A 56,710-nucleotide genomic window follows, 5' to 3' on the forward strand; every position below is an offset into this window, starting at 1 on the left:
CGCTCCCGCCGCCGCCCCGGCTCCGGCCGCTGCCCCGGCCGCCGCTCCGGCCCCGGCGGGCGCCGCCGCCCTGGCTGACGCCGGACCGGCCGCCCGCAAGCTGGTCGCCGAGAAGGGTCTCGACGCTGCGCAGATCGCCGGCACGGGCAAGGACGGGCGCATCACCAAGGGCGACGTGATCGACCACGCCGCCAAGCCGGTCGCCGCCCCCGCCGCCGCTCCGGCCGCCGCCCCGCAGAAGTACCAGTGGGCCGCCGGCACCGCGGGCGACCGTCCGCGCGCCGCGCAGGAGGAGCGGGTTCGCATGACCCGTCTGCGCCAGCGCATCGCCGAGCGTCTGAAGGAGGCCCAGAACAGCGCCGCCATGCTGACCACCTTCAACGAGGTGGACATGACCAACGTCATGGCGCTGCGCAACGAGTACAAGGACTTCTTCGAGAAGCGCCACAAGGTGCGTCTCGGCTTCATGTCCTTCTTCGTGAAGGCGGCCATCCAGGCGCTGAAGGAGATCCCGGCCGTCAACGCCGAGATCGACGGCACCGACCTCGTCTACAAGAACTACTACGACATCGGCGTCGCCGTCGGCACGCCGCAGGGTCTGGTGGTTCCGATCGTCCGCGACGCCGACAAGCTCGGCTTCGCCCAGATCGAGGGCAAGATCGGCGAGCTGGGCAAGAAGGGCCGCGACGGCAAGCTGTCGATGGACGAGCTGACCGGCGGCACCTTCACCATCTCCAACGGCGGCGTCTACGGCTCGCTGATGTCGACCCCGATCATCAACCCGCCGCAGTCGGCCATCCTGGGCATGCACAAGACCCAGGAGCGTCCGGTCGTCGTGAACGGGAAGATCGAAATCCGCCCGATGATGTATCTGGCCCTGTCCTACGACCACCGCATCATCGACGGCAAGGAGGCGGTGACCTTCCTCGTCCGCATCAAGGAAAACATCGAGGACCCGCGGCGCCTGCTGCTGGACGTCTGATCCGGACCAAGGGATACCGGCAAAGGGAATGCGGGGGGCACCGTCCTCCCGCACCCGAACGCCCTGGGGCTCTTGCCTCCGGACCTGGAAAAGGCGCCTCGCGGCGCCTTTTTCTTTGCCGTCCTGTCGCGGACGCCCATCACACCAGCGCGGCGGCGATCCGCGCGGCGGTGTCTTCCGGCTTCACCACCCGCTCGGCGGGCAGGCGCAGGGTCATGGTGGTCCCGGCGCCCAGCGTGCTGGTGCAGGTCAGCGAGCCGCCATGCAGTTCCATGAAGTTCTTGGAGATCGACAGCCCCAGCCCGGTGCCCTCGAACTGGCGGCTGGCGGAGTTGTCGGCCTGCCGGAAGGGCTGGAACAGATGCTCCATGAATTCCCTCGGAATGCCGATCCCGGTGTCGGTCACCGACAGGGCCAGCGCGCCGTCCTCCTCGACGCGGGCGGCCAGGATGACGCTGCCGCCCTCCGGCGTGAATTTCACCGCGTTGGACAGCAGGTTCAGCAGCACCTGCTTGAAGGCGCGGCGGTCCACCCAAATGGCGGGAAGACCGCCGGACACGCCGTTGCGCAGATCCACCCCGCTGTCGGCGGCGCGGTCGCGGACCATGGTCAGGCACTGGGCCACCGCCTCGCAAGGGTCGATCACCTCTTCGGACAGCTCGTAGCGGCCCGCCTCGATCTTCGACATGTCGAGCACGGCGTTCACGATGTCCAGCAGATGCTTGCCGCTGTCGTGGATGTCCTTGGCGCAGGCTTTCTGGCGGTCGTTCAGCGCGCCGAAGAATTCGCTGTCGAGGATTTCCGAGAAGCCGATGATGGCGTTCAGCGGCGTGCGCAGCTCGTGGCTCATGTTGGCCAGGAATTCGGACTTGGCGCGGTTGGCCATTTCCGCTTGGCTCTTAGAGGCGAGCAGTTCTGCCTCCTGCTGCCGACGCTTGGTGACGTCGCGGATGACGCCGACGAAGACGCGCCGCGCCGCCCCCCTTTCATCCGATCCGCCCTCCCCGTCCGGCCCGCCCAGCCTCAGCGCGCTGACCGCCAGGTTTATCGGGAAGGTGCTGCCGTCGCGGCGCAGCGCCAGGACCTCGCGGTCGTTGCCGATGATGCGCGATCCGGCGTTCGGGCGGTATTCGGCCATCGAGCGGTCATGGCCGGCGCGGAAGCCTTCCGGCAGCAGGATGTTGACGCTCTGCCCCACCACCTCCGCCTCGGCATAGCCGAACATGCGCTCCGCCGCTGGGTTGAAGGTCTCGATGATGCCGCGGGAATCGATGGTGACCACCGCGTCCACCATCGATTCCAGGATGCCGCGGATGCGACGGGAGGCGCGCTCCAGCCGGTTCTGGTCCTGCTCCCGCCGAGACTGCTGCCGCTCCACGTACCAGGTCAGCAGGGCGATCACCACCGACATGGCGAGGCCCATGGCGATCCACACCGCGCTGTCGCGCTTCCATTCGCCCAGCGCCTCGGCCTTCGGCAGAGTGGCGGCGACGATGAAGGGGTAATCGGCGACGCGGCGGACGCTGGCGATGCTGGGGCGCCCGTCGGTGGGCAGCACGCTGTCCAATGTCGCCGCGTCCCGCGTGCGCAGAACGGCGTCGACCTCCGGCCAGTCGGCCAGCGTGGCGAGGCGCTGGCGGCCCTCGTCCCAGGGGCGGTGGATCAGCACCGTGCCGTCGGCCAGCGCCAGGGTGACCGTGCCTTCCAGCCCCAGCCGCAACCCCTCGAAGCCCGCCCCCAGACGCAACGGGTTGATCATGGCGACGACCACCCCGGCGAAACGACCGTCCGGGTGGGACCAGCGGCGGCTCATCGGAATGACGTAGGTGCCGGGGAAGGCCATGCTGGGGATCGGCGCGCCGATGTGAAGCCCGCCGTCCGACGCGCCCTCGTCCCGGTGGACCGCGAAGTAGGGCCGGCTGGTCAGGTCGAAGGCCGGCGGGCTGCTGTCGGCGGAGTGGTGCAGGACGCGGCCCTGCTCGTCCACCACGATCAGGCCGGAGATTGGGCCGATGGCGTCGCGCCGGTTGCGCAGAAGGGCGTTCACCGACGGCGCCGCCACGGTGCGGGCCTGCGGGTGGGTGTCCAGGACGGTGACCAGATCGGACAGCAGCAGGTCCACGCTGAACACCGTGCGGACGGCCTGCTCCTCCAGGATGCGGGCGAGGTTGCGGGTCGAGCGCTCGGCCCCCTGGACGGCTTCGGTGTGGCGCTGCCAGACGCCGTAGGCGATCATCGCGTTCACCACGACGATGAAGGCCACGCCGGACGCCCTCATCAGGAAGCGCACCGACCCCAGAACCTCGAACAGCCGCTCCCCCCTTCCGGCGGGCCCCATTCCAGTGGGCGGCAAGGTCGCGTCGCGAACCGGATTGCGGCTGGCCATGGCTGTGAACAACTCTCCGCACGCAGTGCAACAGGGCCGTTGAGGGACCGCCCGCGTGGCATTGCCCAACGTAAGACGGTACCGCCCCCGGCAACCGCCAATCTCGCGCGAAAACCATAATGGAAGTTTAACCTTAATGCATCAATGAACCCGATCAGCCGCACGAGCGATTGTCGCTTTGCCTGACGGTCTCCGGGCGTTAAGAATTCGGACGGGTTGGAGACGGTTGCGCAAAGGAACAGGGACGATGGACAGCCAGAAAGACCGCAAGGCCGCGATCCTCGCCGCCACGCTGTCGTCGCTGTGGACGGACACCGAACCCGCCGTGCGCGAGCGCGTGACCGCCATCGCGCTTGGCGACGCCGACGCGATCTCAGATGTCTTCTACGCGATCCTGCTGGACCGTCCGGACAGCAACAGCTTTCTCAGCCACGCGTTGGTCCAGGAACGGCTGCGCCCGTCGCTGGCGCGCTGGATCGCCGCACTGTTCACCGCCTCCACCGACGAGGCCATCGCGGCGGTGCTGGAGCAGAATTACCAGGTCGGGTTGATCCACGCCCGCATCAACATCCCGCTGACCCTGGTCAACGCCGGGATGCGGATCATCAAGAAGGAGCTGTCCGCCCGTCTGCTGGCCGCCGACCTCAGCCGCGCGCAGACCGCGTCCGCCATCCTGTTCATCAGCGAATTGCTCGACACCGTGCTGGACAACATGCACGAGGCCTATCTGGGCGACCTGCTGGGCAACGTCCGCCACCAGCAATCTCTGAAGATGTTCATGAGCGGCCCCAATCTGGCGCTGGAGGGCGAGCGGCTGAAATCGTCGCTGTTCGACTGGCTGCGCAACACGGTGGTGTCCTTCTACGCGCATGAGGACAACAACCACGCGAGCCCGCCGCCCATCGAATCCTCCGATTTCGGCCTGTGGCTGAACCACAAGGCGGAGCTGACCTTCGGCCGCGTCACCGAATTGGACCTCATCCGCGAGCGCACCGGCCGCATCAGCGCCAAGGTGACCGCCGCGGTGGAGGGCGGCTGGATCACCCCCGCCTTCGTGAAGGAGCTGAACAACGACGTCACGGAGATCGCCTATGTCCTCGGCACCATCATCGAGAAGGCGATGGAGATCGAAAGCGGGCGCGACCCGCTGACCCGCCTGCTGACGCGGCGCTTCATGCCGGCGATCTTCCAGCGCGAGGTGGCCATCAGCCTGCGCCACGGCAAGCCCTTCGCCGTGCTGCTGATGGATGCCGACCATTTCAAGACGATCAACGACACGCTTGGCCATCAGGCGGGCGATTCGGTCCTGTCGGACATGGCGGAACTGCTGCACACCCACGTCCGGGCCGGCGATTTCGTCTTCCGCTACGGCGGGGAGGAGTTCCTCATCCTGCTGACCGAGATGGACGAGGCGTCGCTGCGCGTGAAGGCCGATCAGCTGCGCCGGACGGTCGAGGAGCACCGATTCAACGGCGCCGGAAACGGGCTGCGGGTCACCGCCTCGATCGGGGCGGCCCTGCACGAGGGGCACCCGGATTACGAACACACCGTCCGCCGGGCCGACGCCGCGCTCTATGAGGCCAAGCGCCAGGGCCGCAACCGCGTGGTGATCGCCTGAGCGCATCTGCATCCCGGCATCGGGCGTTGCCCCGCGGGAATGCATCGGCTACCTAGGACGCTTCCCAGGGACCATTCCCCAGCCGAGACCCGCGAATTCCATGTCTGACGGACCGCTTTCGCTCTACCGGGCCCGCCGCGGCACCGGGACGCTGCGCCCCGACCCCGACCAGGAGCTGGCCGCCGAAAAGCTCCAGAGCCTGTACAAGGCGTTGAAGGGCTACAGCCCCCAGCCCGCCGGGAAGGCCGGCGGGGCGAAGGCCGGCTGGCTGGAACGGTTCGGGCTGGGCCGACCGCGCTCCGAACCGGCGGAGGCGCCGCAGGGCCTCTACATGTACGGCGGCGTCGGGCGCGGCAAGTCGATGCTGATGGACCTCTTCTTCGACACCGCCCCGGTGGAGAAGAAGCGCCGCGTCCATTTCCACGAATTCATGCTGGAGGTGCACGAGCGCATCCACCAGCACCGCCAGTCGGGCAAGAGCAAGGGCAAGGACGCCGACGACGCGCTGCCCGAACTGGCCCGCGCGCTCGCCGACGAGGCGTGGCTGCTCTGCTTCGATGAGTTCCACGTCACCAACGTCGTGGACGCGATGATCCTCGGTCGGCTGTTCACCAGCCTGTTCGACCTGGGCGTGGTGGTGGTCGCGACGTCCAACTGGCCGCCGGACATGCTCTACAAGGACGGGCTCCAGCGCGAGCTGTTCCTGCCCTTCATCGCCCTGCTCAAGGAAAAGCTGGACGTTCTGGCGCTGGAAGGGCCGACGGACTACCGGCTGGACCGGCTCCAGGGCAAGCCCGTCTATTTCTGGCCGCTCGGCCCGGAGAGCGACGCCAAAATCCGCCAGACTTTCGAGACGCTGACCGACGGCGCCCGGGGCGAGCCGACCCATCTGTCGGTCCAGGGCCGCCGGGTGGAGATCGCCTGCGCCGCCAAATGCGTCGCCCTGGTGGATTTCTGGAGCCTGTGCGGCAAGCCGCTGGGCGCCGCCGACTACATCGCCATCGCGACGCACTTCCACACCGTGCTGATCCACGGCGTGCCGACGATGAAGGACGAGCTGCGCAACGAGGCCAAGCGCTTCATGACGCTGATCGACGCGCTCTACGAGCACAAGGTCAACCTCGTGGTCGCCGCCGAAGGCCCACCGGAACGGCTGTACCCCGAAGGCACCCACGCCTTCGAATTCGAGCGCACGGTCAGCCGCCTGATGGAGATGCAGAGCGAGGACTACCTGCGCCAGCAGCACCTGACCTGAGGGGCCCGGGCGCCGCGCTGCCGCCCGTGTTACCACGGCGATGCCGCCCTACTCCCGTTTCGCGCCGAAGATAAACGGGCGCCCGACGTTGTATTGCTGAACGTCGGTCCAACGGCGAGGGAGAGGGCGAAGCATGCCTTGGCGGTCCCAGTGCGGTGCACTGACGCTGGCGCTTTTTCTGACGGCACCGATCCAGTCCGCCTCCGCCGGCGGGGCGGGCAGCGTCGATTGCTGGCTGCTCGACGGGGAGGCGCTGACCCAGGCGCACGAGAGCGGCTGGTGCAAGGACGCCTTCTCCCGGAATTCACAGACCGGGGCGGCGCCCGCCGTCACGGTCACCGCGGCCCCCCTGCCCGCCCGCAAGCCCGACCCGCCCCCGAAGAAGCGGGTCGTCACCGTCCAGCGCAAGGCGAAGGCGCAACCCGATTCCCAGGCCGCGGCGATCGTCCGCCCCGCCGGCCGCGGCAACGCGGTCGCCGAGGTGGACTTCGGCACCCAGTTCAAGCGCGACTGGAACGCCCTGATGAAGAAGCTCTTCGAGCCCTGAAGACCTGCCGGGTCAGGTGCGGGCCTCGTCCAGCCACTTCCGCACCGCCGGCGGCTCGTAGGCGGCGAAGGCGTCCAGGATGCCCGGCGCGGTGTCGCGGACGATCAGCATGTCGCGGTGTTTGGGCTGCATGAAGCGCTCACCGGCCACATGGTCGAGGAAGCCGGCCAGACCATCGTAGAAGCCGGCGGCGTTGAGCAGGCCGCAGGGCTTGTCGTGACGGCCGAGCTGCGCCCAGGTCCACACCTCGAACAGCTCCTCCAGCGTGCCGATGCCGCCGGGCAGCGCGATGAAGCCGTCCGACAGCTCGGCCATCAGGGCCTTGCGCTCGTGCATGGTGGCGACGATCCGCAGTTCCTGGAGGCCCTGGTGGCCGACCTCCTTGTCCATCAGGAATTGCGGGATGATGCCGGTGACGGTGCCGCCCGCCGCCAGGACCGAGTCGGCGATCCGCCCCATCAGGCCGGTCCGCCCGCCGCCGTAGACGAGGCCGATGCCACGCTCCGCCATGTGGCGGCCAAGCTGCTCCGCGGCCTCGCCATAGGCCGGGTTGGTGCCGGGGTTGGACCCGGCATAGACGCAAATCCGCATGTCGTTCCTCTGTTCGCGCCGTCCGTGGGCGCGTGGTCGTAAGTGGCTCACCGGACGCGGGTGACCGTGAAGCGCTGGCTGGGGTTCACGAATTCGTCCTGCGCCGCGATCAGTTGCAGCTCCCGCGTGCCCATCCGGCGGGTGGTCTGGAAAATGGCGTAGATGGCCGCCGCCGCCTGCTCCAGCGCATCGGCCGGATCGAAGGCCTTCAGGTAATGGGCCAGGAACAGAGCGGCCACCGCGTCGCCCGACCCGTTGGGCGGCGGGTCCAGCGGCAGGCGCGGGGTGGAGACCAGCCACGCGCCGTCCCGGTCGTCGGCCAGCATCTCGATGTGGCCGGGGTCGGCGTCCTTGCGGGTCAGGCTGGTCACCAGGACCAGCCGCGGCCCGCGCTCCCGCAGGGTGGCGGTGGCGCCCAGCGCGTCGTCCAGCGTCTCCACCGTCCGGCCCGTCAGATACTCCAGCTCGAACTGGTTGGGGGTCATCAGGTCGGCGGCGGGGACGGCGTGGTCGCGGATGAACTCCGGCAGGCCGGGGCGCACGAAGAAGCCGCGCCCGACGTCGCCCATCACCGGGTCGCAGGCGTAGACGGCGCGCGGGTTGGCCGCCTTCAGCCGGGCCGCCGTCTCGACGATCACCTGCCCCAGCCCGACGTCGCCCATGTAGCCGGAGAGCAGTGCGTCGCAGGTGGGCAGGACGCCGCGCGCGGCGACGCCGTCCATCAGGTCGGCCACATGTTCCGCGGTGAAGACCTGCCCGGTCCATTCGCCGTAGCCGGTGTGGTTGGAGAACTGCACCGTGTTCACCGCGATGGCGTCGCAGCCCAGCCGTTGCAGCGGGAACACCGCGGCCCGGTTGCCGACATAGCCGTAAGCGACGTGGGACTGGATCGAAATGACGGTCTTCATGGGCGGACGATCCGAAAGGTTGGGCGCGCATCCTAAACCGTCCGCGCCACACGCTGGGGATGTTTCCATGCAGACCAGCCCTACGCACCGCATGGACAGCCCGCGCTCCTGCGGCTAATCCTGCGGCAACGACACAAGAACGCTTGAGGGAATGCCATGGCCGCCACCGCCCGCCCGCGCCGCAGCGTGCTCTACATGCCCGGCTCCAACGCCCGTGCCCTGGAAAAGGGGCGCAGCCTGCCCGCCGATGGGCTGATCCTCGACCTGGAGGACGCCGTCGCCCCCGACGCCAAGGCGGAGGCCCGCGCCACCATCAAGGCGTCCATCGCCGCCGGCGGCTATGGCGGGCGGGAGCTGGTGGTCCGCACCAACGGGCTGAACACCCCCTGGGGCTACGACGACCTCGTGATGGCGGTGGCCAGCGGGGCCGACGCGGTGCTGCTGCCGAAGGTGGAAAGCGCCGACATGGTCCGCCAGGCCGAGGCGGTGCTGCGCGCCAACGGCTCGCCCGACGGGCAGACCATCTGGTGCATGATGGAGACGCCGCTCGGCATGCTGAACGCGAAGGAAATCGCCGGGGCCAGCCCGAAGCTGGGCGGGCTGGTGATGGGCACCTCCGACCTCGCCAAGGACCTGCACGCGGCGCACACGCGCGACCGGCTGCCGATGCTGACCAGCCTGGGCCTCTGCTTGCTGGCGGCGCGGGCCTACGGCCTCGCCATCCTGGACGGGGTGCATCTCGACCTGAACGACGATGCGGGCTTCGCGGAATCCTGCACCCAGGGGCGCGAGCTTGGCTTCGACGGCAAGACGCTGATCCACCCCAGGACCATCGCCGCCTGCAACGCCGCCTTCGCCCCCGGCGAGGAGGAGATCGCCCAGGCCCACCGCATCATCCAGGCCCACGCCGAGGCCGTCGCCCAGGGCAAGGGGGTGGTTCTGGTGGACGGGCGGCTGGTGGAGAACCTGCACGTCGAGAACGCCCGGCGCCTCGTCGCGCTGGCCGAGGCGATCCGGGCGCTGGAGGCGGCGGGCTGACGCCCACCCCCCCGGTCATGGAATGAGCGCTCAGGAATCGCGGCGCGCCTGGGCGTCCTTCACGAACTGCGACACCCGCCCGATCTCGCGCGGATCGGTTTCGACCGTCCGGCGCCCGCTGGGGATCGGGCGCATGCCCTTGCGCGGGGTGCGTCCGGGCGATGGATGCTGGGGCTGCGCGTCCCTCCTGCGCTTCAGCGCGTCCTGAAGGTTGGCCTGGATGATCTCCCGCCGCCGCTCGGCACGGAACCGCTCCAGCCGCCCGTTCACCCGCTTCAGGGCCCGCGCGTAGACCTGTTTCTTGGCGGACAGGCCGCGCTCGCTGGCGTCGGCCGACTGCTGGCCAGTGCCGCTGGCCTTGCCCCGCCGACCACGCCGCCGTGCCGCGATGATGTCGCGCGCCCGGTCGCGCTCCCCGCGCAGCCAGCGGGCGAGCGTCAAGGTTTCGTCAGGCTGGAGGGACTCCAGATCCGGGTAGTGGCTGCGGCGGACCTGCTCGAATTCATTCTCGGACAACAGCCGTCGCTCGGTCGTGAGTTCGACTCCCATCGTTGAACCTCTCTGCTTCGTGGTCCCGCTTCGGCTTACCCCCGTCTGGTCAACCGATTGGGATGCGAAGCGTTCCCCGATACTGTCCGATGCGCCCCGCTGCCACTTACGGGTGCCGAGGGAATCGGAATCACGACCTCCCCGGAACCAAGTCGTCCCCCATCGGTTTTCCGACATGTGGCAGAGGTGGAGGTTGAAGATGGCCTCGAAAGACAACGGCCAAAGCGAAGCCCAATCCGGGAGCGGTCGCACATCAAACCGCGGCTTCGCGTCGATGGACCGCGACCGGCAGCGCCAGATCGCCAGCAAGGGCGGAGAAAGCGTGCCGGCCGACAAGCGCAGCTTCTCCAAGAACCCGGAACTCGCCGCGGAGGCGGGGCGGAAGGGAGGCCGGAGCGTACCGGCATCCTCCCGCAGCTTCTCCAAGAACCCATCCCTGGCCGCCGAAGCGGGGCGGAAGGGCGGGCAGGCGAGCCATGGCGGACGCGGGGCCGCCATACGCCCGGGCGAAGGCGACTGACGGCGCTCACGAAAAAAGCCCCTCTCCGCACCGGAGAGGGGCTTTCTTTTCGTCGTGCGCCGGTCAACGTCCTCCGGCCCGCCGGACCGGAGCCGCGACTGGTCAGGAGGCCAGCTTGTCCAGCTCGCGCAGGATCGAGTCGCCCATGACCGTCGTGGAGCAGCGGGCCATGCCCGGCGCCATGATGTCCGCCGTGCGCATGCCGCCCGACAGCACGTTCTGCACGGCCTTCTCCAGCATCTTCGCCTCCTCGTCCATGTTGAACGAGTAGCGCAGGCACATGGCGAAGGACAGCAGCGTCGCGCAGGGGTTGGCGAGGTCGCGGCCGGCGATGTCCGGGGCGGAGCCGTGCACCGGCTCGTAGAGAGCCTTGCGCTGGCCGTTGGCGTCCGGCGCGCCGAGCGAGGCCGACGGCAGCATGCCGAGCGAGCCGGTCATCATCGCCGCCTCGTCCGACAGGATGTCGCCGAACAGGTTGTCGGTGACGATCACGTCGAACTGCTTCGGGTTCTTCAGAAGCTGCATGGCGCCGTTGTCGGCGTACATGTGCTCCAGCGTGACGTCGGAGAACTCCTCCTGATGGAGCTTCGTGACTTCCTGGCGCCACAGGAGGCCCGATTCCATCACGTTGGCCTTCTCCATCGAGTGGAGCTTGTTGCCGCGCTTGCGCGCCAGCTCGAAGGCGACGCGGGCGACGCGGCGGATCTCGCTGGTCGTGTAGACCTGGGTGTTGACGCCGCGGCGCTCGCCGTTGCCGATGTCGGTGATGCCGCGCGGCTCACCGAAATAGACGCCGCCGGTCAGCTCGCGGACGATCAGGATGTCCAGGCCCTTGATGACGTCGGCCTTCAGGGTCGAGGCGTCGACCAGGGCGTCGAACACCACCGCCGGGCGCAGGTTGGCGAACAGGTTCAGCTCCTTGCGGAGCGACAGCAGGCCGGCTTCCGGACGCTTGGTGTAGTCGGTGGGGTTGTCCCACTTCGGGCCGCCGACGGCGCCCAGCATCACCGCGTCCGCCGCCAGCGCATCGGCCAGCGTCTCGTCCTTCAGGGGAACACCGTAGGCATCGATCGCCGCACCGCCGACCAGCCCCTCGGTGACGTCGAAGGTGACGTTGCGCTTGCGGTCGAGCCAGTCGATGACCCGGCGCACCTGGCGCATGACCTCCGGACCGATCCCGTCACCGGGCAAAAACAGAAGCTTCTTGTTGGCGGGCATGGCGCACGCACTCCCCATTGGAGACTTTATCAGTGTTGTCTAATCCGCGGACCGACAGGCCGGAAGGTGGTTCCCACCCCGCCGGTCCGCAAGGCCGTCATGGCCTGATGCCATCGGGCCCCGTATCGGTTGGCTCCGGGCGGTTGGCTCGGCTCAGCCCCACAGCCAGGGCTGGCCGCCGCGCTGCTTGCCTTCGTACTGGTCGATGAAGGCGGCCTGCTGCATGGTCAGCCCGATGTCGTCCAGCCCGTTCAGCAGGCAATGCTTGCGGAAGGGGTCGACCTCGAAGCTGATCTTGCCGCCGTCCGGACCGGTGATCTCCTGTTTTTCCAGATCCACCGAGACGATGGCGTTCGACCCGCGCGACGCATCGTCGAGCAGCAGGTCCACCTGCTCCTTCGGCAGCTTGATCGGCAGGATGCCGTTCTTGAAGCAGTTGTTGAAGAAGATGTCCGCGAAGCTCGGCGCGATGATGCAGCGGATGCCGAAGTCGGCCAGCGCCCACGGCGCATGCTCACGCGAGGAGCCGCAACCGAAATTGTCGCCCGAAACGAGGATCTTGGCGCTGCGGTAGGCCGGCTTGTTGAGGACGAATTCCGCGACCTCGGCACCGTCGGGGGTGTAGCGCATCTCGTCGAAAAGATGCTTGCCCAGCCCGGTCCGCTTGATGGTCTTCAGGAATTGCTTGGGAATGATCATGTCGGTGTCGACGTTGATCATCGGCAGCGGCGCCGCAACACCGGTGAGAACCGTAAACTTTTCCATCGCCAGAATCCTGTCGCGCAAAAGAGGCGCAAGCGTGTGCATGCGGAGTTCGGTGAATAGCAGACCCGTCCCGCCATTGCCAGAGGAAGCTTGCCGCAAATGCCGCTCGCGGCGCGCGATTCCGTATCCCGGAACACAGCCGGACGCAACGAAATTGCTCCCAATTTCCCTCCGCCGCCTCCGGTCCCGTATCCGGTCCTTGCTGCGGGGCGCTCCCTCGCCTACCAAGGGGCCGACGTTCCCCTGGGTTCCGCGACCTCGATGACCTTGCTCCCCACCGCCCGCCGCCCGCGCACCGCGGCGCTCGCCTTTCTGCTGCTGGCCCCGCCGCTTTATGGCCTGCTCGGCCTGGCGCTCGGCATGGACGCCAACTGGGATCTGCGGAACTACCATTGGTACAACGCCTACGCCCTGCTGACCGGGCGTCTGGGCATGGACATGCTGCCGGCGCAGATGCCCAGCTTCTACAACCCCCTGCTGGACGTGCCCTTCTACCTGCTCGCCAGCCATCTGCCGGCACGCGCGGCGGGTTTTGTCTGGGGGACGCTGCACGGGCTGAACCTGGCGCTGGCCTTCCTGCTGGCCCACGCCACCCTGCGCGTCGGCGGCGCGGGGCAGCGGGTGGCGCTGGCCGCCCTGCTGGCGGTGATGGCCGGTTTCGGGGGCGGCACGCTGGGACTGCTCGGCACCACCTTCCACGACAACATGGTCAGCCTGGGCGTGCTCGGCGCGCTGGTCGTGGTGGCGGGGTCGCTGCCGCGGCTGATCGACGGACCGGCGCCGGGCGCCTTCGCGCGGGTGGCCGCGGCGGGGCTGATGGCCGGGGCGGCGATGGGGATGAAGAACCCGACGGTGATCTACGCGGTCGGGCTCTGCCTCGCCTTCCTGGCTCTGCCGGCGCGGCCCTGGCGGCGGCTGTGGCTGTCCTTCTTCTTCGGCGTCGGGGTGCTGGGCGGGCTGGCGCTGTGCGGCGGCTTCTGGATGGCCAATCTGTGGGTGGAGTACGGGAACCCCGTCTTCCCGCACATGAACCAGATCTTCAAGTCGCCCTTCGCCGCACTCTCCGGCTACGTCAACGTCAGCTTCTTCCCGGACTCGCGGCTGGAACGGCTGTTCTTCCCGCTGGCCTTCCCCTTCGCGCCGCTGAAGGTGGGGGAGGTGCCCTTCCTCGACCTGCGCGTCCTCGTGTTGTTTCTTCTCGTGCCCGTCGCCGCGGCGCTGGCGCTGCTCGGGCGGGCCTTCCACCGACCCCCGTCCAGCGGAACGGCCGCGGGACTGACCGACACCGCCGCCACCCGCTACCTGCTGACCGCCATGGCGGTGACCTACGCGCTGTGGGTGGGGATGTTCTGCATCTACCGCTATCTGGTGCCGCTGGAGATGCTGGCCCCGCTGGCCATCGTCATGGCGGCGGGCCTGCTGCCGGTGCCGCGCCGGGCGGCCCTCGTCCTGGCGGCGCTGCTCCTGCTGCTGGTCCAGGCCACCGCCCGGCCCGCCGACTGGGGCCGCGTGCCGTGGAGCGACCGCTGGGTCGAGGCCGCCGTTCCGCCCATCGAGGATCCCGACGGCACGATGGTGTTGATGGCCGGCTATTGGGCGATTTCCCACGTCATCCCGGCCTTCCCGCCGCGCATCCCCTTCGTGCGCATCCAGTCCAACTTCCTCCAGCCGGATTCGGTCGGCAACGGCTATCTCGCCCTTATGCAGGACAAGGTGGCGGCGCACCGCGGGCGTTTCCTGATGCTCAGCACCATCCCCGACACGCCCGGCGCCGCGAAGGCGGCCGCCCTGCTGGGGCTGCGTGTGGCGCAGGACAACTGCCGCGTCATCCCCAACAACCTGGGCGAGCCGCTGAACCTCTGCGCCGTGCAGCGAATGGAGAACCATAAAAGGTGAGTGGATTAAATCAGGCGACTGTGCTGTTTAACCTTACACCGGCACCGTTTCGAAGCGCATCGCCATGACCGTCTCCACCATCGATCGACCGGCCGACCGTCAATCCGACCGGCCCGCGGCCTCCGCCGCCCCAGCCATGGATCCGGACCCGAACACGGCGCCTGTCGTGGCGGTGCTGATCCCCTGCTACAACGAGGAGGCGGCCATCGCCGCCGTCGTGCAGGATTTCCGCAAGGCCCTGCCCGACGCGACGGTCTACGTCTACGACAACAACTCGTCCGACCGCACGGTGGAGGTGGCGAGGGCCGCCGGCGCCGTGGTCCGGCACGAGCCGTTGCAGGGCAAGGGCAACGTCATGCGCCGGATGTTCTCCGACATCGAGGCGGACGTCTACGTGCTGGTGGACGGCGACGACACCTACCACGCGCCCTCCGCGCCGCTGATGGTCAAGCGGCTGTGGGAGGACCAGCTCGACATGGTCAACGGCGCCCGCGTCACCGAGATCATCAAGGCCTACCGGCCCGGCCACCGCTTCGGCAACAAGCTGCTGACCGGCATGGTCGCGCTGATCTTCGGCAACCGCATCCATGACATGCTGTCCGGCTACCGCGTCTTCTCGCGGCGCTTCATCAAGTCCTTCCCGGCCCTGGCCAGCGGCTTCGAGACGGAGACGGAGCTGACCGTCCACGCGCTGGAGCTGAACATGCCCATCGCCGAGATCAAGGCGCCCTACAAGGACCGCCCGCCGGGCTCGCACAGCAAGCTGAACACCATCCGCGACGGCATCCGCATCCTGCGCACCATCGTCAATCTGGTGAAGGAGGAGCGCCCCCTGCCCTTCTTCTTCGCCATTTTCGCGGCCCTCGCCGCGGCGTCGGTGATCCTCGCCTGGCCGGTGGTGGCGACCTACCTGCAGACCGGGCTGGTGCCGCGCCTGCCCACCGCCGTGCTGTCCACCGGGCTGATGCTGCTGGGCTTCCTCAGCCTGACCTGTGGGCTGATCCTCGACACGGTCACGCTGGGCCGCCGCGAGGCCAAGCGCATGCGCTACCTGTCCATCCCCGCGCCCGGCGTCCATCCGGCCCGCAAGTCCGCCGGGTCCTGACCATGGGTGATTCCATCGGGACCCTGTCCGCCAGCCGGCTCGGACGGCTGGCCGTGCAGTTCGGCAAGTTCGGCATCGTCGGCGTGATCGGCCTGGTGGTGGACACGGCGGTGGTCTACGCGCTGGTGTTCGGCGTGGGGCTGGAGTTCTTCGCCGCCCGCATCCCCGCCTATCTGGCCGCCGCCACCACGACCTTCGCGCTGAACCGCGCCTTCACCTTCCGCGGAGCCGCCGACGCGCCGCTCTACCGGCAATGGGCGACGTTCCTGGCCGCCAACGCCTTCGGCGGCGTGGTGAACTACGGCGTCTCGGTCGGGCTGGAGGCCGCCCTGCCGCTGGCCGAGGCCCATCCGGTGCTGGCCGTCGCCGCCGGTTCGCTGTCCGGCATGGTGCTGAACTTCGCCGCCTCCAAGCATCTGGTCTTCAAGGGCGCCTGATCCTTGGGCTCCTAAGGCACCCCCTCTCCTTCCGGATAGCGCCGGAAGTCCCATTGTGCGCCGCGGCGGACACCCGAAGTCCATGGAATGGGGCGCATCCAACGGGGATGGCCCCGAAACCGCCCTGCGTTGCAGGAGCCGGGAGGGAGCCATGAACAACAGCGACGTGCTGTGGGCTTGGGTGGCCGGAGTCACCGTGTCCGTAGCCCTGCTGGTTGGGCTGTCCCGCGCGGACGGTCCGCCAAACCATGCTGTGGACGGACATTTCGCGCTGCCGGACATGGCGATGGGGGCGGCGGGCTGGGACTACGAGGCGTGGGAGCGGACCGGCGGAACGCCGCCGCGGCTCGAGTCGGAGGACACGCTCGCCCGGATGCTCGACCTGCTGGAAGGCATCCCCCCCGCATCGGGCGCCACCCTGCCCGACGAGGACACGGCCGACACCGGCGGAGCCGAAACCCAGTGACTCCGTGAACTCTTTGCCAGGGCCACCCCGTGCAGCCATGGACTCCGCGGGCCCGGTCGCCATATAACGGCGGTCATGACGCGCGAATTCCTGAAGATGCACGGGCTCGGCAACGACTTTGTCGTGATCGACGCCCGCAACACGCCGTACACGCCGGCCGAGGCCGAGGTGCGTGCCATCGCCGACCGCAAGACCGGGGTGGGCTGCGACCAGTTCATCGTGATCGAGCCGGCGAAAACGGACGGCACGGCGGGCTTCATGCGCATCCGCAACGCCGACGGCGGCGAGGTGTCGGCCTGCGGCAACGCCTCGCGCTGCGTCGGCTGGCTGCTGATGGAGGAGGCGGGGGCGGAGCGCGTCGCCTTCGAGACCAACGCCGGCATCCTGCGGGCCAGCCGCGCCGACAACGGGCGGATCACCGTGGACATGGGTCCGGCCAATCTGGACTGGGCGCAGATCCCGCTGGCGGAACCGGCGGACACGCTGCGCGTCGACGCGGTGTCGCACGGCGGCTTCGCCGGTCCCACCGCGGTCAGCATGGGCAACCCGCACGCCGTCTTCTTCGTGGACGACGCCGAGGCGGTGCCGCTGGCCGAGGTCGGCCCGGTGTTCGAGAATCACCCGGCCTTCCCCGAGCGCACCAACGTCGAGTTCGCCCAGGTGCTGTCCCCGGGCAGCGTCCGCATGCGCGTGTGGGAGCGCGGGGCCGGCATCACCCAGGCCTGTGGAACCGGCGCCTGCGCCACCGCGGTCGCCGCGATCCGCCGCGGGCTGACCAACCGCAAGGTCGACGTGATCCTGGACGGCGGCACCCTGACCATCGAATGGCTGGAGGACGGCCGCGTCCTGATGACCGGCCCGGTCGCCCTCAGCTACACCGGGCGGCTGTTTGCGGAGTTGGCGGCCACCTGAATGAATGGCCGCCCGTTAGGCTGAAAGAGCATGAGCGACACTGTGACCAACGAGCCGGAGATCGTCACCTTCGGCTGCCGCCTCAACACCTACGAATCCGAGGTGATGCGCACCCACGCCCGCAACGCCGGGCTGGAGGACGTCGTCATCGTCAACACCTGCGCGGTGACCTCGGAAGCGGAACGGCAGGCCCGCCAGACCATCCGCAAGCTGCGCCGCGAGCGCCCGAACGCCCGCATCGTGGTGACCGGCTGCGCCGCCCAGATCGACCCGCAGCGCTACGGCGCCATGCCGGAGGTCGATCAGGTCCTTGGCAACCAGGAGAAGCTCCAGCCGGAAAGCTGGGGCTTGGCCCCGGCGGAGAAGGTGCTGGTCAACGACATCATGTCGGTCAAGGAGACCGCCGGTCACCTGATCGGCGGGTTCGAGGACCGGGCGCGCGCCTTCGTCCAGGTCCAGCAGGGCTGCGACCACCGCTGCACCTTCTGCATCATCCCCTATGGCCGTGGCCCGTCGCGCTCCGTCCCGATCGGCGCGGTGGTGGAGCAGGTGCAGGCGCTGGTGAAGGCCGGTTACAACGAGGTCGTGCTGTCCGGCGTGGACATCACCAGCTTCGGCCCCGACCTGCCGGGCACGCCGACGCTGGGGCAGATGGTGCGCCGCCTGCTCGCCCTGGTGCCGGAACTGCCCCGGCTGCGCCTGTCCTCGCTCGACTGCATCGAGATCGACGACGACCTGTGGCGGCTGATCGAGACGGAGCCGCGGCTGATGCCGCACCTCCACCTCTCGCTCCAGGCCGGTGACGACATGATCCTGAAGCGCATGAAGCGCCGGCACAGCCGCGCCGACGCCATCGCCTTCTGCGAGCGCGTGCGCTCCCTGCGCCCCGACATGGTGTTCGGCGCCGACTTCATCGCCGGCTTCCCCACGGAAACCGACGAGATGTTCGAGAACACGCTGCGGCTGGTCGAGGAATGCGGCCTGACCTGGCTGCACGTCTTCCCCTACAGCCCACGCCCCGGCACCCCCGCCGCCCGCATGCCTCAGGTGGACGGCGGCCTCCGCAAGGAGCGCGCGGCCCGTCTGCGCGCGCTCGGCGCCGAGGCCGAGGCCCGCACGCTGGCCTCCCTCGTCGGGCGCGAGGTCTCGGTGCTGGTCGAGAAGGACGATCTCGGCCGCACCCAGCATTTCGCTGAAATCCGCCTGGGCACGCCCCAGCCCCCCGGCTCCGTCCTGCGCGCCACGGTCACCGGCGTGGCCGGCGGCGCGCTGACCGGCACCCCCCTTTGAGAACAGTGGACACGCCATGATCCTGCGTTGGTTCGGCCGCAAGAAGCCCGAAGAGGAAGCCCGCAAGGACGAGACGACCGCCCCGCTCCCGGAGCCGGTCCCCGCCGAGCCTGCGCCCACTGAGCCGCCCACCCAGGAGGCACCGGTTCCGGAGCCGGTCGCCCAGGAACCGCCGGCCCCCGAGCCGCTGCCGGAACCCGAGCTGCCGCCGCCGCCCGCGGTCGAGACCCCGCCTCCGCCGCCCGTCGCTCCGCCATCCGAACCGGAGGAGCGCGAGGACGCCCCGGAAATCGTCCGCGACGACCTTCCCGCGGCCCTGACGGCCGAGGAGGAGAAGCCCAAGAAGGGCTGGTTCGCCCGGCTGAAGGACGGCCTGTCCAAGTCCTCGTCCAAGCTGACCGAGGGCATCTCCGGCATCTTCACCAAGCGCAAGCTCGACGACGAGGCGCTGGAGGAGTTGGAGGAGCTGCTCATCACCGCCGACCTCGGCCCAACCACGGCGGCCAAGGTGACGGCGGAGCTGGCGCGCACCCGCTTCGGCAAGGAGGTCAGTCCCGAAGAGGTCAAGGCCACGCTGGCCGCCGAGGTGGCGAAGATCGTCGGCCCGGTGGCCAAGCCGCTGGTCATCGACGCCACGCTGAAGCCCCACGTCATCCTGGTGGTCGGCGTCAACGGCACCGGCAAGACGACGACCATCGGCAAGCTGGCCCGTCAGTTCCGCGCCGAGGGCAAGACGGTCATGCTGGCCGCCGGCGACACCTTCCGCGCCGCCGCGGTCAGCCAGTTGAAGATCTGGGGCGAGCGCACCGGCTGCCCGGTGATCGCCCGCGACACCGGGGCCGACGCCGCCGGCCTCGCCTTCGACGCGCTGGAGGAGGCGCGGCGCCAGGGCGTGGACATCCTGCTGATCGACACCGCGGGCCGCCTGCAGAACAAGGCCGGCCTGATGGACGAGCTGCGCAAGATCGTCCGCGTCATCAAGAAGGTGGACGAGAGCGCCCCGCACACCACCCTGCTGACACTGGACGCCACCACCGGCCAGAACGCGCACAATCAGGTGGAGGTGTTCCGCGACATGGTGAACGTCTCCGGCCTGATCCTGACCAAGCTGGACGGGTCGGCGCGCGGCGGTGTACTGGTCTCGCTGGCCGAGCGGTTCAAACTGCCGGTGCACGCCATCGGCATCGGCGAAGGCGTCTACGACCTGCGCCCCTTCGACGCCGACCAGTTCGCCAAGTCTCTGATGGGGCTGCCGTCCCAGTAACGGCGCCCCCCAGCGCGGGCAGGCGGGCGGGCGGAGCGAGAAAGGGGCTTCCGACAGCTTCGCCCAAGCCCTATCTGAAGACTATGACGGCTGCCCAGACCTCCCCCTCCCCCATTCCTCCCGGTCCTGTCGAGCGCTTCAGCGACGCGGACGCCGCCCTGGCCCTCGTCAAGGACCTCTACGACCGCAACACCGCCTATCTGCGCGACCGCTTCGCCGCCTTCACCCGCGGCGAGGACGGCGGACGGCGGGAGCAGGCCCATTACCCCTATGTCCGCCTTTCCACCGCTTCGGCGGCCACGGTGGACACGCGGCTGGCCTACGGCTTCGTCGAAGGGCCGGGCACCTACTCCACGACGCTGACCCGCCCCGACCTGTTCGACCGCTATTACCGCGAACAGCTCTCGCTCCTGCTGCGCAACCACCATGTTCCGCTGGAGGTCGGGGTCAGCGACGAGGCCATCCCCATCCATTTCGCCTTCCCCCAGGGCATGCATGTCGAGGGCGACCTGACGCCGGAGCGGCTGGCCGGCCTGCCCGACCTGTTCGACCTGCCCGACCTCGCCCGCATGGACGACACCATCGTCAACGGCACCTACGAGGAGGCGCTGAACACGGTGAAGCCGCTGGCGCTGTTCACCGCGCCGCGCGTGGATTTCTCGCTGCACCGGCTGCGCCACTACACGGCGACGGCGCCGGAGGATTTCCAGAACTTCGTCCTGTTCACAAACTACCAGTTCTATGTGGACGAGTTCATCCGCATGGCCCGCGAGATCATGGAGCCGGCCTCGGACCCCGAGCTGGCCGCCTACCGCAGCCAGTACGACCGCTTCGTCGAGCCCGGCGGCATCATCGCTCACAACGCCAATCTGGGGGGCAATCCCGGCGAGGCGCCGACGAACGGCGCGCGGCTGCTCCGCCTGCCGCAGATGCCCGCATACCACCTGACCCGCCCGGACGGGAACGGCATCACGCTGGTCAACATCGGCGTCGGCCCGTCCAACGCCAAGACGATCACCGACCACATCGCTGTCCTGCGCCCGCACGCCTGGATCATGCTGGGCCACTGCGCCGGGCTGCGCAGCACGCAGCGGCTGGGCGACTATGTGCTGGCCCACGGCTACGTCCGCGACGACCATGTGCTGGACGCCGACCTGCCGACCTGGGTGCCCGTCCCGGCGCTGGCCGAGGTGCAGCGCGCCCTGGAGACGGCGGTGGAGCGGGTGACCGGCCTGTCCGGCTACGCGCTGAAGAGCATCATGCGCACCGGCACGGTGGCGACCATCGACAACCGCAACTGGGAACTGCGCGACCACCGCGAGCCGCTGATGCGCTTCAGCCAGAGCCGCGCCGTCGCGCTGGACATGGAAAGCGCCACCATCGCCGCCAACGGCTTCCGCTTCCGCGTTCCCTACGGCACGCTGCTCTGCGTCTCCGACAAGCCGATGCACGGCCAGTTGAAGCTGCCGGGGATGGCCGACCGCTTCTACCGTGAGCGGGTGGACCAGCATCTGAAGATCGGCGTGCTGGCCATGGAGCTTCTGCGCGAGCATGGCATGGAAACCCTGCATTCCCGCAAACTCCGCAGCTTTGCCGAGGCCGCCTTCCAGTAAGCCCCCTTCCATGCCGCCGTAACGGTACACCGTTTTGCCTCACCCGAAAGTGCAGGCGCCAAAGGGCGCCCGCGCCTTATCTTAGGGTGCTCGGCAACGAAGGGAATTGGACCATTATGGCCGTGCGTACAGGGTGTGGCATCATCGCCGCCCTCTCATTCGGGCTGGCGGCAGGACCGGTGCTGGCCCAGGACAGTGTTCCAACAACCAACAGTGTTCCAACAACCAACAGCGTTCCGACAACCGACAGCGTCCCAAACGCGGAAGCCGCTCCGGAGGCGAACAGCGCTCCCCGGTCCGGCGCGTCCATCGGCTTCTGGATCGACAACGACCTGTTCGGCGGCGGGACGGACCGTTACTACACGAACGGTTTCCAGTTCTACTACGTCTCCGGCGACCGCCCGAACTACGGCAACATCGACTGGCTGGCCAACCTCGTCCCCTGGATCGGGGAGCATGGGGTGCGGCGCTACGGAATCGCCTTCGGCCAGAACATGTACACCCCCAGCGACATCACCAAGCCGATCCCCGACGCGACCGACCGCCCCTACGCCGGCTGGCTGTACGGGCGCCTGTCGGTGATTTCGGAAGAGACGCGGCAAGTGGACCGCATCGACCTCGACCTCGGCATGGTCGGCCCGGCCTCGCTGGCGGAGCAGACGCAGAAGGCGGTGCACCGCATCGTGCCCGGCGCCCGCTGGCCGGAGGGCTGGGACTACCAGCTCAAGAACGAGCCGGGGATCATCCTCAGCTACGAGCATGTCTGGCGCGCGGAGCGTCCGGCCCGCATCGGCCCCTTCGAGGCGGACCTCAGCCCCCACGTCGCCGGCAGCGTCGGCAACGTCCTGACCTTCGGCGGGGCCGGCGTCACGCTGCGGCTGGGCGGCAACATGGCGCCGCCGGTCGGCGCCCTGATCCTCCGCCCAACCGCAAGCATCCCCTACCAGGACAGCGTGGCCGCGGGCGCGCCACGCCCGCCCTTCTCCTGGTACGTCTATGCCGGGGCCGAGGGACGCGCCGTCGCCCGCAACATCTTCCTGGACGGCAACAGCTTCCGCGACAGCCGGTCGGTGGACAAGAACAACTTCGTCGCCGCCTTCCAGCTCGGCGTGGCGCTGCGCTACGGCCCGTTCGGCATCTCCTACGCCCAGAACTTCCTGTCGCCGGAGTTCGAGGGGCAGAAATCCTACAGCAACTACGGCTCGATCCGCGCCTCCTACCGGTTCTGACCGGGCGCGGGGGCGCTCCCTCGCTTCCCTCTTTATCCCAGGCCCGGTTCGGTCTATGTGAGGATCATGAACCAATACGCCCGACTGCTGATCGAAGCCGGCCCGCTGGCGGCCTTCTTCATCGCCAATTCCCAGGCCGGCATCATGATCGGCACCGCCGTGTTCATGGTGGCGACCAGCATCTCCGTCCTGGTCTCCTGGCGGTTCGAACGCAAGGTGCCGGTGATGCCGGTGGTCGGGGCGGGCTTCGTCCTGCTGTTCGGCGGGCTGACCCTTTGGCTTCAGGACGACCTGTTCATCAAGATCAAGCCGACGCTGGTCAACCTGCTGTTCGCCACGGTCCTGTTCGCGGCGCACCTGACGCGGCGCAACGTGCTGAAGCATGTCCTGGGGTCGGTCCTGAACCTGTCCGACGCGGGGTGGCGCACGCTGGCGATCCGCTGGGCGTGGTTCTTCCTGCTGCTGGCCGCGCTGAACGAGGTGGTGTGGCGCACCATGACCACCGACGCCTGGGTGAACTTCAAGGTGTTCGGCATCATGCCGCTGACCCTGCTGTTCAGCGCCCTTCAGGCCCCGCTGATCCTGCGCCATCAGGTGCCGGAGGAGCAGCCGGCCGAGAAGTCCTCGTCCTCCGCCTCCTGACCGTCCCCCCTTTTCCCTGACGGAGCGTCTCCACCATGTCCCAGGATTACCCGCGCGACCTGATCGGCTACGGGTCCCGTCCGCCGCACGCCAACTGGCCGGGCGGGGCGCGGGTGGCGGTGCAGTTCGTCATCAACTACGAGGAGGGCGGGGAGAACTGCGTCCTGCACGGCGACGCCGCGTCGGAAGCCTTCCTGTCGGAGATCGTCGGCGCCCAACCCATCGTGGGCATGCGGCACATGAACATGGAGTCGATCTACGAGTACGGGTCCCGCGCCGGCTTCTGGCGGCTGCACCGGATGTTCACCGAGCGCGGCCTGCCGGTGACCGTCTATGGCGTCGCCATGGCGCTGGAGCGCAACCCGGACGCCGTCCGCGCCATGCTGGACGCCAATTGGGAGATCGCCACCCACGGCTACCGCTGGATCGACTACCAGCATCTGCCGGAGGAGGTGGAGCGCGAGCACATGCTGCGCGCCATCGAGGTCCACACCCGCGTCACCGGCTCCCGCCCGCTCGGTTGGTATCTCGGGCGATGCAGCCCCAACACCTGGAAGCTGGTGTCGGAGGAGGGCGGCTTCCTCTACAACGCCGACAGCTACGCCGACGACCTTCCCTATTGGGACCACCGCTTCGGGCGGCCGCAGCTGATCGTGCCCTACACGCTCGACGCCAACGACATGCGCTTCGCCACCAACCAGGGCTTCAACACCGGAGAGCAGTTCTTCACCTACCTGAAGGACAGCTTCGACATGCTCTACGCCGAAGGCGAAGACCGGCCGAAGATGATGTCGGTCGGGCTGCATTGCCGTCTGGTCGGGCGCCCGGGGCGCGCCGCGGCGCTGGCCCGCTTCCTCGATTATGTGCGGGGTCACGACAAGGCGTGGGTCGCCACCCGGCTGGACATCGCCCGCCATTGGATGGCCGAACACCCCTACCGGCCGGCGGCCTGAGCCGGGAAAGGGCGTCCCGGGCGCGCTCCCGGCCCAACTTTCTCACGCCAGTTCGTCGCATCGGCGTTTGAACCAACGTCGAAATACAGTAGAAGATCTTTGGATCGTGGCGCGGCCCTTCGGAGCCGCGTTCCCGTGACTGCCGATTCCTTGCGATCTTCAACTGGGTGCGCACGCCGCCGTGACGTTCAAGGATGAGATGAAGGCCGCCGGTCAGACCGCGGAACACAAGGCTCCCCCCATGGCGGATGCTCTTGCCGGCGATGCCCCCGTTGGCAATGCCGGGGAGCCCAGGGACGACATCGCCCGCCTCCTGCGCGCCCTCAACGACGACCTGAAGGCCGATCCGGCGGACGACGACGATCTCCTGTCTCCCGACGCCGGGCGGAAGGCGGAGCGGCATCTGCCCATCGGCAAGATCGCCGCGGCGCTCGCCGCCGCCATCGGCATCGGTGCGGTCGTCGTGATGCTGGACCAGGGCGGTGACGCACCGTCCGCTCCCCCCGCCCCGCTCATCACCGCTGTCCCCAGCGCCCCGGCCCCTGGCGGCGCCTCGCCCAGCGCCACCACCCCGGCCCAAGCCCAAGCCAAGCCGGAACCGCTCATCACCCGCGCGGCCCCCGCCCCCGCACCGGCCCAACCGACGCCGGCCCAACCGACGCTGGCCCAGCCGCAGCCGCCCATGCAGACGCAAACCGTCGTCGCTCCGGCCGCACCGGCTCCCGCCGTGGCCACACCGCCCATGGCGCTGCCGCAGATCCCGCCGCCCGCGCTGAAGGTGCCGGAACCGCCGGCCCTGGCGTCGCCCACCCCCGCCATCACCAAGCCGGCCGACCCCGCGCCGCACCCCGTGGAAACGGCGGAGAACGCGAAGGCCCCGACGCATGCGCCGGCGTCGACCCTGACGGCGCCCCCGGCCGAGCCCGCCAAGGCTCCGCCCCCCGCGAAGGCTACGGAAACGGCGGAGCTTCAGGCCATGCTGTCGGCCCCGCCCCCGCCGGGCACGGCCCAGCGCCCGGCCGCCGCGGCCCGCCCGGCGCCGCAGCCCGCCAAGCCGGCGCCCAAGACCGTCTCCACACCCCCCACCGCCACGGCCCCGTCGTCGGGCGTGCTGACGCCCCCGCCGTCCGCCATCGCTTCGGACGGGCGGTACGCCGTGCAGGTCGGGTCCTTCCAGCAGGCCGACAACGCCGAAGGGCTGGTCCGCCGCCTGCGCGGCCTGGGCTTCAACGCCTACGCGCTGGACTGGACGGACGCCGAGCAGCGGTCCTGGCACGTCGTCCGCGTCGGCGGCTATGCCGACACCGCCGCCGCCCGTCAGGCCGCCGCGTCGCTGAAGGGCAAGGTGGAAGCGCAGCCCATCGTCGTCTCGACGCGCTGACCGCAGGCAACGGCGGCACCGCGACAAACTGTCGCTCCCCTCTATTCCGCTTCTTTCCTTTGGAAAAGCCCGTCCGCAATTTCGGTATTGCGGGCGGGCTTCATCTTGATCTGTCCTTCTCCTTGCCGCTAACATGGGATTGAACAGGCACGCATATTAGAACAAGCGCAGCCGCAAGAAGCCGGCGCATCAGACCGGCGAACCGGAGGAAACCCTGGTATGAAGCCGACGATCCTGGTCGCCGACGATGAGCCCAGCATCGTCCTCTCCCTGCAGGTCCTGTTGCAGAAGGCGGGCTTTGCCGTGCGCATCGCCCGCAATGGTGAGGAAGCCCTTGAATCGGTTGCGGAAAGCACGCCCGACCTGATCCTGCTGGACGCCATGATGCCGCGGCGCGACGGGTTCGACGTCTGCCAGTCGCTGCGCGCCAACCCCGCCTACCAGGCCCTGCCCATCATCATGCTGACGGCCAAGAGCCGCGACGTGGAGCGGCAGAAGGGCATGGCGCTGGGCGCCACCGACTACATCACCAAGCCCTTCTCGACCCGCGACCTCGTCACCACCGTCCGCAAATACCTGAACCCCGAAAGCAACCAGGGCGGAGCCGCGGAGCCTCAGCCATGAGCGCCCCGGCGACCACCGGAAGTGCCGGAACCGCCGCTCCGGCAACCACTCCGGCGGAACCGCGCCGGATCATCCCCCTGGCCTTCCGCGCCGCCGGCATCGGCCTGCCCCTGTTGTCGGTGGGGGCCGCGGTCGGCTTCAGCGCGAACGGCGACCCGAACGCCTTCGTCACCTACGCCGTCACCATGACCGCCGCCGTCACCGCCGGGGTCTGGGGCCTGTGGGGGCTGGTCGACCGGCGGCTGCTGCGCGCCTCGGAAACGCTGAGCCGCGAGGCCGGGCTGATCGCCCATGGCGCGGCCGACGGCAAGGCCGGCGCGCGCATCCCGCTGGCGCGCTACGGCGATCTCGCCCCGGTGGCCAAGGCGGTCAACGAGCTGTCGGACAAGCTGGCCGCCGCCCGCCGCGACACCGCGCGCACCGTTGCGGAGTCGACCGCCAAGGCGGAGGAGCAGAAGACGCGGCTGGCCGCCGTCCTGCGCGACCTGCACGAAGGCGTCCTGGTCTGCAACCTGAAGCACCAGATCCTTCTCTACAACCAGACGGCGCTCGACATCCTGCATCTGGCCGGCGACCTCGGGCTGGGCCGCTCCCTGCTGCATTTCGTGGTGGCGGAGCCGGTCATCCACACGCTGGAGCGGCTGACCCTGCGCGTGCGCGAGGGGCGGCACGTCAACCACGAGCACGGCACCACCGCCCAGTTCGTCGGCGCCACCACGGACGGCCGCATTCTCCTGGCCGGGCGCATGAGCGCCATCCTGCAGGACCCGCCGGAGGGCTCGGACGAGTCGCCGGCCATCACCGGGTACGTTATCACGCTGTCGGACGCGACCAGTGAGCTGGCCGCGCTCGGCCAGCGCGACGCCCTGCTGCGCGAGGCGACGGAGGGCTTCTGCGCCCCCATCGCCAACCTGCGCGCCGTGCTGGAGACGCTGGACGACACGCCGGAGCTGGGGCCGGAGGAGCGCGCCGCCTTCCAGGCCGCGCTGATGGACTCCTCCAACACCCTGTCGGAGCGGCTGGCCCGCGTCACCAACGCGTACCGCAGCGTCGTCACCGGCTCCTGGCCGATGAGCGACATCCACTCCACCAACCTCATCAACCTGATCCGCCATCGGGTGGGGCCGGAGGCGCAGTACGGCGTGACCCTGACCGGCCTGCCGCAATGGGTGCACGGCGACAGCTACAGCCTCGTCATCCTGTTCGGCTACCTGATCGAATACGTCTACGCGCTGACCGGGGTTCCCGCCTACGACCTGTCGGTGGAGGCCGGGGACAGCTGGGTCTATCTGGACATCACATGGCGCGGCCCGTCGGTGCCCAGCGGCATCGTGGACAGCTGGCTCGACCACCCGCTGCCCGACGCGCTGGGCGGGCTGACGGTCGGCGACGTGCTCCAGCACCACAAGAGCACGATGTGGAGCGAGCCGGTGAAGGGGCCGGGATCGGAAGGCGAGCTGCTGTCGCGCCTGCGCGTGCCGCTGCCGCCCGCGCTGAAGCCGCCCTCCGCCCACACGACGGCGCGCGGCGGGGCGCGGCCGGAATTCTTCGACTTCAACCTGCTGCACCAGCCGCTGGCGACCAGCGAGCTTGGCCGCACGCCGCTCGACCAGCTCCATTACGTGGTCTTCGACACCGAGACGACGGGCCTCTCCCCCAGCACCGGCGACGAGATCATCCAGATCGCCGCCGTGCGCGTCGTCGGCGGGCGCATCCTGACCGGCGAGACCTTCAACACGCTGGTCAACCCAAAGCGGACCATCCCGCCGGAATCGATTCCCTTCCACGGCATCACCGACGCAATGGTGGCCGACAAGCCGACCATCGACAAGGTGCTGCCGCAGTTCCGCAATTTCGTATCGGGTGCGGTGCTGATCGCCCACAATGCCGCCTTCGACCTGAAATTCCTGAAGATGAAGGAACGGGCGTCGGGCGTGCGGTTCGACAGCCCGGTTCTCGACACCATGCTGCTGTCGCGGATGCTGCTCGGCGAGGGCGGCGACCACACGCTGGACGGCATCGCCGAACGGCTGGGGATCGAGGTGGTGGACCGGCACACGGCGCTGGGCGACAGCCTCGTCACCGCCGCGGTCTTCCTGCGCATGGTCGAGATGCTCAAGGAACGGGACGTCCGCACGCTCGACGACGCCATCCGCGGCGCCAACATCATCGTCGAGCTGGCGGCGCGGGAGCGCGCCTTTTGACCGGGGGACCCGCCCCGCAACCCGCAACCCCGCCCTCTGCGCCCCCTCCACCGCGCCGGGCGGGCGCCGACCGCCTGATCGCGCTGTTCCTGTTCGGCGTCGTCGCCTTCAACCCGCCGCTGCTGCGCGTCTTCGGCGCCGGGGACACGCTGTTCGGCCTGCCCCTGCTGTACGTGTACGCCCTGGGGGTGTGGGGCGGGGTGATCGCGCTGTCGGCGGTGCTTCTGGAACGCAGGGGGCGTTGACATGCCCTGGCCCACCATCGTCGCCGCCAGCTTCGCCTACCTGCTCCTCCTCTTCGCCATCGCCTGGTGGGCGGACCGGCGGGCGGACGCCGGGCGCAGCGTCATCGCCTCGCCGTACGTGTACGCGCTGTCGCTGGCGGTCTACTGCACCACCTGGACCTTCTACGGCTCGGTCGGGCGGGCGGCGTCGCTGGGCATCGGCTTCCTGCCGATCTATCTCGGGCCGACCCTGCTGATGCTCCTGGGGCCGCTGGTGCTGCGCAAGATCCTGCGCATCGCCAAGGCGCAGCGCATCACCTCCATCGCCGACTTCATCGCCTCCCGCTACGGGCGCAGCCAGGGGCTGGGCGGGCTGGTGGCGCTGACCGCGGTGATCGGGGTGACGCCCTACATCGCCTTGCAGCTCAAGGCCGTGGCGGTCAGCTTCGACGTGCTGTGGGGGACCGACCCCTCCGGCGCCACCGGCGGCCTGTCCCTGCCCGTCGTCCTGGACAACGCCTTCTACGTTGCGGTCGTCATGGCGGCCTTCGCCATCATCTTCGGCACGCGCCACATCGACGCGGCGGAGCATCACGAAGGCATGGTGGCGGCCATCGCCTTCGAATCCGTGGTCAAGCTGGTGGCCTTCCTGGCGGTCGGCGCGGTGGTGGTCTGGGGGCTGCACGACGGTCCGGCCGAACTGTTCGCCAAAGCCGCGGAGCATCCGCAGATCCGCAACCTTTTCACGTCCGCCCCGGCGCTGGCGGACGGGTCTTGGCTGACCATGACGCTGCTGTCGATGGCGGCGGTGCTGTGCCTGCCTCGCCAGTTCCAGATGACGGTGATCGAGAATGTGGACGAGCGGCACCTGACCCGCGCCTTGTGGCTGTTCCCTCTCTACATGCTGCTGATCAACCTGTTCGTGTTGCCGGTGGCGGTGGCCGGGCTGATGCGCTTTCCCGACCGGGCGGTGGACCCGGACATGTTCGTGGTGGCACTGCCGCTGGCCGCCGGGGAGGACTGGCTGGCGCTGCTGGCCTTCATCGGCGGGCTGTCGGCGGCCACCGGCATGATCGTGGTCGAGGCCATCGCCCTGTCCACCATGGTGTGCAACGACATCGTGATGCCGCTGCTGCTGCGCGCCCGCAGCGCCCGGCTGGAGCGGCTGCACGACCTGTCGCCGCTGCTGCTGACCATCCGGCGCGCCGCCATCCTGGCGATCCTGCTGCTCGGCTACCTGTATTTCCGCATCGCCGGCTCGGCCTATGCGCTGAGCGCCATCGGCCTGATCTCCTTCACGGCGGTGGCGCAGTTCGCCCCGGCGCTGATCGGCGGCGTCTATTGGGCGGGGGCGACCCGGCGCGGCGCGCTGGCTGGCCTCAGCGCCGGCATCCTGACCTGGGCCTACACGCTGCTGCTGCCCAGCTTCGCGCGGTCCGGCTGGCTGCCCGCCGCCTTCATCGACCAGGGGCCGTGGGGCGTCGCCCTGCTGCGGCCCTACGCCCTGTTCGGGCTGGACGGCATGGACCCGCTGACCCACGCGCTGTTCTGGAGCATGCTGCTCAACATCGGCCTCTACGTCGTGGTCTCCCTGCTCGACCGGCCGGGCCTGGGCGAGCGGGCGCAGGCCACCGCCTTCGTGGAGGTGTTCCAGCACCGCGACACCCCACTGCCCGCCGACGCGTGGCGCGGCACCGCCACGGTCGGCGACCTGCAACGGATCGTCGCGCGCTTCCTCGGCCCGCAGCGGGCGGAGGCCGCCTTCGCCCAGCATGTCCGCCGCAACGGGCCGCTGGAGCCGGACCGCCGGGCCGGGGCGGAGCTTGTGCGCTTCGCCGAGCGGCTGCTCGCCGGGGCGATCGGCGCCGCCTCCGCGCGGGTGGCGCTCGCCTCCGCGGTGGAGGGCGGCGAGGTCAGCTACCCCGAGCTGATGCGGATGCTGGATGAGACCAGCCACGTCATCGAGTACAGCCGCCAGCTCGAACACAGGACGGCGGAGCTGCAGCGCGCGTCGGCCGCGCTGCGCGCCGCCAACGAGCGGCTGAAGGAGCTGGACCGGCTGAAGGACGAGTTCCTGTCCACCGTGACGCACGAGCTGCGCACGCCGCTGACCTCCATCCGCGCCCTGACCGAGGTGCTGCACGACAACCCCGACATCGAGCTCGAGCAGCGGCAGGAGTTCCTCGGCCTCGTCATCACCGAGAGCGAGCGTCTGACCCGCCTCATCAATCAGGTTCTCGATATGGCGAAGATCGAGGCCGGGGAGATCGACTGGCAGGTCCGCCCGATGGATCTGGGGGCCGCCTTGGAGCAGGCGGCGGCGGCCACCGCCCGGCTGTTCCACGAGCGCGGCATCGCGCTGGCCGTCGCCATCCCGCACGGCCTGCCGCCGGTGCGCGGCGACCACGACCGGCTGGTGCAGGTGGCGGTGAACCTGCTGTCCAACGCCGCGAAATTCACCCCGGCGGGCGGGCAGGCCTCGCTGTCCGTGGTGGCGGAAGGCGACCACCTGCGCGTGTCCGTCACCGACAGCGGTCCCGGCATCGCCGCGGAGCATCAGGCCATCGTCTTCGACCGCTTCCGGCAGGTCGGCGACACCATGACCGACAAGCCGCAGGGCACCGGGCTGGGGCTGGCCATCTGCAAGCGCATCGTCGAGCATCTCGGCGGCCGCATCTGGGTGGACAGCGCCCCCGGCAAGGGCGCCACCTTCGCCTTCACCGTTCCACTGGCGGGAACAGGTGCGGCAGGAACAGGCGGGGCCGCCGTGTCACAAAACGATCAAACCGCGAAAGAACCAGACCGCACAGCTGGAACGCGCTCCGGTTGACACAGGTCAGTCCAGTTGCCTTAACGAATCCTTATACGTGTTTCAGGCAGGTTTTTTACCAAATGCTGGACATGAACAGTCTCCCGGACGGGGCGTTGCCCGGTCGGGTTGCAAGGAGACGGGCGGTGACTTTGATCAAGTGGAGCGACGAGGGGGGAACGGTGCGGCTGGGCCTGCCCAGCGACCTCGACCTCGCCATGGCGCAGCCCCTGCTGGACAGCCTGCGCGCCGGCTTCGCCGCCTCCGGAACCGTCGTCGCCGAAGCCGGGGCCGTGGAGCGGGTCAGCACCGCCTGCGTCCAGGCGCTCGTGGTCGCCTCCCGGCACGCCGCCGAACAGAACCGTACGTTCGCCATCGCCCAGCCGTCCGAGGTCCTGGCGGAAGCCTGTGAGGATCTGGGACTGGACGGCTGGTTGAAGCAATGGAGCCAAGCGTGAAGAAGAAGGTACTCACCGTCGACGATTCGCGGACCATGCGGGACATGGTCTCCTTCACGCTGAAGGGCGCCGGCTACGACGTGGTCGAGGCCGCCGACGGCCAGCAGGCGCTGGGCGTCATCGGCGCCAACAAGGTGGACCTTGTCATCACCGACCTGAACATGCCGGTGATGGACGGGCTGACCCTGATCCGCCGCCTGCGCGCCACCCCGGCGCACCGCACGCTGCCCATCCTGATGCTGACCACCGAGGCCGACGAGAAGAAGAAGTCCGAAGGCCGGGCGGTGGGGGCGACCGGCTGGATCGTGAAGCCCTTCAACCCGGAGAAGCTGATCTCCGTCGTGCAGAAGGTGTGCGGCTGACGCCGCGTCCTGGCTTGTGAGGGGGCGCCCGTGGAAGACCTGAGCCGGTTCAAGCAAACCTATTTCGACGAAAGCGCGGAGCTGCTGGAGGTCGCCGAGGCCGGCCTGCTGCGGCTGACACCGGGCGAGGTCGATTCCGACGAGGTCAACGCCATCTTCCGCGCCGTCCATTCCATCAAGGGCGGCGGCGGCGCCTTCGGCTTCACCGAGCTGGTCGCCTTCGCGCACGAGTTCGAGACGGTGATGGACGGGGTGCGCAACAACACCGTCCCCGTCACGACCGAGCTGGTGGACACGCTGATCCGCGCCAACGACTTGCTGGGCCAGATGCTGGCCTACGCGCGGGAGGGCGACCCCGCCCCGGCGGGGACCACCGACGGCACAGTGGCTGCGCTGCGCCGCCATCTGTCGGGCGGTGCTCCGCAAGCTCAGGCTCCGGCGCCAGTTCCCTCCGCACCGGCACCCGCCCCTGTCTACGCCGACGACGAGGACGACGAGGCCGGCCTGTTCGGCGACGCCATGGCCGCCATCGCCGCCGCCCGTGCGGAAGAGGACCCGGTTCCCCCCGGCAAGCTGCGCTGGACCATCGTCTTCCGGCCGCGGTCCGACCTGCTGATGTCGGGCAACGAGCCGGCCTTCATGCTGCGCGCTCTGCGCCGGCTGGGCGACGCCACCGTCGAATGCCACACCGACGCCCTGCCCACCCTGCAGAACCTGGAGGCGGAGCTTCTCCACCTCTCCTGGACGGTCACGCTGATCGCCGACGCGGACGTCGATCTGGACAAGATCAACGACGTCTTCGAGTTCGTGGCCGACGACTGCGACATCCGCATCACCGCGGAGGCCCCGCCGCCCGTCTCCTCCGGGACGTCCCCCGTCACCGATCCGGTGCCCGTCGCCGCTGCGGCCCCGCCGGCGGTGGCTGTTGCGACCCCCGAAGCGCCCCCCAAAACGCCAGGGGCCGACGCTCCGAAAGCCGAGGCCGCCCGCCCGCGCCCCAACGGCGGCGGGGCGGAGCATGCCGGGCTGACCAGCCACACCATCCGCGTCGATCTCGACAAGATCGACCGGCTGGTCAACATGGTCGGCGAGATGGTCATCACCCAGGCGATGATCGCCGAGCATGTGCGCGAGCTGCCCCCCGGCGAGTTCCAGGAGCTTCTGGAAGGGCTGGAGCAGCTGGCCCAGCACACCCGCGAGCTGCGCGAAAGCGTGATGTCGATCCGCGCCCAGCCGGTGTCGAGCGTCTTCTCCCGCATGCCGCGGCTGGTCCGCGAATGCGCCGCCACGACCGGCAAGGAGGTCCAGCTCGTCACCAGCGGCGAGACGACCGAGGTGGACAAGACGGTGGTGGAGAACCTCGTCGATCCGCTGACCCACATGATCCGCAACTCCATCGACCACGGGCTGGAGGGGCCGGAGGAGCGGGAGCGCGTCGGCAAGCCGCGCGCCGGCACCGTGCATCTGTCGGCGCAGCACCGCTCGGGCCGCATCGTCATCGAGATCACCGACAACGGACGCGGCATCAACCGGCCCAAGGTGCTGTCCAAGGCCATCGAGAAGGGGCTCGTCCAGCCGGGCGCCACCCTGTCGGACGAGGAGATCGACAACCTGATCTTCTTGCCCGGCTTCTCCACCGCCGATCAGGTGTCCAACCTGTCGGGCCGCGGCGTCGGCATGGACGTGGTGCGGCGGAACATCACCTCGCTCGGCGGGCGCATCGGCGTCTACTCCACGCCGGGCGAGGGCTCGCGCTTCGTGCTGTCGCTGCCGCTGACCCTGGCGGTGCTCGACGGCATGGTGATCTCGGTCGGCGAGGAGCGCTTCGTCCTGCCGCTGACCAACATCGTGGAGAGCCTGCGCCCCAAGGCGGCGGACCTGCACGGGCTGGTCGGCAAGTGCGACGTGATGATGGCCCGCGGCGAGTATGTGCGGCTGGTCTACCTGCACCAGCTGTTCGGCATTCCCGGCGCCGTCGCCGACCCCACCCGCGCGCTGGTCGTGCTGGTGGAGACGGAGGACGGCGCCCGCCTCGGCCTCGTCGTGGACGAGGTGCTGGGCCAGCAGCAGGTCGTCATCAAGAGCCTGGAAGCGAACTTCCGCCGCCTCGACGGCGTGGCCGCCGCGACCATCCTGGGCGACGGTCGCGTCGCCCTGATCCTGGACGTCGCCGGCCTGCGCGAGATGAGCCGGCACATGGATTCCAGGGCGCCGCGTCCGCCGTCTTCGCCGGTGGCCGCGCTGCCCGCACCCGCACTCGAACCGGTCTGAGGCCACAGCGATGAGCAGTTCCACCGCGCTCGCCACCGTCGGCGGTACCCGCACCGACGCCCGAAACGACGTCATGGCGGTCAACGCCGCCGAGGAGCAGTACGTCACCTTCACCGTCGGCAGCGAGGAGTACGGCGTCAACATCCTGTCGGTCCGCGAGATCCGCGGCTGGACGCCGGAAAGCCGCCTGCCGAACCTGCCGGACTACGTGCGGGGCGTCATCAACCTGCGCGGCATCATCATCCCGATCTTCGACCTGCGCGCCCGCTTCGGCGGCGGCGCCACGTCGGTCACCAAGCGCCACGTCGTGGTGGTGATCCAGGTGGGGGAACGCACCCGCGGCATCCTGGTGGACGCCATCTCCGACATCCTGGCGATCGGCCACGACGCCATCAAGCCGCCGCCCGACGTGGACGGGGGCATGGTCGACGCCGAGTATCTCAGCGGCCTCTACACCGCCGACGACCGCATGGTCACCCTGCTGAGCGTCGAGAAGCTGTTCTCCGTCGAGAACAGCGAGCTGGACTCGGCGACCAAGGCTCTGCCGGCGCTGGAGCGGGCGTCCTGATTGGATAGCCCTCTCCCCTCCCCTCACGCGCAAACTTCGTTTGCGCTGACGCGGCAGGCGGATGCCTCTGGCATCCGCTAAGAAACGGTGAGGGGGTTGCGCGTGGCGGAGCGTCCGGCACACGCGCACCCCCCTCACCCTAACCCTCTTCCCAGAGGGGAAGGGGGCATCAAAAGCAGCGACACAGGGGTGCGTCATGTCGCGGCTTTTCACACGGGTTTGTTTCAAATAAGGGCTAAAGCCGATACGACACGGCGGGCAAGGGGGATGGCATGGCGAAAGGGGTCGGTTCGTTCGTTGGGGCGATGGGCATCTCGAAGCGGCTGTGGCTGGCCTTCGCGCTCCTGCTCGCCCTGCTGGCCGCCCAGGTGGCCGCCAGCCTGCTGAGCATCCGCAGCCTGAACGGCAGCGTCGACACGGTGCTCTCCAGCGGCGAACTCGCCACCTTCGCCAAGGACCTCTCGGCCCGCCTCGCCAACCAGCGCATCCACGGGCGCGACTATCTGGTGTCCGGCGATCCTGCCGCGCTCAACCGCCAGCGCGCGCTGCGCGCCGAGTTCGATCAGGCGCTGGCCGCCCACGGCGCGGCCATCCAGCGCTCCAGCCAGGCGGCGGCCTTCGCCGAGCTGGCGCGGCTGCACACCGAATACCACACCCAGTTCGAGGCGATCCGCGTCGTCCGCGACCGCTACGACGCGGCCATCCGCCAGACCATGGACCCGCTGGGCACCCAGATCACTGCGACGCTGGAGCGCATCGTCGAGGGCGCCCGGGCCACCGGCGACAAGGACGCCGCCCTGGTCGGGGAGGAGATGGAGAAGCACTGGGTGCTGAGCCGCCTCTTCGCCAACCGGGCGCTCGGCATGCGCGACGCCGCCGCCGCGGGGCCGATGGAAAAGAACCTGGACGAGATGCTGGAGCATGTGCGCGAAGCGCAGGCCCTGCTGACCGAACCCCGCGTGGCCGCGCTGCTGCGCGAGGTGGCGGAGCGGGCGCCGGGCTACCGCACCGCCTTCCGCGACGCCGTCGCCGCCGACAGGGAGATCGACCGCCTGCGCGCCGAGATCGTCGCCAAGATCGTCACCGCCCTGACCGCGACGCTGGACTCCATCGCCACCGCCATCGAGGCCGAGCAGAAGGGAATCGAGACCCGCGCCGAGGCCGAGGTGGAGAACAGCGTCCTGCTGGCCCTGCTGTTGGGCGGCCTGTCGCTGCTGCTGGGCATCGGCGCCGCCCAGGTCATCGCCCGTTCGATCACCGGCCCGGTTCAGGGCATCCGCAAGGTGATGACCGACCTCAGCGACGGCCATCTGTCGGTCACCGTCCCCCACACCGACGGGCGCGACGAGCTGGGCGCGATGGCCCGCGCCGTCGCCGCCTTCAAGGAGGACGCGGTGACCGCCGTGCGGGCCGGGATCGCGCTCGACCGCGTGTCGTCCTGCATCATGACGGTGGGCGAGGACGGGACGGTCACCGATTGCAACGCCGCCGCGCTCGCGATGTTCAAGGCCGCCGAAGCCGACCTGCGCAAGGCACTGCCCGCCTTCGACGCCGCCGGGCTGATCGGGACGACTCTCGACGCGCTCGACACCGAGGCCCCGCGCCTGCGCTCCAGCCTGAGCGGCCTCTCCAGCCCTTACAAGGGCATGGTCAAGGCGGGCCGCCGCAGCTTCGAGATCACCGCCAGCCCGGTCGCCGGGCGCCACGGCGAGAAGCTGGGCCTCGTCGTCGAATGGCGCGACCTGACCGCCGAGCTGTCCATCGAGGCGGAGATCGCCGCCATGGTGGACAGCGCGGTGCGCGGCGACTTCTCCCAGCGGATCGGGCTCGACGGCAAGACCGGCTTCTTCCGGCTGGTCAGCGAGGGCATGAACCGGCTGGCCGCCAACGTCTCCGGCGTGACCGAGGATCTGGCCGCGATGCTGGAATCGCTGTCGCAGGGCGACCTGTCGCGGCGCATCGACAAGCCGTACGAGGGCGTGTTCCTGCGCCTGAAGGACGATTTCAACGGCACGGCGGAGAAGCTGTCGGAGATCGTCCGCCGCATCAACGGCGCCGCCGAATCCATCGCCGCGGCCAGCCGCGAGATCGCCGACGGCAGCCTCGACCTGTCCGAGCGCACCGAGCAGCAGGCCTCCTCGCTGGAGGAGACGGCGGCGAGCATGGAGGAACTGGCGGCCACCGTCCGCTCCAACGCCGACAACGCCCAGCAGGTCAACGCCTTCGCCAACGACGCCCGCCGCACCGCCGAGAAGGGCGGTCAGGTCGCCGCCAGCGCCGTGGAGGCGATGCGCGGAATCGAGCGCTCGTCGCAGAAGATTTCCGACATCATCGGGGTGATCGACGAGATCGCCTTCCAGACCAACCTGCTGGCGCTGAACGCGGCGGTGGAGGCGGCGCGGGCCGGCGACGCCGGGCGCGGCTTCGCCGTGGTGGCGCAGGAGGTGCGCAACCTCGCCCAGCGCTCCGCCCAGGCGTCGAAGGAGATCAAGACGCTGATCCTGGACAGCGGGGCGCAGGTCAAGGACGGGGTGGAGCTGGTCCGCTCCGCCGGGTCGTCGCTGACCGACATCGTGGCGGGCATCGCGCGGGTCGCCGACCTCGTGTCGGAGATCGCCCGCGCCACCGCCGAGCAGGCGTCCGGCCTGGACGAGGTCAACACCGCCGTCGCCCAGATGGACGAGATGACCCAGAAGAACGCCGCGCTGGTCGAGGAAAGCACCGCCGCCGCCCGCTCGTTGGAGGAGCAGGCCGGGCAGTTGCGCCAGCAGATGGCCTTCTTCTCCCTGGACGCCGGCCAGACCCACGGCGCGCCCGAGCTGGCCCGCGGACGGGCGGCATGAGCACGGCCCCCAACCCTACCCCAGACACGGCCGACCGCGGCGCCGTTCCCCCGGCGACGTCGGGCCGGCGGGAGTTCCCGTTCGAGCGGCGGCACTTCGACTTCATCGCCCATATGCTCTACCAGCTCGCCGGGATCGCGCTGGCCCCGCACAAGATCGAGATGGTCTATTCCCGCCTCGCCCGGCGGCTGCGCGACCTGCGCCTGACCGACTTCGACAGCTACTGCGCCCTGCTGGAGAGCGAGGAGGGGGCGAACGAGGTCGGCTTCCTGGTCAACGCCCTGACCACCAACCTGACCAGCTTCTTCCGCGAATCGCACCATTTCGACTTCCTGGCGAAGACCGCGGTGCCGGAGATGCGCGCGCGCCACGCCGGGGAATCCTCCCATCCGCGGCTGCGCATCTGGTCCGCCGGCTGCTCCTCCGGGCAGGAGCCCTACACCATCGCCATGGTTCTGGCCTCCAGCTTCGGGCCGGAACTGCGGCGCTGGGACGCCCGCATCCTGGCGACCGACATCGACACCCACATGGTCGACACCGCCCGGCGCGGCGTCTATCCCGCCGATCTGGCGAACAGCATCCCGGCTCCCCTGCGCGACCGCTTCACCCGGCGCCAGCGCGAGGGCGGCGAGCCGATGGTGGCGATGGAGGAGGAGCTGAAGCGGCTGATCACCTTCAAGCCGCTGAACCTGCTGGAGCACTGGCCCATGAAGGGGCCGTTCGACGCGATCTTCTGCCGCAACGTGCTGATCTATTTCGACCGCGTCGGGCGAACCCAGGTCATCGGCAACTTCGCCCGCATGCTGGAGCCCGGCGGCTACCTGTTCCTCGGCCATTCGGAGAGCCTCTACGGCGTGTCGGACCGCTTCCGCCAGACCGGCCCCACCATCTACCGGAGGCTGTGACTCATGACCGCTTTCGCAAGCCGCCGCGCGGCGGAGGCGCGGCAGACCGGCGGCTACTTCCACCCGCAGTTCCGCGCCCACACGATGAAGGTCTTCCTGGGCCATCATCTGGTCAGCGACCGCTCCGACGTGATGATGGTGACGACGCTGGGCTCCTGCGTGGCCGCCTGCGTCCACGACCCGGCGACGGCGATCGGCGGCATGAACCATTTCCTGCTGCCCGAGGTGCCGGAGTCCGAGGACGCCGGCACCGGGGCGGCGGCGCGCTACGGCTCGGTCGCCATGGAGCGGCTGATCAACGACCTGCTGGCCCGCGGCGCCCAGCGTGGGCGGCTGGAGGTGAAGCTGTTCGGCGGCGCCCGCGTCATCGACTCCAGCTTCGACGTCGGCCAGCGCAACGCTGCCTTCGCGCTCGACTATGTCCGGCGGGAGGGCTTGAAGCTGATGGGCCAGGATCTCGGCGGGGCCTCGGCCCGGCGCATCCACTATTTTCCCCACACCGGCAAGGCCATGCGCAAGATGCTGCGGCCCGAGGCGCTGTCGGAGACGGCGAACCAGGAACTGCATTTCCGCTCCAGCCTGCGGCACCAGCCGATCGAGGGCGACGTGGAACTGTTCGGGGAGGACTGAGCCATGACACGCTCCATCCGCGTCGTGATCGTGGACGACAGCAGCCTGATGCGGGAGATGCTGAAGGCCATCATCTCCGAGGAGCCCGGAATCGAGGTGGTCGGCGTCGCCCGCGACCCCTACGAGGCGCGCGACGTCATCAAGCGGACCAACCCGGACGTCGTCACGCTGGACGTCGAGATGCCGCGGATGGACGGGCTGTCCTTCCTGGAAAAGATCATGACGCTGCGCCCGACGCCGGTCGTCATGGTCTCCTCCCTGACCCAGGAGGGATCGGAGGCGACGATCCGCGCGCTGGAGATCGGCGCGGTGGACTGCGTGGCCAAGCCCGACGGCTCGGAGGGCCACGGTTTCGAGGCGATGGCGCACGAGCTGGTCGGCAAGATCCGCATCGCCGCCACCGCCCGCCTGTCGATGCGGCGGCCCAAGCCCGCGGCCTCGCCCCTTCAGACGCCGCGCCGCGCCGGGTCGGGCACCCGCTTCATCGCCATCGGCGCCTCCACCGGCGGGGTGGAGCGCATCCGCGACGTGCTGTCCGTCATGCCCGCCGACTGCCCGCCCATCGTCATCACCCAGCATATGGGTCCCAGCTACGTCCCCAGCTTCGCCGCCCGGCTCGACCGCATCTCCCCGCCGTCGGTGGAGGTCGCCACGCAGGGCGCCCGGCTGGTCCAGGGCAAGGTCTACATCGCCCCCGGCGACCGGCATCTGATGGTGATCCGCGACGCCCAGGGCTACTCCTGCCACATCCAGGACGGGCCGGCGGTCAGCGGCCACCGCCCGTCGGTGGATGTGCTGTTCTCCTCCGTCGCCAAGGCGGCGGGGGCGAACGCGGTGGGGGTGATCCTGTCCGGCATGGGCCGCGACGGAGCGTCCGGCATGCTGGCGATGCGCGACGCGGGGGCCTATACCATCGGCGAACAGGAATCGAGCTGCGTCGTCTACGGCATGCCGCGCGCCGCCCGGGAAGCCGGGGCGGTCGCCGTCGAACTGCCGCTGGCGCAGATACCGGCCGAGATGCTGCGCGCGTTCGACGCCATCGGCGATCACCGCACGCGCGCGAACTGAGGAGCAGCACCATGTCTTTCTACGGCCGCGCGCCCCGCCTGGAAGCCGGACCGGAACCGGAGAAGCCGGACCTTCCCGACGATGGCGCTCCCGTGCACAGCCTGCCCGAGATCGGCGAGAAGATCGCGGTCACCGGCGAGCTTCTGGCGACCTGGATGGGCTACGCCGACATCCAGCGCCGCACGCTGGAGGCCGTGCAGCACGAGCTGACGCGCACCTCGTCCACGGTCGAGGACGCCACGCTGGACCTCTCCCACCGCTTCCGCGAGCTGGCCGAGAAGGCCATGCAGCAGTCGGAGCGGGTGGAGCAGATCGTCGGCATGGCCGGCTCCGTCTCCATCGACGGTGAGCGGGTGCCGATGGACCAGCTCGTCACCGGCATGCAGCAGATGATCGCGGACATGATCTCCAACATCGTCATACTGTCCCGCCACGCCATGAGCATGGTCTATCTGCTGGACGACGTGCAGAAGGACGTGGCGGAGCTGGAGAAGTCGATCGGCGACATCGACGCCATCAACCGCCAGACCAACTTCCTGGCGCTGAACGCCACCATCGAGGCGAGCCGCGCCGGAGAGGCCGGCCGCACCTTCGCGGTGGTCGCGCAGGAGGTGCGCCACCTCTCCCGCTCCACCGGAGCGCTGGCCGACCGCATGCGCTCCAAGGTCACCGCGGTGGTCAAGGGCGTGCGCAACGGCCACGACATCCTGCGCCAGATCGCCGACACCGACATGTCCCCCCAGATGCTCGCCAAGGAGCGGGTGGACAAGACCATGGACAGCCTGGTCGACCAGACCAACCACTTCCAGGCGGTGCTGGAGACGGCGGCGACCGTGTCGTCGGACATGTCCGCCACCATCAGCCGCATGGTCACCGGGATGCAGTTCCAGGACCTGACCAAGCAGCGGCTGGAGGCCATCAACGACAGCCTCGCCATCATGGCGGAAGGGCTGAACGAGCTGGAAAACCGCACCCGCGTCGAAATGCCCGCTTCCTTGGGGCCGCAGGTTCCGCAGGAATGGCTCGACGAGCTGTTGGGCCGCTTCAAGCTGAGCGAGATGCGCCAGCGCTTCGTGCGCCGTCTGCTGCTGGAAGGGACGGCGCTGGACGAGCATGGCGTCCTTGACGTCGATGCCGGCCAGGACGACAGTTCCGGCGGCGACATCGAACTTTTCTGAAGCCGAGGGATTTTCTGGAATCCCCGGCCTGTCTTGCTCCATTCTGGCGTGGTCCGTAAAAGGCCACCCGCGCCAATGCCCCTTCAGGAACACCCTTCAGGAACACCGGACCGATGGACTACGGAATTGAGGACAAGGAGCAGGAGACCCTGGTTCGGTTGCGCGGTCGCCTGACCTTCAACGACCACGCCAAGCTGCGCGCCCTGATCCGGGAGATGCTGCAGAACAAGGCCAAGCGGCAGGTGCTCGACCTCTCCACGCTGGAATTCGTCGATTCGGCGGGAATCGGCATGCTTCTGATCGCGCGGGAGGAAATGGCGAACGCGGACAAGCAGCTCGTCCTGCGCTCCGCCGCCGGGCAGGTCAAGCGCGTGCTGACCGTGGCCCAGCTCAACAAGATCGTCACGATCGAGGACTGACCCCCTTGGTCCCGTCCCCCACCCGCGTCGCCGCCCTGCAAGGCCTGGGCGTGCCGGCCGACCGGCTGGACCGGCTGTCGGCTGCGCTTCGGCTTCCGCCCCGGCGGCCCGGCTCCCCGGCGGGGGAGGAGTTCGGCGCCTCCGTGCTGCTTCTGGTGGGCGACGCCGGCGCCGTGGAGGCTCCGGAGTTCTGGCAGCGGCCCTTTGGCGCCTGGATCGAAGTCGCCGGCCTGTCCGACGCCCAGATCGTCGAGGCCGCGCGCCGCGCCGCCCGCGCCGACCTGTTCGCCTGCGTGACGACGGTGTCGGCCAACCGCCTGCATCTGGCCGGGCGTGTCCTGAACGGGCTGGCCGCCCTCCACCCCATGCCGGAGGCCCAGCGCGACGACATGGAGCTGGCGCTGCACGAGGCGATCAGCAATGCGGTGGTCCATGGCAACCTTCAGGTCGAAGGCATGAAGGGGCTGAGCGTGGAGGCGCTGGAGCGCTTTTCCCACGATCTGGCGGCGCGCATGGCCGACCCCGCCTTCGCGGACCGCCGGATCGAGGTCGCCGCCTGGCTGGAGAGCGCCTGCGCGGTGGTGGAGGTCGCCGACGAGGGCACCGGCTTCGCCCGGCCGGAGCGCATCGACTACGGCGCCTCGGGCCGCGGGCTGGACCTGATCGCCGCCATCGTCGAGGAGCTTCAGCTTCTCGACGGCGGGCGCCGCATCCGCATGAGGTTTCCCCTCTGATGGACGACGCCATCGCCGCCTGCCGCATCCTGGTGGTGGATGACACCGACTTCAACCGCACACTGATCGGCGCCCTGCTCGGCGAAGCCGGCTTCCAGAACGTCGCCTACGCCAAGGACGGCTTCGACGCGCTGGCCCAGATCGCGGCGGACGCGCCCGATCTGCTGATCCTCGACATCATGATGCCGGGGATGGACGGGTTCGAAGTGTGCCGCCGTCTGCGTGCCGACCACGCCTATGCCGACCTGCCCGTGCTGGTGCAGACCGCCCTGTCGTCCAGCGACGACCGCAACCGGGCCTTCGCCGCCGGGACCACCGACCTGATCTCCAAGCCGCTGGACCGGACGGAGCTGGTCGCCCGCGTGCGCATCCACCTGCAGAACCGGGTGCTGATCCGCGACCTCCAGACCTACCGGGCGCGGGTCGAGGGGGAGTTGGCGATGGCCCGCTCCATGTACGACCATCTCCTTCCCTCCCCGGCGCTGTGCGCCGCGCTGACCGACAGCGCGGGGGTGACGCTGCGGTCGCACACGGCGCTGTCCTTCGACCTGGGCGGCGACCTCTGGGGGGTGCTGCCGCTGGCGGGGGGCCGATTCGGGCTGTTCCTGCTGGACATGGCCGGGCGTGGCGTGTCGGCGGCGCTGAACGCCTTCCGCATGCACACGCTGATCCACGAGCTGGCGCCCCATCTCGGCGAGCGGCCCGGCGCCTTTCTGACCGAACTGAACGAGCGGGCCGTCTGCCTGCTGGAGCTTGGGCAGCACGCCACGGTGATCTACGGCGTGGTGGACGGCGCGGCGGAGCGTTTCACCTACGCGGCCGCGGCGGCGGCCCCGCCGATCCTGATCCGGCCTGCCCCGATCCCCCCGGACAACGCGGCGCTGGTCTTCGGCGAGGGGGCCGGCCAGCCGGTGGGCGTCGCCGCCGGCACCCGCTACGAGGAGCGCAGCCTGCCCTTCCCGCCGGACTCGGCGTTGGTTCTGCACTCGACCGCCGTGCTGGAGACGCTGGGCGGGCGCAGCGGCGGCTTCGCCGCCCTGCTGCAGAGCGCCGCCGTCCAGAACGCACTGGCCGACGGCGATGATGGCGGCGGCGGCGCCTTCGCGGCGGTGACCGCGGCGCTCGCCGCCGCCCAGGGCGACGTGCCGCTCGACGACCATACGCTGGTCTGGATCGGGCGTGGGGGTGCGCGATGAACGACCTGCCGGAAGTTCCGGGGCTTGAAACCGCCCGCGTGCTGGTGGTGGACGACAACCGGGTGAACCGGCACCTGCTCCAGGCCCTGCTGGAACGCGGCGGCGTCACGCGCATCGACATGGCGGAGGACGGCAACGACGCGCTGGCCCGGCTGGACAGCTTCCGGCCCGATCTGATCCTGCTCGACCTGATGATGCCGAACCTGGATGGATTCGAGATGTGCCGGCGGCTGCGCGCGATTCCCGCCTGGAAGGATCTGCCGGTTCTGGTGCAATCCAGCCTGAACCGGGCGGAGGACCGCGCCAAGGCCTTTGCCGCCGGGGCCACCGACTATGTGACCAAGCCGATCAACGCGGTCGAGCTGTTGTCCCGCGTGCGCATCCATCTGCAGAACCGCGCCCTCCTGCACGATCTCCAGCGCTTCCACGAGCGGACGGAAAGCGAGCTGTCGCTCGCCCGCAAGATGCAGGAACGGCTGATGCCCTCGCCGGAGCGGCTGGCCGAGGTGGAAGCCGCGGCGGGGGTGGGCATCGCCGCCCATTTCGCCCCCTCGTCGGAGCTGGGCGGCGACTTCTGGGACCTGCGTCACGACGCCGTTGCGCCGGGCCAGGGACAGGGCCGGACCATGCTCTACATGGTCGATTTTTCCGGCCACGGCGTCGGGGCGGCGCTGAACACCTTCCGTCTGCACGCGATCTGCCAGCAGATGGACGTGTCCGGCCTGACCCCGGGCGAGTTCCTGTCCACCGTCAACCGGCGGCTGTGCGCGCTGCTTCCCAACGGGCAATTCGCCACCATGCTGGCTGGGGTGATCGAGCCGGCGGAGAACCGCTTCGTCTACGCTTCCGCCGGCTCCACACGCCCGATGGTCTGGGCGCCGGGCGACGCCGCGCCGCAGCTGGGCGACAGCGCCGGCCTGCCGCTCGGCCTGCTGGCCTCAGCGGAGTATGAGGAGCGCTCCCTCCCCCTGTCACCCGGCGGGCGGCTGTTCCTTTATTCAGACGGCGCCATCGAGATCCCGGTGGGCAGCGACGTTCTGGACGAGCCGGGCCTCGCCGCCCTGGTCGCCGAGCGGATGGGCGAGACGGACGGCGCCCGTTTCCTCGACGGGTTGCTGGACCGCCTGCGCGCCGTCGGCCCGATCGACGACGACCTGACCGCTCTGCTGCTGACCCGCAAGGGCTGACCGGCCCATGGAACCGACGGTCGCATGACCTCTACCCCCCCACACGCTGCCCAACCCTTCCGCGCCGTCCTGGACACCAACATCCTCGTCGGCTACGCCCTGCTGGGCGCCGAGGTGCCCCGCCGCAGCCTGGCCATCCTGCGCAGCGTGGAGGCGGTGCGGGCGCGGGGAACCGCCTTCATCTCCGACGCCACCCTGGCGGAGCTGCGGGAGGTGTTGATGCGCCCGGACTTCGACCGCTACCGCCCGGCCGGGGAGCGCGCCGCCTTTCTGGCCGCCTTCGCCGCGGAGGCCCGGCGGGTCGAGCCCGTTCCGGTGGAGCGGCTGTGCCGTGACCCTGACGACGACATGTTCCTGGCGGTGGCGCTGGCCGCCGACGCCGACTGGCTGGTGACGGTTGACCGGCAGCTTCTGTCGGTGCGCCGAGTGGGTCGCACACGCATCCTGCGCCCCGAGCGGTTCCTGGACGCGATCGGCTGACTCCGCGTTTCACGGGTCCGCCCGAAAAGTTTCCACTCGACTTCCGGCCTTCGTTCTCTAGAATGAAAAGAGAACACTTCGCAAACTAGCGGTGAACGGATCGCGGGTGACCGGATGAGCACGCAACCTCTCCTGTTCGACAGCCTGCCCGAGACGGAGCGGGCGCGCAAGCCGGCGCGCCGGTCCCGCGCCACCACCGTGGCGGCGCCGGTGGCCGTCGACGTGGTGCGGGAGGATGTTCCGTCACCGTCGGCCCTGTCGACTCCGCCGCCCATGACCCTCGCGCTCGTCCCGCCACCGCCCGTCCCGATGGCCCCGCGCGCTGACTTCGACCCTGCGGCCCTGACCAACGCGGAGCTGCGGGCGCTGGCGCAGGCCCTGCCCGACCAGAAGCTGGCCCATCTGCTGATCGAAGCCGCGCGCGAGTTGAAGCGCCGCGCCGCTCCGGGGGCAGGGGCGGGGACGTGGGAGGAGGAAGAAGGAGAGGGCGGCCTGTCCGAACCGAATCCTCTGCTGCTGCGCGCCGCCCGGCAGGCGGTCGGCGAGTTGTCGGGCGAAGATGGCTGACCAAGTCACGAGCATTGACCGATTCACAGAATACGTGTCAGGAAACAAAATAATCCCGCCACAATAGACCGTTTCGTACCTCAACTTTGTGCGCCGCCCTCCCCCCGATTCGGGAATGATTGCGCGACAAGACACGCACTCATGTGCAATGATGTGTCCGAAGCCTGACCAATGGCTGCGCCTGCGTTTCCCTGGCGCATCGCCGGCGGTCCGAGCCGAAAAGGAACGACCCGCGGGGAGGGTGCTTTGGACTGGATGACCTGGCTCCAGGATTGGGGTGATGCTTTCTATCCCCTGGCCTTCATATGGGCCTTCTTCGAAGGCGAGACCTTCGTCATTTTCGGCGGGATGGGCGCGCATCTGGGGATCATTAACCTTTACTGGTTGGTTGCCGCCGTCTGGATCGGCAGTTTCATGGGCGACCAGTGCTATTTCTGGATCGGCCGCAAATGGGGCGGCAAGGCGCTGGCCCGCTTCCCGGCGGCGGAGGCCCGCGCCTCCCGCGTCCTGCATTGGCTGGAGGTCTATGGGGTCGGCTTCATCCTGGCCTTCCGCTTTCTCTACGGGGTGCGCAACATCGCCTCGGTGGCTGTCGGCACATCCCGTATGCCCTGGCGCAAGTTCCTGTTCTGGAACTTCATCGCGGCCGGCATCTGGGCCTGGAGCTTCGCCGGGGCCGGCTACCTGTTCGGTGAGGCCGCCGCCGCCATCGGCGAGAACGGTCCGAAGATCCTCCTGCTCATCGCGCTGGGCATCGGCGTCACGCTCTTCGCCGTGAAGAGCGTGATGTGGGTTCGCCGCCGCTACGCAGCGTCCGAGACGCAGGCGTAACGGCGCCCCTCCCCTCTCAAGAATCGGCAAAGGGCCGCCACGGGCAACCGCGGCGGCCTTTCTCGTTTCCAGGCCTGCCCTCACGCCCGGCGGGCGATCCACACCGCGGTCAGGTCGTCGCGCAGCGGCACGCTGGTGCGGGCGTAGAAGCGCTCCAGCAGCGGCCCCAGCGGACGGGCGCGGTTGGCGGCGATGGCGCCGCGCAGCAGGCCGGGGACCCCATCCTGGCCGATCGGTTCGTTGTCCGGGCCGCTGCATTCGATCAGCGCGTCGCTGTAGAGGAACAGGCAACTCCCTCGCGGCAAGCGAAGGCTGCGGTCGGCGTAGACGGCGCGACGCGACGCGCCCAGCACCAACCCCGCCGAGTCGAGCAGCCGCAGTTCCCCCGCAATCCCCACCACCGGATTCGGCGCTCCGGCCGAGGCGTAGGTCAGCGTGTCGGTGTGCAGGTCCAGGATGCCGAAAAAGGCGGTGGCGAACTGCCCGACCGGCAGCACCTCCTTCAACGCCCGGTTCAGCCCGGCCAACCATTCCGAAGGCGGCACGTGATGCATGGGAAAGCGGTCGATGAGCGTGTGCAGGCGGAAGGTGTTGATGGCGGCGGTGATGCCGTGGCCGGCAAAATCGACCAGCAGGAAGGCGACGCGGTGGCTGTCCAGTGGGTAGACGTTCCAGAAATCGCCGCCCAGCTCCGACGAGGTTTCGAAATGGGCGTCCAGCACCAGCTCGTACCGCTCGGCGACGGCTTCCAGCTCTTTCGGCTCGGGCAGAAGGGACAGTTGCATCGCTTTGGCGTGCTTCAGCTCCCGCTCCACCCGCGCGCGGAAATTGGCAAGGTCGGTGAACAGCTTGCGCTTTTCGAGCTGGTGGCGAACGCGGGCGACGCATTCGCCGGGCTTGATCGGCTTGGAGATGAAGTCGCTGCCCCCGGCCTCGAAGCAGCGGACCTGCTCCTCGTCGCTGTCCAGAGCGGTCTGGAAGAGGATCGGCAACTCCTCGTGGGTCAGCCGCTCGCGCAGGCGCCGGCACATCTCCAGCCCGTCCATCACCGGCATGCTGACGTCCAGCAGCACCAGATCGGGGCGGAAGCTCTCCACCTTGCGCAGCCCCTCCACGCCGTTCTCGGCGACCTCGATCTGGGTCAGACCGGCGCGCCGGATCATCAGGGCCAGCGACTTCCTGTTGAACTCGTTGTCATCGACGATCAGGACACGGCTGGCGGCGAGTGAAATGGGCATGCGCGGACCCCCGCCCGTCCGTTACAGGTCGAACTGCAGCAGGGTGCAGCGCCCGCCGTCGGTTACGTGGATGCGCCGGGCCAGCGCCCGCATGAACACGAAGCCGCGGCCGGAATGGGCGCCGCTGTCGGTGTCCTGCGGTAGGGCCGCGGCGTCGAACCCGTTGCCCTGGTCGACCACCGCGATGGACAGGCTGTCGGCGGTCCAGCGCGCGAAGATGTCGATCCGCCGCTGCCGCACGGCGCCGTCGCCCAGCCGTTCGCGCAGCAGTTTGCCAAACAGGCGGTAGCCCTCCGGCTGCTCCTTCGTCACGCTGGGAATGCCCAGATTGCCGTGGACGATGGCGTTGGCGATGGCCTCGTGCAGGCACAGCTCGACGTTGCCGCGCCGCTCTGGCGTCAGCACGCCGCGCCGGGTCAGCTCGTCGCAGACCAGAACCGCGCATTGCAGGCCATAGGCCGTCCCGGTGGTCAGCGACAGGTAGAACCCCCGCTCCACCGGCGGGGCGCCCAACCAGTCGGCGTCGATGGCGCCGGTCCCGTCCTCCCGCTCCGTCAACTCCACCGTCAGGAAACTGTTGAGCCCGAAGGCGCCGCGCAGGATGTCCCGGTCGGCCTGGGCCAGCAGCACCGCGGCGGCGGCCTGGTCATGGACGGCGTCACCAACGCCTCCGCCGGTCTCGCTCAGGCCGAAGCGCGCCGCGACGCGCGCGGCGATGTCCGCCGGCACGCGGCCCCGCACCACGCTGAAGGGTCGCACGACGCCGGCCGGACCGGGGGGGTGGCTGGCGGAGGGGGCGGGGAAACCGTCCATCACCCGCTCACCGTTCGATGGTGACGACTTCGCCGATCCGCGCCAGATCGATGGATCGCAGCACATCGCCCTGCAGCTTGCGGAGGACCAGCTTGATGTTGCGCTGCTCCGCCTCGTCCTGAAGGATCAGCAGCATGCCGATCCCCGCGGAGTCGATGAAGGTCAACCCATCCATGTCCAGGATGAAGCGGCGTGTGCCCTCGCCGTTCAGCAATTCCACGACCTCGGGGAGGCTGTCATGGTCGGTGAACTCCAACCGGCCGCTCAACAGCACCTCGATGGTTTCGGAGGAACGGCGCACCTGGAAATTCATGACATCCTCTTGTGTTGCACCGCGCAAGCGGCTCCCGCGAACAGTAGTGCAAGGCCGCTCCCCTCTCAAGCTTCAAGTATCCAAGACCCCGATTTTATCGATCATAAGGAGAAATTTCACGCCATACACACCATAGACGCAAGGCTCATGTTGATAGTACAACCGGATGATCGGTGAAGGCGGCGCCGTGCCGCCGGTCCACCCCGGTCGTGCGACCCCGCAGCGGGATACCCCTTCATGACGGTGATCGAGCAGGCGTGGAAGACGGTGCCGACGGTGTCGGCGAAATTCCTGCTGATCCTGATTCCCATCCTGATCCTGACCACGCTCGGCTTCTCCTCGATCTTCTTCTACGGCAAGTACAAGGACCTGCGCGGCGCCCTGCGCGACCGGATCGAGGCGGTGGCCGAGATCAACGCCGTCGCCCTGTCCTCCAGCCTGTGGGCCGTGGACGTCCCGGCCGTCCGCAACATCATCCAGGCGATTTCCGTCAACCGCGAGCTTCTCTGCATCGAGGTGGCGGACGAACTCGCCGACGGCCATTTCGCATGGCCGGACGCCGACTGCCGCCCCTTCGCCGGACGCGAGACGGTGCGCCGTCCGATCCAGGTGCAGAACCAACGGCTCGGCACGCTGACGCTCCATTTCAGCTACGCCTCGGTGGACGAGCAGATCCGGCAGGAGATGGTCAACACGCTGTGGCTCCTGCTGCTGATGCTGGTCGGCACGTTGATCACCGCGCTGACCGCCCACCGGCTGACCATCGGCGTGCCGCTGGGCCGGCTGATCGCGTCGATCCGCACCGCGGAGCAGGAGCATCTGCGCCAGCGCGTGCAATGGTCCTCGGCCGACGAGCTGGGGCGGGTGATCGCCGCCTACAACGGCATGCTGGCCCGGCTGGACGAGGAGGAGGCCGCTCTGCGCCAGAGCGAGGAGCGGCTGGGGCTGGCCATCGCCGCCACCCGCTCCTCTGTCTGGGATTACGACCTGCGGACCGGCCAGTACTGGTGGTCGAAGGAGTTTCCGGCCCTGCTGGGCTACGGCCCCGCGGAACTGGCCATGACCGCGCAGACCTGGGAGTCGCTGATTCATCCGGAGGAACGGCGGCGCGTCGTCGCGGAGTCCCGCAGCCGCGTGCGCGACAAGGACAGCGCCTACGCCACCGTCTACCGCATGCGCCGCCGCGACGGCGGCTGGAGTTGGATCGAGGACCGGGCGACCGCCCTGCGCGACGGCGAAGGAACCGCGCTCCGCCTGACCGGCACCATGTCCGACGTGACGGAGCGCGTACAGGCCGAACGGGATCTGGCGCGCGAGCGGAACGTCCTTCAGATCACGCTCGACAACACCGACCAGGGCATCATCATGGTGGACCGCAACCTGCGGATCGTCATGTCCAACCGCCGCGCCGCGGAGCTTCTCGACGTCCCGGCGGCCTTCCTGGCCCGCAACCCGCTGTTCCCCGAGATCATCCAGCTCCAGCGCGCCCAGGGCGCCTTCGAGGATTTCAGCATCGATCCCGACCTGGAGCTGGACGAGACCGCGGTGGTCCCCGACCAGCCCTTCGCCTTCAAGCGGCGGCGGCCCGACGGCACGATCATCGAGGTGCGGTCCAACCCACTGCCGGAGGGCGGCTTCGTCCGCACCTTCACCGACGTGACGGTGGAGGCACGCTCCGCCGAGGAGGTGTTCCACGCCATGGAGGCGCTGGAGACCGCCTACGCCGACCTCAAGGAGACCCAGGACAGCCTCGTCCAGGCCGAGAAGATGGCCTCGCTCGCCCTGCTGGTGGCCGGCGTCGCGCATGAGATCAACACGCCGGTGGGAATCGCCTACAGCTGCTCGACCCATCTGGCCTCGAAGACGCGGACGCTGACCGAGGCCTTCGCGAAGGGCACCATGAAGAAGTCCGACCTGACCGCCTATGTGGCGGCGGCGGGCGAATCCTCGCGCCTGATCGAACAGAACCTGACCCGCGCGGCAGAGCTGATCCAGAGCTTCAAGCGCGTCGCCGTGGACCAGACCAGCCAGGAGCGCCGCCGCTTCGACCTGCGCTCCTACCTGGACGAGATCATCACCTCGCTGGGACCGCGCCTGCGCAAGAGCCCGCACCGGATGACCGTCGCCTGCCCGGACGGCATCGCCATGGACGGCTATCCCGGCGCGCTCAGCCAAGTCATCACCAATCTGGTCATCAACGCGCTGACCCACGCCTTCCCCGACGGCCGCGAAGGGGCGATGGCGCTGAGCGTGGAGGAGCTGCCGGACGGCGAGCTGGACATCCGCTTCGCCGACGACGGGGTCGGGATCGCCCCGGACAATCTGCCCAAGGTGTTCGAACCCTTCTTCACGACCAAGCGCGGCACCGGGGGAAGCGGGCTCGGCCTGCACATCGTCTTCAATCTGGTGACCCAATCGCTGGGCGGACGGATCTCGGTGGACAGCCCGCCCCCGAACAGTACCGCCAGCGGGGGCACCACCTTTCTCCTGCGGATTCCCGTGACGGCGCCCCGGACGGCCAGCGCCGCCGGGAAGGGCCCGGCAACCGACGCCGCATGACCGACGAGCAGATCATGCCCGACACCGACGACGAGATCCTGTTCGCCGACGAGGAGGGCGGGGACGGGGACGAGACCCCGCCCTGGCCCATCCTGGTGGTGGACGACGAGGCCGACGTCCATTCCATGACCGCCCTCCTGCTGGACGACGTCGAGTTTCAAGGGCGCCGGCTGGAGCTGATCGGCTGCCGCTCCGCCGCCGAGGCCCGCGCCGTCCTGCGCGCCCGGCGGGACATCGCCGTCATCCTGCTGGACGTGGTGATGGAGGACGACAACGCCGGGCTGACGCTGGTCCGCTGGATCCGCGGCCCTCTGGGCAACCTCGACGTCCGCATCATCCTGCGCACCGGCCAGCCCGGGCAGGCGCCGCAGCGGGACGTGATCGTCGGCTGCGACATCAACGACTACAAGTCGAAGGCCGACCTGTCGGCGGAGGGACTGTTCACCGCGGTGATCGCGGCGCTGCGCGCCTACGACCACATCCGCTCCATCGAAACCAAGGTGGCCGAGCGGACGCACGAGCTGCGGCAGAGCCGCGAGCAGATGCGCGCCATCCTGGAATCGAGCCCGGTCGGCGTCTGCGCCTACACCCACGACGGCGTCCTCGTCATGTGCAACGACCGGCTGGTCCATCTGCTGGGCGTGCCGAAGGAGCGGCTGGTCGGCGTCTCCATTGCCGACCTGTTCATCGAACCGGACAACACCGAGGCGCACGAGACGCACTGGACCTTCTTCCGCCGCTCTCTGCGCGACGCCGAGGTGCGGGTGCGGCGGGCCGACGGCTCCATCTTCTGGGCGCTGGTGTCGGTGGACCCCACGCTGCTCGACGGTCGCCCGGTCCATCTCGCCTGGGTCTACGACATCACGCGGCGCAAGCTGGCCGAGCGCCAGATGGAACGCGCCAAGGACCAAGCGGAGCAGACGACCACCGCCAAGTCCGCCTTCCTCGCCACCATGAGCCATGAGATCCGCACCCCCATGAACGGTGTGCTGGGCATGCTGGAGCTGCTGGAACGCACGCCGCTGGACGGCGGGCAGCGCGACACCGTGGCGACCATGCGGGAGTCGGCGACCTCGCTGCTGCGGATCATCGACGACATCCTCGACTTCTCGAAGATCGAGGCCGGCAAGATGGACCTGGAGCAGGTGCCCGTCTCCATCCCCGCCCTGGTCGAAGGGGTGGCCGACACGCTGGCCCCGGCGGCGCGGGCCAAGGGGCTGGCGCTGCTGACCTATGTGGAGCCGGCGATCCCGCCGGCGCTGATCGGCGATCCGGTGCGGCTGCGCCAGATCCTGTTCAACCTGTGCGGCAACGCCATCAAGTTCACCGAACGCGGGCGCATCGTCGTGCAGGCCGCCCTTGCCGCCAGGACGGACGACGACAGCCAGGGCAGCACCCGGCTGCGCATCGAGGTGGCGGACACCGGCATCGGCATTTCCGAGACGACGCGCCGCCAGCTCTTCCAGCCCTTCACCCAGGCGGAAAGCTCGACCGCCCGGCGTTTCGGCGGCACCGGGCTGGGCCTGTCGATCAGCCGGCGTCTGGTCGCGCTGATGGGCGGGGCGATCGGGGTGGACAGCGCGCCGGGGACAGGCTCCACCTTCTGGGTCGAGCTGACGCTGAGCGCCGCGGCCGACTCCGCCCCGCCCGAGCCCGAGCCCACGGCGGCCCCGGAAGAACCGGCTCTCTCCGGCCTGACCGTCCTGGTCGGCCTGCCGGACACGGAGGAGCGCCGGATCGTCGCCCGCTATCTGGAAGCCGCCGGAGCGCGGGTGCTGGCCGCCGGACAACCGGACGCGCTGGCCGAACAGGCCCGCATGGCCCAAGCGGAACGCGGCGCGCTGAACGTCGTGGTGGTCGACGAGGCGCTGCACACCCCCGCCGCCGCCCAGGCGCCGCAACTGCTGGGCCGCCGCGTCGGGGAAGCGCAGGTGCCGACGGTGCTGCTGCAGGACTCCACGGCCATCGGCGGCCACCTCGCCGACGGGGCGGTCCCGGTGAACCGCCCGGTCCGCCGCGCCCCCCTGGTGCACGCCGTTGCGGTGGCCGCCGGGCGCGCCCTGGCGGACGCCTCGCCCTGCGAAGGCCCACCACCCGCAGCGCCCTGCGCCCCGGCCCCGCTCAGCCCGGAGCGCGTCATCGCCGAGGCGGAGGCTCTCGGGCGGCTGATCCTGGTGGCGGAGGACAACGCCATCAACCGGAAGGTCCTGCAGATGCAGCTCACCGCGCTGGGCCACACGGCGGAGCTGACCACCGGCGGGGCGGACGCCTTGGCCGCGCTCGGGCGGCGGCGCTACGCCCTGCTGCTGACCGACATCCAAATGCCGGAGGTGGACGGGTTCGAGCTGACCCGCCGCATCCGCGCCGCGGAGCGCGCGACCGGTGCCCATCTGCCGATCATCGCGCTGACCGCCAACGCCGCCCCGGCGGACATCGAGAGCTACCGCGCGGCCGGCATGGACGAGGCGTTGAGCAAGCCGCTGGATCTGGTGAAGCTCGACGCCGCGCTGGCCCGCTTCCTGCCGCCCGTGGTTGCGGACCCTGTGGCGCCGCGCCCTTCCTCTCCGCCCCCGGAGAGCCCGCCGGTCGACCTGCCCCCGAGCAACCTTCCTCCGATCGGCCTTCCCCCGATCAACCTTGATGCGCTCCGCCAGCTCTGCGGCGACGACCGCTCGTTGATAGAGGAGCTGTTGAACGACTTCGTCGGCATCGGCCGCCACATCGCGGACGAGGTCGCCGACGCCGTCACCGCGCGGAACGCAACGGCGATCCGTGCCGGCGCGCACAATCTGAAGGGTTGCTCCCGCAACGCCGGGGCGAAGCCGCTCGGCGACGCGGCGCAGGCGCTGGAGCAGGCAGTGATGCAGGACGCCTCCTGGGAGCGGGTGACCGCGCTGGCGGCGGCGCTGGAACAGACGATGCGGGAGGTCGAACGCTTCATCGCCACGGCTTCGCCCCCCTGAACACCCTTTTGAACGTCCTTTGTCCGTTCGAAGCGGCGTCCGATTGGGGTATCGTCCCCGCACCCCGCCACGCCGCGAGACGCGCATGAACCGCCGCCAGTTCTCCAGCCTGCTGCTCTCCCTGCCGGTGCTCCCCTACGCCGCCCCGATCGCCGCGCAGGATAAGCTTCCCGCCCTGGGGGAAGAGCTGACCCCCTTCGGCGCGGTGCGCGGCGCCAGCCGGACGCGGGCCATTCCAGCCTGGAAGGGAGGGCTGACCCAAGTCCCCGACGGCTGGAAGCCGGGCACCCCGTTGCCCGACCCCTACGACGAGGACGGGCGCTGGTTCACCGTGGGGCCGGCGGATATCGACCGCTACAAGGTCCGCCTGTCCGCCGGCCTCCAGGAGATGCTGACCAAGTACCCGTCCTTCGAAATCCCGGTCTTCCCCAGCCGCCGCAGCGCCGCCGCCCCACAGCGGGTCTACGACGAATCGATCGAGAACGCCAAACGCGCCAAGCTTGGCGAGAACGGTCTGGCGCTGAGCGGGGCGCGGGTGGGCGTTCCCTTTCCCATCCCGGCCAACGGCGTGCAGGCGATGTGGAACCACATCCTGCGCTGGCGCGGCAATTCCTTCAGCCGCACCGGCGCCACCGTCCTGCCGGAGGCCGGCGGCATCCACACCGCGGCGGTCTACCGCGAGGATTGGCAATCCAGCTACGCCGCCGGGATCGACGGCGGGCGCCCCTTCCACTACCGCCGCACCACCCTGATGCCCAAGGCGGAGGCTGGGACCACTCTGCTGCTGCACGGCACGCTGAACCCGATCCAGTCCGGCTTCGCCGCTTGGTATCGCCAGGGGGAGACCGGCAAGCCCGTCCGCGCGCCCGACTTCGTCTACGACACGCCGGACCCGGCCAGCGGCGGCATCCGCACCGCCGACATGCTGGACATGTTCAGCGGCCCGCTCGACCGTTTCGACTTCGCCTTGGTGACACGGCGGGAAATGTATGTGCCCTACAACGCCAGCCGGATGAACACGCCCGGTCTGGCCCCGGTGGATTTCCTGTGGTTGGGCCACCCCAACCCGCAGTTCCTGCGCTACGAGATGCACCGGGTCTGGATCGTCGAGGCGCGGCTGAAATCCGGCTTCCGCCACGCCCTGCCGGAACGCACCTTTTATCTGGACGAGGATTCCTGGCAGATCGTCATGGCCGACCATTACGACGCCAAGGGCGATCTGGTCCGCTACGCGGAGGCGCACGGGATCGGCTATCCCCAGCTGCCCGTCTTCGCCCCGGCGCTGGAGATCACCTACGACCTCACGGGCGACCGCTATGTGGTGAGCGGCCTCGACAACCAACTCGCCCCGCCGGACTTCGCCAAGCCCCTGCGGCCCGAGGACTTCGCCCCCGACACGCTGGAGCGCAAGCGGCGGCGCTGGTGAGGCGGCCGGCGGGAGGTCAGTGCCGGACCGGGCCGGCCACCCACTGGCTGACGATGGTTTCCGCCTGGAAGGGCGGGGTTTCCGGATGGTGGTAGCGGAAGACGGTCACCGCCGCCTCCAGCGCGTAGCGCTCCGGCTGGCCGCAGTCGCACAGACCGGCGTAACAGCGCTGGACCGCGTCGCGGCAATTCAGGCTCACCGCCGGATAGGGGTCGATCGTCAGCCAGCGCATGCTTTTCATCGACGCTCCCCGCCTTCCCCAGAGTTGCCGTCCA

52 protein-coding genes (1 of these 52 cut by a window edge) are annotated in these 56,710 nt (G+C 69.4%); 41 read left to right on the plus strand and 11 right to left on the minus strand.

The annotated features are described in order from the left end of the window. The coding region (gene odhB / locus H0B54_RS19755; RefSeq protein ID WP_188261755.1) for a 2-oxoglutarate dehydrogenase complex dihydrolipoyllysine-residue succinyltransferase at window positions 1-982 on the plus strand (982 nt) is incomplete at its 5' end. 139 nt (window positions 983-1,121) lie between these two features. Here the strand turns inward: odhB and H0B54_RS19760 are convergent. Next, on the minus strand, window positions 1,122-3,368 hold the full coding sequence (locus H0B54_RS19760; protein ID WP_188261756.1) for an ATP-binding protein: 2,247 nt from the start codon (window positions 3,366-3,368) through the stop codon (window positions 1,122-1,124). Between the two features lie 247 nt (window positions 3,369-3,615). On the opposite strand from H0B54_RS19760, the gene H0B54_RS19765 reads away from it, so the two are divergent. The 3 genes from H0B54_RS19765 (at window position 3,616) to H0B54_RS19775 (ending at window position 6,788) form a co-directional block, all read left to right on the plus strand. Continuing rightward, window positions 3,616-4,986 (plus strand): diguanylate cyclase, encoded by a 1,371-nt coding sequence (locus tag H0B54_RS19765; protein WP_188261757.1) that lies wholly within the window; start codon window positions 3,616-3,618, stop codon window positions 4,984-4,986. Window positions 4,987-5,086: 100 nt separating this feature from the next. Beyond that, window positions 5,087-6,241 (plus strand): cell division protein ZapE, encoded by a 1,155-nt coding sequence (gene zapE / locus H0B54_RS19770; protein WP_094305129.1) that lies wholly within the window; start codon window positions 5,087-5,089, stop codon window positions 6,239-6,241. Between the two features lie 133 nt (window positions 6,242-6,374). After that, window positions 6,375-6,788: a hypothetical protein gene (locus H0B54_RS19775; protein WP_188261758.1), complete on the plus strand. Its 414-nt coding sequence runs from the start codon at window positions 6,375-6,377 to the stop codon at window positions 6,786-6,788. 12 nt (window positions 6,789-6,800) lie between these two features. Here H0B54_RS19775 and H0B54_RS19780 read toward each other — a convergent pair whose 3' ends face one another. Both H0B54_RS19780 and pdxY read right to left on the minus strand, forming a co-directional pair. Continuing rightward, the gene (locus tag H0B54_RS19780) at window positions 6,801-7,379 is read right to left on the minus strand and encodes an LOG family protein (protein ID WP_035675854.1); all 579 of its coding nucleotides are present in this window, start codon (window positions 7,377-7,379) and stop codon (window positions 6,801-6,803) included. A gap of 47 nt (window positions 7,380-7,426) precedes the next feature. Next, a complete protein-coding gene (pdxY, locus tag H0B54_RS19785) occupies window positions 7,427-8,287 on the minus strand; it encodes a pyridoxal kinase PdxY (protein ID WP_188261759.1) in 861 nt (286 codons plus the stop codon). Between the two features lie 156 nt (window positions 8,288-8,443). On the opposite strand from pdxY, the gene H0B54_RS19790 reads away from it, so the two are divergent. Continuing rightward, the gene (locus H0B54_RS19790; protein ID WP_188261760.1) at window positions 8,444-9,325 is read left to right on the plus strand and encodes an HpcH/HpaI aldolase/citrate lyase family protein; all 882 of its coding nucleotides are present in this window, start codon (window positions 8,444-8,446) and stop codon (window positions 9,323-9,325) included. Between the two features lie 30 nt (window positions 9,326-9,355). Here the strand turns inward: H0B54_RS19790 and H0B54_RS19795 are convergent, their stop codons facing one another. Continuing rightward, a complete protein-coding gene (locus tag H0B54_RS19795) occupies window positions 9,356-9,874 on the minus strand; it encodes a hypothetical protein (RefSeq protein ID WP_188261761.1) in 519 nt (172 codons plus the stop codon). A gap of 199 nt (window positions 9,875-10,073) precedes the next feature. Between H0B54_RS19795 and H0B54_RS19800 the strand changes: the two genes are divergently transcribed. After that, window positions 10,074-10,394, plus strand: coding sequence for a con-10 family general stress protein (locus H0B54_RS19800; RefSeq protein ID WP_094305139.1), 321 nt, complete (start codon window positions 10,074-10,076; stop codon window positions 10,392-10,394). A 102-nt stretch (window positions 10,395-10,496) separates the two neighbouring features. On the opposite strand, the gene leuB is transcribed toward H0B54_RS19800, so the two are convergent. After that, window positions 10,497-11,612: a 3-isopropylmalate dehydrogenase gene (gene leuB, locus H0B54_RS19805; protein WP_014241645.1), complete on the minus strand. Its 1,116-nt coding sequence runs from the start codon at window positions 11,610-11,612 to the stop codon at window positions 10,497-10,499. Between the two features lie 153 nt (window positions 11,613-11,765). Then, entirely contained in the window at window positions 11,766-12,377 is a 612-nt protein-coding gene (gene leuD, locus H0B54_RS19810) for a 3-isopropylmalate dehydratase small subunit (protein WP_014241647.1), read from the minus strand. 261 nt (window positions 12,378-12,638) lie between these two features. Here leuD and H0B54_RS19815 point away from each other — a divergent pair, with 261 nt between their 5' ends. From H0B54_RS19815 to H0B54_RS19970, 32 genes are all read left to right on the plus strand, one after another. After that, the gene (locus H0B54_RS19815; RefSeq protein WP_188261762.1) at window positions 12,639-14,273 is read left to right on the plus strand and encodes a hypothetical protein; all 1,635 of its coding nucleotides are present in this window, start codon (window positions 12,639-12,641) and stop codon (window positions 14,271-14,273) included. Between the two features lie 64 nt (window positions 14,274-14,337). After that, window positions 14,338-15,378 (plus strand): glycosyltransferase family 2 protein, encoded by a 1,041-nt coding sequence (locus tag H0B54_RS19820; protein ID WP_425490058.1) that lies wholly within the window; start codon window positions 14,338-14,340, stop codon window positions 15,376-15,378. A 2-nt stretch (window positions 15,379-15,380) separates the two neighbouring features. Then, a complete protein-coding gene (locus tag H0B54_RS19825; RefSeq protein ID WP_188261763.1) occupies window positions 15,381-15,815 on the plus strand; it encodes a GtrA family protein in 435 nt (144 codons plus the stop codon). 151 nt (window positions 15,816-15,966) lie between these two features. Continuing rightward, window positions 15,967-16,281 carry a hypothetical protein gene (locus H0B54_RS19830; protein WP_094305144.1) on the plus strand — a complete coding sequence of 105 codons (315 nt, stop codon included), beginning with the start codon at window positions 15,967-15,969 and terminating at the stop codon, window positions 16,279-16,281. 75 nt (window positions 16,282-16,356) lie between these two features. Continuing rightward, complete coding sequence (dapF, locus tag H0B54_RS19835; RefSeq protein WP_188261764.1) at window positions 16,357-17,193, plus strand: diaminopimelate epimerase; 837 nt, start codon at window positions 16,357-16,359, stop codon at window positions 17,191-17,193. A gap of 30 nt (window positions 17,194-17,223) precedes the next feature. Beyond that, window positions 17,224-18,483 (plus strand): tRNA (N(6)-L-threonylcarbamoyladenosine(37)-C(2))-methylthiotransferase MtaB, encoded by a 1,260-nt coding sequence (gene mtaB / locus H0B54_RS19840; protein WP_188261765.1) that lies wholly within the window; start codon window positions 17,224-17,226, stop codon window positions 18,481-18,483. 16 nt (window positions 18,484-18,499) lie between these two features. Continuing rightward, complete coding sequence (gene ftsY, locus H0B54_RS19845) at window positions 18,500-19,747, plus strand: signal recognition particle-docking protein FtsY (RefSeq protein ID WP_188261766.1); 1,248 nt, start codon at window positions 18,500-18,502, stop codon at window positions 19,745-19,747. Between the two features lie 83 nt (window positions 19,748-19,830). After that, the gene (locus tag H0B54_RS19850) at window positions 19,831-21,360 is read left to right on the plus strand and encodes an AMP nucleosidase (RefSeq protein WP_188261767.1); all 1,530 of its coding nucleotides are present in this window, start codon (window positions 19,831-19,833) and stop codon (window positions 21,358-21,360) included. A gap of 116 nt (window positions 21,361-21,476) precedes the next feature. Further along, window positions 21,477-22,589: a lipid A deacylase LpxR family protein gene (locus H0B54_RS19855; protein WP_188261768.1), complete on the plus strand. Its 1,113-nt coding sequence runs from the start codon at window positions 21,477-21,479 to the stop codon at window positions 22,587-22,589. 66 nt (window positions 22,590-22,655) lie between these two features. Continuing rightward, window positions 22,656-23,231, plus strand: a complete 576-nt coding sequence (locus H0B54_RS19860; RefSeq protein WP_094305149.1) for a septation protein A — start codon at window positions 22,656-22,658, stop codon at window positions 23,229-23,231. A gap of 35 nt (window positions 23,232-23,266) precedes the next feature. Beyond that, a complete protein-coding gene (puuE, locus tag H0B54_RS19865; RefSeq protein ID WP_188261769.1) occupies window positions 23,267-24,184 on the plus strand; it encodes an allantoinase PuuE in 918 nt (305 codons plus the stop codon). Window positions 24,185-24,425: 241 nt separating this feature from the next. Beyond that, the gene (locus tag H0B54_RS19870; RefSeq protein WP_211109461.1) at window positions 24,426-25,565 is read left to right on the plus strand and encodes an SPOR domain-containing protein; all 1,140 of its coding nucleotides are present in this window, start codon (window positions 24,426-24,428) and stop codon (window positions 25,563-25,565) included. Between the two features lie 219 nt (window positions 25,566-25,784). Then, complete coding sequence (locus H0B54_RS19875) at window positions 25,785-26,189, plus strand: response regulator transcription factor (RefSeq protein WP_188261771.1); 405 nt, start codon at window positions 25,785-25,787, stop codon at window positions 26,187-26,189. Continuing rightward, window positions 26,186-28,393 (plus strand): 3'-5' exonuclease, encoded by a 2,208-nt coding sequence (locus H0B54_RS19880; RefSeq protein ID WP_188261772.1) that lies wholly within the window; start codon window positions 26,186-26,188, stop codon window positions 28,391-28,393. The genes H0B54_RS19875 and H0B54_RS19880 overlap by 4 nt, the downstream gene beginning before the upstream one ends. Further along, window positions 28,390-28,638: a hypothetical protein gene (locus H0B54_RS19885; RefSeq protein WP_094305154.1), complete on the plus strand. Its 249-nt coding sequence runs from the start codon at window positions 28,390-28,392 to the stop codon at window positions 28,636-28,638. Before H0B54_RS19880 ends, H0B54_RS19885 begins: the two co-directional genes overlap by 4 nt. 1 nt (window position 28,639) lies before the next feature. Further along, window positions 28,640-31,447 carry a sensor histidine kinase gene (locus tag H0B54_RS19890; protein WP_188261773.1) on the plus strand — a complete coding sequence of 936 codons (2,808 nt, stop codon included), beginning with the start codon at window positions 28,640-28,642 and terminating at the stop codon, window positions 31,445-31,447. A 125-nt stretch (window positions 31,448-31,572) separates the two neighbouring features. Further along, window positions 31,573-31,884 carry an STAS domain-containing protein gene (locus tag H0B54_RS19895; protein ID WP_094305156.1) on the plus strand — a complete coding sequence of 104 codons (312 nt, stop codon included), beginning with the start codon at window positions 31,573-31,575 and terminating at the stop codon, window positions 31,882-31,884. Then, complete coding sequence (locus H0B54_RS19900) at window positions 31,869-32,246, plus strand: response regulator (RefSeq protein WP_014241666.1); 378 nt, start codon at window positions 31,869-31,871, stop codon at window positions 32,244-32,246. Before H0B54_RS19895 ends, H0B54_RS19900 begins: the two co-directional genes overlap by 16 nt. 30 nt (window positions 32,247-32,276) lie before the next feature. Next, a complete protein-coding gene (locus tag H0B54_RS19905) occupies window positions 32,277-34,517 on the plus strand; it encodes a chemotaxis protein CheW (protein WP_188261774.1) in 2,241 nt (746 codons plus the stop codon). Between the two features lie 10 nt (window positions 34,518-34,527). Then, window positions 34,528-35,085 carry a chemotaxis protein CheW gene (locus H0B54_RS19910; protein ID WP_109072098.1) on the plus strand — a complete coding sequence of 186 codons (558 nt, stop codon included), beginning with the start codon at window positions 34,528-34,530 and terminating at the stop codon, window positions 35,083-35,085. Window positions 35,086-35,357: 272 nt separating this feature from the next. Further along, window positions 35,358-37,928 (plus strand): methyl-accepting chemotaxis protein, encoded by a 2,571-nt coding sequence (locus H0B54_RS30295; protein WP_188261775.1) that lies wholly within the window; start codon window positions 35,358-35,360, stop codon window positions 37,926-37,928. After that, the gene (locus tag H0B54_RS19920; protein WP_188261776.1) at window positions 37,925-38,833 is read left to right on the plus strand and encodes a CheR family methyltransferase; all 909 of its coding nucleotides are present in this window, start codon (window positions 37,925-37,927) and stop codon (window positions 38,831-38,833) included. Before H0B54_RS30295 ends, H0B54_RS19920 begins: the two co-directional genes overlap by 4 nt. Before the next feature lie 3 nt (window positions 38,834-38,836). After that, the gene (locus tag H0B54_RS19925; protein ID WP_014241672.1) at window positions 38,837-39,463 is read left to right on the plus strand and encodes a chemotaxis protein; all 627 of its coding nucleotides are present in this window, start codon (window positions 38,837-38,839) and stop codon (window positions 39,461-39,463) included. A 3-nt stretch (window positions 39,464-39,466) separates the two neighbouring features. After that, window positions 39,467-40,531: a protein-glutamate methylesterase/protein-glutamine glutaminase gene (locus tag H0B54_RS19930; RefSeq protein WP_188261777.1), complete on the plus strand. Its 1,065-nt coding sequence runs from the start codon at window positions 39,467-39,469 to the stop codon at window positions 40,529-40,531. An 11-nt stretch (window positions 40,532-40,542) separates the two neighbouring features. Continuing rightward, window positions 40,543-41,709 (plus strand): methyl-accepting chemotaxis protein, encoded by a 1,167-nt coding sequence (locus tag H0B54_RS19935; protein WP_188261778.1) that lies wholly within the window; start codon window positions 40,543-40,545, stop codon window positions 41,707-41,709. A 113-nt stretch (window positions 41,710-41,822) separates the two neighbouring features. After that, window positions 41,823-42,128 (plus strand): STAS domain-containing protein, encoded by a 306-nt coding sequence (locus H0B54_RS19940; protein ID WP_014241675.1) that lies wholly within the window; start codon window positions 41,823-41,825, stop codon window positions 42,126-42,128. A 5-nt stretch (window positions 42,129-42,133) separates the two neighbouring features. Then, window positions 42,134-42,862: an ATP-binding protein gene (locus tag H0B54_RS19945; protein WP_188261779.1), complete on the plus strand. Its 729-nt coding sequence runs from the start codon at window positions 42,134-42,136 to the stop codon at window positions 42,860-42,862. After that, window positions 42,862-44,058, plus strand: a complete 1,197-nt coding sequence (locus H0B54_RS19950; protein ID WP_188261780.1) for a fused response regulator/phosphatase — start codon at window positions 42,862-42,864, stop codon at window positions 44,056-44,058. The genes H0B54_RS19945 and H0B54_RS19950 overlap by 1 nt, the downstream gene beginning before the upstream one ends. Then, window positions 44,055-45,245, plus strand: coding sequence for a PP2C family protein-serine/threonine phosphatase (locus tag H0B54_RS19955; RefSeq protein ID WP_188261781.1), 1,191 nt, complete (start codon window positions 44,055-44,057; stop codon window positions 45,243-45,245). The genes H0B54_RS19950 and H0B54_RS19955 overlap by 4 nt, the downstream gene beginning before the upstream one ends. 24 nt (window positions 45,246-45,269) lie before the next feature. Then, window positions 45,270-45,725: a putative toxin-antitoxin system toxin component, PIN family gene (locus tag H0B54_RS19960; protein WP_188261782.1), complete on the plus strand. Its 456-nt coding sequence runs from the start codon at window positions 45,270-45,272 to the stop codon at window positions 45,723-45,725. A gap of 114 nt (window positions 45,726-45,839) precedes the next feature. Next, complete coding sequence (locus tag H0B54_RS19965; protein WP_188261783.1) at window positions 45,840-46,292, plus strand: hypothetical protein; 453 nt, start codon at window positions 45,840-45,842, stop codon at window positions 46,290-46,292. 255 nt (window positions 46,293-46,547) lie between these two features. Further along, window positions 46,548-47,123: a DedA family protein gene (locus H0B54_RS19970; protein ID WP_246472638.1), complete on the plus strand. Its 576-nt coding sequence runs from the start codon at window positions 46,548-46,550 to the stop codon at window positions 47,121-47,123. 80 nt (window positions 47,124-47,203) lie between these two features. Here the strand turns inward: H0B54_RS19970 and H0B54_RS19975 are convergent, their stop codons facing one another. The 3 genes from H0B54_RS19975 to H0B54_RS19985 are packed head-to-tail and all read right to left on the minus strand — an operon-like array spanning window position 47,204 to window position 49,487. Continuing rightward, window positions 47,204-48,361 carry a PP2C family protein-serine/threonine phosphatase gene (locus H0B54_RS19975; protein ID WP_188261785.1) on the minus strand — a complete coding sequence of 386 codons (1,158 nt, stop codon included), beginning with the start codon at window positions 48,359-48,361 and terminating at the stop codon, window positions 47,204-47,206. 21 nt (window positions 48,362-48,382) lie between these two features. Then, window positions 48,383-49,174: an ATP-binding protein gene (locus tag H0B54_RS19980; protein ID WP_188261786.1), complete on the minus strand. Its 792-nt coding sequence runs from the start codon at window positions 49,172-49,174 to the stop codon at window positions 48,383-48,385. A 7-nt stretch (window positions 49,175-49,181) separates the two neighbouring features. After that, window positions 49,182-49,487, minus strand: coding sequence for an STAS domain-containing protein (locus H0B54_RS19985; protein ID WP_094305171.1), 306 nt, complete (start codon window positions 49,485-49,487; stop codon window positions 49,182-49,184). A gap of 237 nt (window positions 49,488-49,724) precedes the next feature. Here H0B54_RS19985 and H0B54_RS19990 point away from each other — a divergent pair, with 237 nt between their 5' ends. The 3 genes from H0B54_RS19990 (at window position 49,725) to H0B54_RS20000 (ending at window position 56,435) form a co-directional block, all read left to right on the plus strand. Continuing rightward, window positions 49,725-52,046 carry a PAS-domain containing protein gene (locus H0B54_RS19990; RefSeq protein WP_188261787.1) on the plus strand — a complete coding sequence of 774 codons (2,322 nt, stop codon included), beginning with the start codon at window positions 49,725-49,727 and terminating at the stop codon, window positions 52,044-52,046. Next, complete coding sequence (locus tag H0B54_RS19995; protein ID WP_188261788.1) at window positions 52,043-55,009, plus strand: hybrid sensor histidine kinase/response regulator; 2,967 nt, start codon at window positions 52,043-52,045, stop codon at window positions 55,007-55,009. Before H0B54_RS19990 ends, H0B54_RS19995 begins: the two co-directional genes overlap by 4 nt. A gap of 85 nt (window positions 55,010-55,094) precedes the next feature. After that, complete coding sequence (locus H0B54_RS20000; protein ID WP_188261789.1) at window positions 55,095-56,435, plus strand: DUF1329 domain-containing protein; 1,341 nt, start codon at window positions 55,095-55,097, stop codon at window positions 56,433-56,435. A 16-nt stretch (window positions 56,436-56,451) separates the two neighbouring features. Here the strand turns inward: H0B54_RS20000 and H0B54_RS20005 are convergent, their stop codons facing one another. Both H0B54_RS20005 and H0B54_RS20010 read right to left on the minus strand, forming a co-directional pair. Then, window positions 56,452-56,676 (minus strand): hypothetical protein, encoded by a 225-nt coding sequence (locus H0B54_RS20005; RefSeq protein WP_014241688.1) that lies wholly within the window; start codon window positions 56,674-56,676, stop codon window positions 56,452-56,454. After that, window positions 56,673-56,710, minus strand: the 3' end of a protein-coding gene (locus H0B54_RS20010; RefSeq protein ID WP_237904835.1) for a Fur family transcriptional regulator. The gene runs 433 nt beyond the window's last position; only the last 38 of its 471 coding nucleotides appear in the window; the start codon falls outside the window, past its right edge — the gene reads right to left on this strand; it ends in the stop codon at window positions 56,673-56,675. The genes H0B54_RS20005 and H0B54_RS20010 overlap by 4 nt, the downstream gene beginning before the upstream one ends.

The organism is Azospirillum tabaci, from assembly GCF_014596085.1.
Taxonomy (GTDB): domain Bacteria; phylum Pseudomonadota; class Alphaproteobacteria; order Azospirillales; family Azospirillaceae; genus Azospirillum; species Azospirillum tabaci.

Bases quoted from the DNA above. Each gene is read 5' to 3' on its own strand.
- H0B54_RS19760 (WP_188261756.1), bottom strand. From the start codon at position 3,368: ATGGCCAGCCGCAATCCGGTTCGCGACGCGACCTTGCCGCCCACTGGA.
- H0B54_RS19765 (WP_188261757.1), top strand. From the start codon at position 3,616: ATGGACAGCCAGAAAGACCGCAAGGCCGCGATCCTCGCCGCCACGCTG.
- zapE (WP_094305129.1), top strand. From the start codon at position 5,087: ATGTCTGACGGACCGCTTTCGCTCTACCGGGCCCGCCGCGGCACCGGG.
- H0B54_RS19775 (WP_188261758.1), top strand. From the start codon at position 6,375: ATGCCTTGGCGGTCCCAGTGCGGTGCACTGACGCTGGCGCTTTTTCTG.
- H0B54_RS19780 (WP_035675854.1), bottom strand. From the start codon at position 7,379: ATGCGGATTTGCGTCTATGCCGGGTCCAACCCCGGCACCAACCCGGCC.
- pdxY (WP_188261759.1), bottom strand. From the start codon at position 8,287: ATGAAGACCGTCATTTCGATCCAGTCCCACGTCGCTTACGGCTATGTC.
- H0B54_RS19790 (WP_188261760.1), top strand. From the start codon at position 8,444: ATGGCCGCCACCGCCCGCCCGCGCCGCAGCGTGCTCTACATGCCCGGC.
- H0B54_RS19795 (WP_188261761.1), bottom strand. From the start codon at position 9,874: ATGGGAGTCGAACTCACGACCGAGCGACGGCTGTTGTCCGAGAATGAA.
- H0B54_RS19800 (WP_094305139.1), top strand. From the start codon at position 10,074: ATGGCCTCGAAAGACAACGGCCAAAGCGAAGCCCAATCCGGGAGCGGT.
- leuB (WP_014241645.1), bottom strand. From the start codon at position 11,612: ATGCCCGCCAACAAGAAGCTTCTGTTTTTGCCCGGTGACGGGATCGGT.
- leuD (WP_014241647.1), bottom strand. From the start codon at position 12,377: ATGGAAAAGTTTACGGTTCTCACCGGTGTTGCGGCGCCGCTGCCGATG.
- H0B54_RS19815 (WP_188261762.1), top strand. From the start codon at position 12,639: ATGACCTTGCTCCCCACCGCCCGCCGCCCGCGCACCGCGGCGCTCGCC.
- H0B54_RS19820 (WP_425490058.1), top strand. From the start codon at position 14,338: ATGACCGTCTCCACCATCGATCGACCGGCCGACCGTCAATCCGACCGG.
- H0B54_RS19825 (WP_188261763.1), top strand. From the start codon at position 15,381: ATGGGTGATTCCATCGGGACCCTGTCCGCCAGCCGGCTCGGACGGCTG.
- H0B54_RS19830 (WP_094305144.1), top strand. From the start codon at position 15,967: ATGAACAACAGCGACGTGCTGTGGGCTTGGGTGGCCGGAGTCACCGTG.
- dapF (WP_188261764.1), top strand. From the start codon at position 16,357: ATGACGCGCGAATTCCTGAAGATGCACGGGCTCGGCAACGACTTTGTC.
- mtaB (WP_188261765.1), top strand. From the start codon at position 17,224: ATGAGCGACACTGTGACCAACGAGCCGGAGATCGTCACCTTCGGCTGC.
- ftsY (WP_188261766.1), top strand. From the start codon at position 18,500: ATGATCCTGCGTTGGTTCGGCCGCAAGAAGCCCGAAGAGGAAGCCCGC.
- H0B54_RS19850 (WP_188261767.1), top strand. From the start codon at position 19,831: ATGACGGCTGCCCAGACCTCCCCCTCCCCCATTCCTCCCGGTCCTGTC.
- H0B54_RS19855 (WP_188261768.1), top strand. From the start codon at position 21,477: ATGGCCGTGCGTACAGGGTGTGGCATCATCGCCGCCCTCTCATTCGGG.
- H0B54_RS19860 (WP_094305149.1), top strand. From the start codon at position 22,656: ATGAACCAATACGCCCGACTGCTGATCGAAGCCGGCCCGCTGGCGGCC.
- puuE (WP_188261769.1), top strand. From the start codon at position 23,267: ATGTCCCAGGATTACCCGCGCGACCTGATCGGCTACGGGTCCCGTCCG.
- H0B54_RS19870 (WP_211109461.1), top strand. From the start codon at position 24,426: ATGGCGGATGCTCTTGCCGGCGATGCCCCCGTTGGCAATGCCGGGGAG.
- H0B54_RS19875 (WP_188261771.1), top strand. From the start codon at position 25,785: ATGAAGCCGACGATCCTGGTCGCCGACGATGAGCCCAGCATCGTCCTC.
- H0B54_RS19880 (WP_188261772.1), top strand. From the start codon at position 26,186: ATGAGCGCCCCGGCGACCACCGGAAGTGCCGGAACCGCCGCTCCGGCA.
- H0B54_RS19890 (WP_188261773.1), top strand. From the start codon at position 28,640: ATGCCCTGGCCCACCATCGTCGCCGCCAGCTTCGCCTACCTGCTCCTC.
- H0B54_RS19900 (WP_014241666.1), top strand. From the start codon at position 31,869: ATGGAGCCAAGCGTGAAGAAGAAGGTACTCACCGTCGACGATTCGCGG.
- H0B54_RS19910 (WP_109072098.1), top strand. From the start codon at position 34,528: ATGAGCAGTTCCACCGCGCTCGCCACCGTCGGCGGTACCCGCACCGAC.
- H0B54_RS30295 (WP_188261775.1), top strand. From the start codon at position 35,358: ATGGCGAAAGGGGTCGGTTCGTTCGTTGGGGCGATGGGCATCTCGAAG.
- H0B54_RS19920 (WP_188261776.1), top strand. From the start codon at position 37,925: ATGAGCACGGCCCCCAACCCTACCCCAGACACGGCCGACCGCGGCGCC.
- H0B54_RS19925 (WP_014241672.1), top strand. From the start codon at position 38,837: ATGACCGCTTTCGCAAGCCGCCGCGCGGCGGAGGCGCGGCAGACCGGC.
- H0B54_RS19930 (WP_188261777.1), top strand. From the start codon at position 39,467: ATGACACGCTCCATCCGCGTCGTGATCGTGGACGACAGCAGCCTGATG.
- H0B54_RS19935 (WP_188261778.1), top strand. From the start codon at position 40,543: ATGTCTTTCTACGGCCGCGCGCCCCGCCTGGAAGCCGGACCGGAACCG.
- H0B54_RS19940 (WP_014241675.1), top strand. From the start codon at position 41,823: ATGGACTACGGAATTGAGGACAAGGAGCAGGAGACCCTGGTTCGGTTG.
- H0B54_RS19950 (WP_188261780.1), top strand. From the start codon at position 42,862: ATGGACGACGCCATCGCCGCCTGCCGCATCCTGGTGGTGGATGACACC.
- H0B54_RS19955 (WP_188261781.1), top strand. From the start codon at position 44,055: ATGAACGACCTGCCGGAAGTTCCGGGGCTTGAAACCGCCCGCGTGCTG.
- H0B54_RS19960 (WP_188261782.1), top strand. From the start codon at position 45,270: ATGACCTCTACCCCCCCACACGCTGCCCAACCCTTCCGCGCCGTCCTG.
- H0B54_RS19965 (WP_188261783.1), top strand. From the start codon at position 45,840: ATGAGCACGCAACCTCTCCTGTTCGACAGCCTGCCCGAGACGGAGCGG.
- H0B54_RS19970 (WP_246472638.1), top strand. From the start codon at position 46,548: ATGACCTGGCTCCAGGATTGGGGTGATGCTTTCTATCCCCTGGCCTTC.
- H0B54_RS19975 (WP_188261785.1), bottom strand. From the start codon at position 48,361: ATGCCCATTTCACTCGCCGCCAGCCGTGTCCTGATCGTCGATGACAAC.
- H0B54_RS19980 (WP_188261786.1), bottom strand. From the start codon at position 49,174: ATGGACGGTTTCCCCGCCCCCTCCGCCAGCCACCCCCCCGGTCCGGCC.
- H0B54_RS19985 (WP_094305171.1), bottom strand. From the start codon at position 49,487: ATGAATTTCCAGGTGCGCCGTTCCTCCGAAACCATCGAGGTGCTGTTG.
- H0B54_RS19990 (WP_188261787.1), top strand. From the start codon at position 49,725: ATGACGGTGATCGAGCAGGCGTGGAAGACGGTGCCGACGGTGTCGGCG.
- H0B54_RS19995 (WP_188261788.1), top strand. From the start codon at position 52,043: ATGACCGACGAGCAGATCATGCCCGACACCGACGACGAGATCCTGTTC.
- H0B54_RS20000 (WP_188261789.1), top strand. From the start codon at position 55,095: ATGAACCGCCGCCAGTTCTCCAGCCTGCTGCTCTCCCTGCCGGTGCTC.
- H0B54_RS20005 (WP_014241688.1), bottom strand. From the start codon at position 56,676: ATGAAAAGCATGCGCTGGCTGACGATCGACCCCTATCCGGCGGTGAGC.